We start from the raw sequence: 57671 nt of genomic DNA on the forward strand, positions 1-57671 counted from the left end.
AACCCGCGCATATCAGTCTGACAGCGCCGTCGATCAAGACGCGCCGGCCAACCGGAGCAGGCGGGGAGCGAACACAAAAGAGCGGTCCAAGACATCCAGCCTTGGACCGCTCACCCATGCCCGCTTGACAAGGAAGGCCTACATATCAGTTGTGCAGCGCGGCCCACAGGTTCAGCGACGCCGCGAACACCGTCCAGGACAGGTAGGGGAGCATGAGCAGCCCGGCGGTGCGGCTGATCGGCCCGAAGCGCAGCACCGTGACCGCAACTGCGAGAGCCAGTGCCGCGATGATGACGAAGCCGATCCACAGCGCGGGGGTTCCCAGCGCCGGATACAGGCCAAAGAACGCCGGCGACCACAGCAGGTTCAGCACCAGTTGAACCGCGTAGGCCTTGAGGGCGCCCCGGGTGTGTTCTGCCCGATGGCGCCACACCAGCCACGCCGCGACCGCCATCGCCAGGTAGAGGACGGTCCAGACCGGCCCGAAGACCCAGTTCGCCGGCGACCACGGAGCTTTGTCCGCGGCCGCATACCAGCCGCTGACGTTGGTCGCGGTCGCCAGCCCACCGAGCGTGGCAACAACGGCCGACGCCGCCACCAACACCAGCAGCGCCAGGGCCTGGGAACCGCGATTCCCGACCGCGTCCGGGCGGGTGGGCTGACGGGAGAGCGACGGTTCCGGCTGGGCAGGCATGCCTCCAGCTTAATCGGCGTACGGACGGCCGGGCACGGTGACCCGGCACCCTGAGGGCTCCTGCCTCCCGATAGACTTGAGGCTGCATGCCAGCCATGCCGCCGAAGCTCGTCCGCGAAGATTGGATACCGCACCCTTGCGAGAATTCACTGCCCGCTTTGCCTCCGCCGAAGAGGTCGCCAACTGGGACGCCCACGTCACAGCGAACCCCAACGGTGGAAACCTGCTTCAGTCCGAGGCTTTCGCCGAGGTCAAGCAGCACTTCGGCTGGAAACCCCTTCACCTGGTCTACGAGACGGCAGAGTTCACGAGCTACAACCTGGTCCTGGAGAAATCCTTCCCCGTGCTCGGCAAGCTCTGGTACCTGATCAAGGGACCCGATGTCGCGTCGGTGCAGGATATCCCAGGCATCGTGGCCGCCAACGCCGAGTTCGTCAAGCGCGCCAGGCTCGGCGTCTTCGCCATTAAAATCGAACCGGACATCATCCTCTCCGACGACGCCCGCCGGGTCATCGAAAGCGCCGGGCTGGTCAAGACCCACAACCTGCAGCCCAACGACTCCACCGCGTTGCTGGACATCTCGCCGGAGGAAAACCAACTGCTCCGCAACCTGCACTCGCGCGGCCGCAACGCCGTTCGACGGGCCATCCGCGAGGGAGTGGAGGTTCACAACGTGGAGCCCACCGAAGAAAACTTCCGGGCGATGTACGCGCTGATGACCACCACCGTCGAGGCCAAGTCCCAGGTCCGGGTCCGCGAATACGAGTACTACCGCCAGTTCTGGTCCAACTTCCTGGCCCGAGGCCAGGGCCGGCTGCTCTTCGTTTACGAAAACGACGTGCCCTCGGTGGGCGCGTTCGTGATCAACTACGGGCGGAAGGCCACCTACAAGGACGGCGGGTCACTGCAGAAACGCGCGCAGTACGGCGACTCGCACCTGGTCCAGTGGACGGCGATCAACCAGCTCAAGGACCTGGGCTGCACGGAATACGACTTCTGCGGCACCCCGCCCAGCGACAAGCTCAAGGACACCGCCAACCCGTTCCACGGCCTGGGGCTGTTCAAGACCAGCTTCAGCAAGACGGTCACGGACTTCGTCGGCTGCTACGACCAGGTCCTCAGCCCGCTGAAGTACAAGGCCTGGATGGCGGCCGGAGAACGCGTGGCACGCCAGCTGTACACGCGGCGTACGGGCCAGCAGTTCTATTAAGCGCCCGCCAAGCTGAATTAAGGAGGCCGGAATGAACAAACCACCCGACGGCCGCCGCGGGCCGCACACCGACGGCCTGCCCCGGACCGAACCGATGTCGCCCCTGCAGGTACGCCAGAACGCCGCTGCCAAACGCATGCTGCGCAGGCTGGTGCAAGGCGAGAATCCGCCGACGGCGCCGCTCAGCATCGTTGACCGGCTGGCCGGGAGCCCCTACGCCAACCCGATGATCCAGGTCGGGGGGGTGGACACCTCCGCCCGCAAGACCATCGACTTCGCGCTGAAGCTGGCCGAATCCATGTTTCGGTACGGTGCCGGCGCCCTGGAAGTGGAAACCAGCATCATCGCCATTACTGCCGCGCTGGGGTTGAAGAATATCGAGGTGGACATCACCAATCAGTCGGTGGCTATCAACTATGCGCCCAAGGACCAGACCCCCATCTCGTTGCTGCGCGTGGTGCGGTCCTGGACCAACAATTACGCCGGCCTCGCCGAGGTCCACCAGCTGGTCACGGACATCGTGGCCGGCGGTATGGGCCGTGAGGAAGCGGTGCGCCGACTTGAAGACATCACGCACAGTTCGAAACCCTTCCCGCGCTGGATGGTCACCGTGGCGTTCGGTGTGTTCTCCGCCGTCTTCGTCGGCGTGCTGGGCGGCGGGGTGGCTGCCTCCGGCATCGCCTTTCTCTCCAACCTGCTGATCAGCCTGCTCGCGCGGCAGTTGGGCCGCTGGCGCACGCCGGACTTCTTCATCACTGCGGCGTGTTCCTTCGTCGTGACCCTGATCGCGTTGCTTCTTTGGCGTTTCGGGAGCCCGGTGGGATTCCAGATCGCCCCGGCAATCGTGGTGGTGGGCGGCATCCTGCTGCTCCTGCCCACCGGCCGGCTGGTCTCGTCGGTGCAGGATGCGATCAACGGCTTTCCGGTCACAGCGGCCGGCCGGTTCCTGTCCACCATGCTGACCTTCGGTGCACTCGTTTCCGGTATTGCCGTCGGCTTTGTCGTGGGGGCGATGACCGGGATGGAATCAATCGACGTCACCGAAACATTCCCGCCGAAGTATCCCTTGTGGGCGCTGGTCGCGCTGGTGGCGATCGCCGTCGTCGCGATCGGCGTCACTGAGCAGACCTCGCCGAAGCTGTTGTTGCCGACGGCGGCGGTCGGCGTCGTAGGCCATTTGGTCCTGGTAGGGGGCACTGCCGTTGGCGTCGGCCCGCGGTTCGCCCCGGCCCTCGCCGCCGTCGTCATCGGCCTGCTGGCCAGGGTGGTGGCGCTCCGGATGGGGGCCCCGCAGCTGGTGGTCGCCGTCCCCGCGGCGCTCATCCTGCTGCCCGGGCTGACTATATTCCGGTCCATGTATGTATTGACGATTGAGGAATCTGAGATCCTGGTGGGTGCCGGCGGGATGCTCAACGCCGCGGCGATCGTGCTGGGAGTGGCGGCCGGCATCGTGCTCGGCGATACGCTTGCTCGTCCGCTGACGCGGAGCCTGGCCAGCAACGAGCGGCGCCGGGCCAGACGCCGCTAGGTGCGGCGGGATAGCCCTTCCGGCCACCCTGATGCGCCGAGTTTCCCCACTTTTGCCCGGAGTCGGCGGCGGGGCGGCCAGCCGCACCGGCGTGTCCGGGCGTCATGATGGCAAAGGTGGGGAAACCCCGAAGCGCTGTTAGATCTTGCCGATGGGGAGCTTCTTCTCGGCCTGGAAGTCGTCCTCCACCCGGCCCGTGGCCCAGTAGCCGGACAGCGAGACCTGGCTGCGCTCGAGTCCGCGCTGGGCGTAGAACACCTCGCGCAGGCCCTTCATGTAGCCGCGCTCTCCATGCGCGAAGACCTGGACCCGCCCGTCCGGCCACGTCGCGCCGCCCACCGCGTCCACCAGCAACCGGGTGCTGCCGGCCGGAGCGCCCCGGCGCAGGAGCCAGCGCAGCTCGAGGCCCTCGGGCGCGTCGAGGGCCAGAACGTCCGCGTCGCTGTCAACCTCCAGGAAGGCGAGGCCGCGGGCGTCGCGGGGGAGTGACTCGATGGCGGCGCCGATCGCCGGCAGGGCGGACTCGTCGCCCGCGAACAGGTGCCAGTCTGCCGCCGGATCCGGGTTGTAGCCTCCGCCGGGGCCGGTGAAGGCGAGGGTGTCGCCGGCCTGGGCGGCGGCGGCCCACGGGCCGGCCAGGCCCTCGTCGCCGTGGATCACGAAGTCGATGGCGAGCTCGCCCGCCGTTTCGTCGACCCAACGGACGGTGTAGGTCCTGCTGAAGGGCCACTGTTCCCGCGGGCGGGATTCCCGGATAGCCGTCAGGTCCAGCGGCTGCGGGTAGTCGATCCCCGGTTGCGGGAACGCGATCTTGATGTAGCGGTCCACATAGCCGTTGTTGACGTAGGCGGCGAATCCCGGGCCGCCGGCGACGATCCGGACCATGTGCGGCGAAAGCTGCTCCCGGCGCAGGACCGTGAGCGTGGTTTGGGGCCGGGAGCGCCGGGCATCCGCGGCGGCGGCGGGGGCAGAAGTCATGAGGCTAAGCCTAGCTAAGAACCCGGTCAGGGCAGCGCCGGCAATTCCCAGTCCACGACGCCGTCGCCCTGGGCAGTCAGCAGTTCATTGACCCGGCTGAAGGGCCGGGAGCCGAAAAAGCCGCGGGCGGCCGAGAGCGGACTGGGGTGCGGGCTGGCGATCACGGCGGCGGAGCCCAGCAGCGGCCGCACGCCCTCGGCGTCCTTGCCCCAGAGCACCGCCACGAGGGGTGCCGGGCCGCCGCCGTCGGCTCGACGGTCCGCGACTGCCCCGATGGCCGCCGCTGTGACAGCTTCCCAGCCCTTGTTGCGGTGCGAACCGGCGGCTCCGGCGCGGACGCTGAGGACCCTGTTCAGCAGCAGCACCCCCTGCTCCGACCAGCGGCTGAGGTCACCGTGCACCCGCGGCGGCAGGCCCAGGTCGGCGTCGAGCTCCTTGTAGATGTTGGCTAGGCTGCGCGGGATTGGCCGGGTCCGGCCGTCCACCGCGAACGACAGCCCGACGGCGTGGCCCGGCGTCGGGTAGGGATCCTGGCCCACAATCAGCACCCGCACTCCGGCCAGCGGCTGGCGGAAGGCACGCAGCAGGTTCGACGGCGCCGGGAGCACGTCGTGGCCGTCGGCTGCCTCGACGGCGAGGAATTCGAGGACTTCCCGCAGCTGCCCCTGCACCGGCGCCAGCGCGGCGGCCCAGTCGGGCGCCACGAGTCCTTCCAGCGGCAGCCGGGCCAGCTCCGCGAAGCCGGGGGTCCCGGCAGCCTCGGGTTCGAGCTGGAAGAGCGCGTCGGGATCTATCGAAGTGGGCACCGTCCCATTCTCGCAGTTCGTCCCGGGACCAGCCCGCCGCCAAATGACAAGCCTGTTATTCGGCCGTAACATGTGGGGGAGACCTATCGGAACGAGTCAGGGAGTGTGTCGTGGCCGAAGCAGCACCCGAGTACCAGCGGGCTGAGCGGGCGGACCTGACGACGGCGGCCGGCGACTCGCCGCTGAGCAGCCGGGACCAGCAGATGCTCGCCCTGGAGCGGCAGTGGTGGAAGTATGCCGGCGCCAAGGAACAAGCCATCCGGGAGCTCTTCGACCTCTCGGCCACGCATTATTACCAGATCCTCAACGCCCTGATCGATACCGAGGCGGCCTTGGCGCACGATCCCATGCTGGTCAAGAGATTGCGTAGACTACGTACGTCACGACAACGTGCCCGCACCGCACGCCGCCTGGGTTCAGACGCGTAAAATCCGCGGGAAGCCGAGCCGCAGGCGGGATTCCGTGGGGAATCCGGCGGCCGGCTATCAGCCAGAAATCAGCAAGGACGTCGCTTTACCATGACCAAATACGCTCGGGATGAATTCGATCGGGTCCCGGAGACCGCCGCGCGCCAGGGTGTCCACCGGACAGTCTCCGCACCCCGCTCCCGGCGGCTGGGTCCCATTCTGTCCGCCGGGACTGCGGCCCTCGCGATCGGCCTGGTTGCCTTCCTGCTGCTGCCGAAGCTGGGCTTCGGGCCCTCTGGCGGCTCTGCCATGAGGGCTGACCAGGCCAGTAACAACGCCGCCGCGTCGACGACGCCTCCCACCGCAGCGGCCACCCCGTCGCCCTCCGCTAGCGCTGACCCGACCGGCAGCCTCGCCCCCGCAGGCTCGACGCCGCCCCCGTCGGCGACGCCCTCGGTGCCGCCCGCTGCCGTCGTCGACAAGACACAGCCCGTGACGGTCTACAACGGAACCACGACGGCGGGGCTGGCTGGCCGTGTCGGATCCACCGTCACTTCTGCGGGCTGGGGCCTCGGGCCTGTCGGCAACTGGGCCGGCGCCCCCCAGCGAGCCTCCGTGGTCTTTTACGACGGCCCGGCCCAGAAGGCCAACGCCCAGGCGCTGGGCTCGCTCCTCGGGATCTCCATGCTCGTAGATTCCGCCGATTTCAAGATGCCGCTCGTCGTCGTGCTGGGACCCGGCTTCATGTAGGACGCTGGAGCGTTTGGTTACAGTGGCTGCGGACGTCCTTCCGCAGGCCGCGGCGCACAGCGAGGTGGGCCGCGAGGAAGCTAGCTGAAAGTGTGGAGAACATGGCATTGGGGACCGTGAAGTGGTTCAACGCTGAAAAGGGCTACGGCTTCATCACCGTGGACAGTTCCGGTGACGACGTGTTCGTGCACTGGTCCGCGATTGCGGGCGAAGGCTACCGGGCCCTGGCCGAGGGCCAGCGGGTAGAGCTGGAAGTGGGCGAGGGCGAAAAGGGCCCGCAGGCAGAAAGCGTCCGGCCCGCCTAGTGGCACTCCTTACCGGGGCCGCTGCGGCCACTGGGGCCCGCGGCCCGAAGTCGGTATCCGGGCCCTCGAACGCGCGCCGGTTCAGTTGTGCCGTAGCCGCCGGCCTTGCAGCCGCCATGGCCCTGGGCGCCTGCGCGGGTCCCACCGGGAACGCCCGGGTGGGCGCCGTGGACGCGGCCGGCGACGGCACCCTGCGGATCGGCCTGATCCTGGACAGCACCGGCAAACAGGGCTTTCTCAACGCATCCCAGCTGGCGGCGGCCAAGCTCGCGGTCAAGGAAATCAACGCTGCTGGCGGACACAAGGGCAAGCCCGTGGAGCTGCTGCCGGAATCGATCGGCACGGACACCGCCGCCCAGGCCAAGAACCTGGTGGCCGCCAAGGCCGACGTCGTGATCGGCCCCACCGACTCCAGCCGGGCGCCGGACGCCATTGACGTGCTCTCGCGCGCCAAGATCGCGATCATTTCCCCGGCCAACACGGCGCCGGGGCTCAGCAAATACAAGAGCGGCGGCTACTACTTCCGGACCGTCGCCGCCGATGTGGCGCAGGCTTCGGTCCTCGTCAAGCTCGCCAAGGACGGCGGTGCCAGGACCATCGCCGTCGTGCACGAGGAAGGCAGCTACGGCAAGGAGGTCTCGGTAGCCGTCTCCGAAGCCGCGAAGGCCGCCGGCCTCGGTACCTCCGTCGACGCTGAATTCAAGGCCGGCCAGGCCCAGCAGGCGGCAGCAGCCGCTAAGGCGGCCTCCCCGGACGCCGTCGTCCTGGTAGCCCGCGACGGCGCCCAGGGTGCCATCGCCGAGCTCAACAACGCGGGGCTGGCAGGGCGCAAGCTCGTCCTGAGCGACGGGGCAGTCAACCAGTACGGACAGGGCCTCGGCTCCACGGCCCTGGACGGCGCCCGCGGGATTCTTCCCGGCATGTTCCCGTCCGCGCACTTCCAGGCCGAACTCGTGGCCGTCGACCCCGGCCTGAAGGACATGGCGTTCGCGGCCGAGACGTACGACGCCGTCAACCTCGCCGCGCTCGCCGCCGCCGCGGCCGACGACGATGCGGGGGCGTCCATCGCCGCGAAGCTGGTCTCCGTCTCCGGCGGAACGACAGCCGCTCCCGGCGGGTCCTCCGGCGAGGCCCAGGCCTGCACGACGTACCAGGACTGTGTGACGGCACTCCGTGCCGGCAAGCGCCCCGACTATGAAGGTCAGTCCGGACCGATCAATTTCGACAGCAATGGTGACGTCACCGTCGCGGGCTACATGGTCTACAGCTACGGCGCGGACAACACCGCCAAGATGACCGGCACCGAAACGGCCCGCAGCGCGGGGTCCTGATCGCTCCTAGCGAAGAGCGGGCCCAGTGACGGCTCCGGGGACAGGCACTGCTTGCACTCTCCCCGGGGGAGTGCTAATTATTGAGTTAGCACTCCCGCGTATTGACTGCTAACACGACGCCCGGTTTCGGCCGTTGCGTGTGGCGGCCGATTGACCGGGAGCGAAAGAAACACCTGGCTGGGGTGAGATCCCCGGTCCGGCGGCGTACAGAGGCTGCCGGACAGGAATCGTCCGTCGCGGGCACCACAACCAAGGTTCATTCTTAACGACTGTCCCGAAAGGACTACTGCCGTTATGGCCAAGATCATTGCATTTGATGAAGAGGCACGCCGCGGTCTTGAGCGGGGCCTGAACATCCTCGCCGACGCCGTCAAGGTCACCCTCGGCCCGCGTGGACGCAACGTCGTCCTCGAAAAGAAGTGGGGCGCCCCCACGATCACCAACGATGGTGTTTCCATCGCCAAGGAGATCGAACTGGACGACCCTTACGAGAAGATCGGCGCCGAGCTGGTCAAGGAAGTTGCCAAGAAGACGGACGACGTCGCCGGCGACGGAACCACCACCGCCACCGTGCTCGCCCAGGCCTTGGTCAAGGAAGGCCTGCGCAACGTCGCGGCCGGCGCTGACCCGCTGTCCCTCAAGCGCGGCATCGAAAAGGCCGTCGAGGCGGTCACCCGCGAGCTCCTGGCTTCCGCCAAGGAAATCGAAACCAAGGAAGAGATCGCCGCCACCGCGTCCATCTCCGCCGGGGACAACGAAATTGGCGCCCTGATTGCCGAAGCCCTGGACAAGGTCGGCAAGGAAGGCGTCATCACCGTCGAGGAGTCCAACACCTTCGGCCTCGAGCTGGAGCTCACCGAGGGCATGCGCTTCGACAAGGGCTACATCTCGGCCTACTTCGTCACCGACGCCGAGCGCCAGGAAACGGTCCTTGAGGATCCGTACATCCTGATCGTCAACTCCAAGATCTCCAACGTCAAGGAACTGGTTGCTGTCCTCGAAAAGGTCATGCAGTCCTCCAAGCCGCTGCTGATCATTGCCGAGGACATCGAGGGCGAGGCCCTGGCCACCTTGATCGTCAACAAGATCCGCGGCACCTTCAAGTCCGTCGCCGTCAAGGCTCCGGGCTTCGGCGACCGCCGCAAGGCCCAGCTGGCCGACATCGCCATCCTGACCGGCGGCCAGGTCATCTCCGAGGAAGTCGGCCTCAAGCTTGAGACCGCCGGCCTCGAGCTGCTCGGCAAGGCCCGCAAGGTCGTTGTCACCAAGGACGAGACCACCATCGTTGAGGGTGCCGGCGACGCCGACCAGATCGCCGGTCGCGTGTCCCAGATCCGTGCCGAGATCGAGAACTCCGATTCGGACTACGACCGCGAGAAGCTGCAGGAGCGCCTGGCCAAGCTGGCCGGCGGCGTTGCAGTCATCAAGGCTGGTGCCGCAACCGAGGTTGAGCTCAAGGAACGCAAGCACCGCATTGAGGACGCCGTCCGCAACGCGAAGGCTGCTGTCGAAGAGGGCATCGTCGCCGGCGGTGGCGTGGCTCTGATCCAGGCCGGCGCCAAGGCGTTCGCCAACCTGCAGCTCGAAGGTGACGAAGCAACCGGTGCGAACATCGTCCGCGTTGCCATCGACGCCCCGCTGAAGCAGATCGCCTTCAACGCCGGCCTCGAGCCCGGCGTCGTGGTGGACAAGGTCCGCGGCCTGCCCGCAGGCCATGGCCTGAACGCAGCCACCGGCGAGTACGTCGACCTGCTGGCAGCCGGCATCAACGACCCGGTCAAGGTGACCCGCTCTGCCCTGCAGAACGCGGCTTCCATCGCCGGCCTGTTCCTGACCACCGAGGCCGTTGTGGCCGACAAGCCGGAGAAGAACTCCCCGGCCATGGGTGGCGGCGACGACATGGGCGGCATGGGCGGCATGGGCGGTTTCTAGCCACCCGGCCATCCGGCCCTCACCATCTGTGCCGACAAGGTCCACGTCGGCACGCCCGGTACGACGACGGCGGTCCCACCTTTGGGGGGCCGCCGTCGGCGTTTAAGCGTTTAAGCCCCCCACCCCGGCACGCCCCCTCAGTTGTGGCGGCATTTTGGCTTACGCTCCCTCAGTTGTTGCCGTGGTTCGCCCGACGCACCCCGACCCGAAACCGGCGTTCCGCCGGTGGTGCGGGAGCGTTGGGTGGGTTGGCTCCGGTGGTGCGGGAGCGTTGGGTGGGTTGGCTCCGGTGGTGCGGGAGCGTTGGGTGGGTTGGCTCCGGTGGTGAGGGAGCGTTGGGTGGTTTGGCTCCGGTGGTGAGGGAGCGTTGGGTGGTTGAGGTCTGGCAGGATGGTGCAGTGACGATTACTGCAGCGGCCGACGGTTCGGCTTTAGGAAACCCGGGTCCGGCCGGCTGGGCTTGGTACGTGAACGACGATTGCTGGCGTGCCGGCGGATGGCCGCACGGCACCAACAACCAGGGCGAGCTGATGGCTGTCCTGGACCTCTTCCGGGCCACGGCCCACCTCCCGGACGAGGCCCTGCACATTCTGTGCGACAGCCAGTACGTCATCAATTCGGTGACGAAGTGGATGCCCGGCTGGAAGCGGAAGGGCTGGCGGAAGTCCGACGGCAAGCCCGTGCTCAATGTCGACCTGCTGAAGGAAATCGACCAGGCACTTCGCGGGCGTACGTACACTTTCGAATGGGTCCGCGGCCACGCAGGCCACGACCTCAACGAGGCAGCGGACGAGCGCGCACGGGCTGCCGCGGGTGCCTACCAGCAGAGCGTGGCCCCGCGGCAAGGCCCCGGCTTTGTCCGCGCCGGCGACGCGGCCGTCCCTGCTCGGCAGTCCCTCCCGGCCGCGCCCGCGGCGCAGGCTGCCCCAACGGCAGGGATCCGGCCGGTCCAGTCCAGTCCACAGGGCGCCCGTGCCGGAATCCGGGAAATGGTGGGCGAACCCACCCTGTTTGGCGAATCCGGACTCTTTAGCGAACCGGACCTCTTCAGTGAGCTAGCGGAAGACTCCCTTGCCTCAGGCCTGGAGCAGAGCGCAGAGGCAATCGTTGAGGCTCTGGAGCGGGAGCTGCTGCGCCCGGAGACCCGCGCCGACGTGGGCCGCACCGGTGTGTTGCTGCACCCGGACTTCACCGAAATCGGCAGCTCGGGCCGCCTTTGGACCCGTGACGAGATGATGATGGCCCTGGAGGACGACCCGGGTGCCCCCGTGGAGCTGGAACTGCTGGCCGCGGAACGCATCAGTGAAGGTAGCGTACTCCTGACGTACCGCAGCCATGACCGCTCCGGGATGGTGCTGCGAAGCTCCCTCTGGGTCCTGGACGGCGTCCAGTGGCGGCTGCGCTTCCACCAAGGCACCCCCGAGGCATAGCGGCCGCACGCGCCCGGGCCGGCCTGCACCAGCGGGCGCCGGGCCGCTCCGGGGCCGCCAAGGCAGTGCCGGTCCAGCCCCGGCAGCTAGCCGAATCGCTGGGCATTGTTCAACTCCGCCTGGGCGTAGTTGGCGGCCGCCGAGTTCAGGGCGAGGTTGATCGAAGCCAGTGAGGCCTCGACCTTGCCCTGGGTCAGCGCCCATTCGGCAAGCAGGGCCTGGAAGTTGGTGGCGGCCGCCCCGCGCCAGCTGCCCTGCAGTTCGTCCAGGCCGCGCTTCATGGCCTGGACGTCGGCGCTGATTCTTTCGACGGTGGCCTGGACATTGGCGGACTTGAGCTGGAGTTGTTCGGTGTCGACGGAAATGATGCTCATGTGGTGGCCTTTCGAGCGTGCCGGTAGGCAGCCGGGCGTCCCGACTTGGTCTCAGGGGGAGCAGGACTCCCGGCTGCCTGGGGTGGAAGCGCCCGGAGTTCCCGGACTCTTCGAGCCTAGGCAGCGGCCCGCCCCGGTCCCAGCGGGCAAGTTCCCTATGTGGAAAACGTTAGCTGCGCACCGTGCCGGGCGAGGCGTCTTCGTCCGTGTCAGAGGCCTCGGCCGCTGATTCCGGCGGTTCCGCTTCGGCCAGGTGCGGGAGGCTGATCACCAGGGTGGCGCCGCCGCCGTCGGTCGGCTGGACGCGGACCGAGCCCGAGTGCGAGCCGACGATGGCGGCCACGATGGCCAGTCCCAGGCCGCTGCCGCCGGTCTCCCTGGTCCGGGAGGTGTCCGCCCGGTAGAAACGCTCAAAGATCCGGTCGGCCTCGTCCTCGGGGACACCTGGCCCGTGGTCGCGGACCTCGACCACGGAGCGGAGTGCCCCGGCAGGATCGGTCCGCAGCCCCACGGCGAGTTCGATCGGGCTGCCGTCCGGCGTGTAGCGCAGGGCGTTGCCGACGAGGTTGCCGATGACTTGGCGCAGCTTCGACTCGTCTCCCATCACCGGGGCCGGGGCGCCGGCATCGCCGTCGAGCCCGCGGAGCGAGATCACCCGGCTGCGGTCGCTGGCCTGGGTGTCCACCACCGCGTCGTGGGCCAGCAGCAGCAGGTCCACGGGTTTGCGCTGCAGCGGGCGCTGTTCGTCGATCCGGGCCAGCAGCAGCAGGTCCTCCACCATCGCGCCCATCCGCTTGGCTTCGCTCTCGATCCGTCCCATCGCGGTGGCCACATCCTCGGGAGTGGCCAGGGCGCCGTGCCGGTAGAGCTCGGAGTAGCCGCGGATGGTGACCAGCGGGGTGCGCAGCTCGTGCGAGGCGTCGGCGGCGAAGCGGCGCATCTTCGCCTCGGAGGCCGTCCTCGCGGCGAAGGCGGACTCGATGTGCGCCAGCATGGCGTTCAGGGACCTGCTGAGCCGGCCGACCTCGGTGTCGGGATTCTCGACATCCACACGCCGGGACAGGTCGCCCGCGGCGATGGCGGCCGCGGTTTTTTCCACCCGTGCGAGCGGGCGGAAGGACCGGGTAACGGTCCAGGTTGCGATGAAGAAGGCGAGTACGAGGGTCAGCAGCCCGACGCCCACCACCACCAGTGTGGCGTGCTCCATCACCGAATCCACCGGGTAGAGCGGCAGCCCGATCACCACGACGGCGGCGCGCTGGCTTCCGTCGAGCACGTTGACCGCCACCACCCGCCAGTTGCGGCCGTCGGTGCCGCCCACCTCGAACGGAGCCTCGTTGCGGCTGCGCGCCTCGTCGGGGGTGATGCTGCTGATGGCCGGGCGTGAGCTCTTGCTCCCGCCGAAGATAAGAGTGGGCTGGCCGGGGATGAAAAGCACCAGCGAATAGTCGGTGGGGACGTTCGGGTTCTGGTCCTGCAGCTGGCTGAAGGACTGCTGCTGCCGCGCCGTCCCGACGGCGGCCTTGAGCTTGTCATCGACCTGGCCCTGCAGGTAGCTGTGGACCAGGGCGAGTGTGCCCGCGCCCGTGGCCGTGAGGGCCACGAGCATCAGGCTCATCATGATCGCGACCAGCTGCGACCGCAGCGACGCCCTCCTCCAGCGTTCCAGCAAGGTCAGCGCTTCTCAGCCGTCCGCAGCACGTAGCCGACGCCCCTCTTGGTCTGGATCAGGGCCGGCGCCTCGGGGTCGATGTCGACCTTGCGGCGCAGGTAGGAGATGTAGGACTCCACGATCGAGGCGTCGCCGTTGAAGTCGTACTCCCAGACGTGGTCCAGGATCTGGGCCTTGGACAGCACCCGGTTCGGGTTGAGCATGAGATAGCGCAGCAGCTTGAACTCGGTGGGGGACAACTCGACCACCGTGCCGCCGCGGCGCACCTCGTGGGCGTCGTCGTCGAGCTCCAGGTTGTCGACGCGGATGACGGCGTCGTCGTCCAGCAGCGGCTGGGTGCGGCGCAGCACGGCGCGGATGCGGGCCACCACCTCGTCGAGGCTGAACGGCTTCGTGACGTAGTCGTCGCCGCCGACGGTGAGCCCGGTGACCTTGTCCTCGGTGTCGTCCTTCGCGGTCAGGAACAGTACGGGGAAGTGCTTGCCCGCGGCGCGCAGGCGGCGGGTGACGGTGAAGCCGTCCATGTCCGGCAGCATCACGTCCAGGACGGCGAGGTCCGGGGCGTGCAGCTCGGCGGCGGCGAGGGCGTCGCGCCCGGTGCCGGCAGAGACGACCTCGAAACCGGCGAAACGCAGCGAGGTGGACAGCAGCTCGCGGATGTTGGGTTCATCATCGACAACGAGCAGCTTGGCTTCTGGACCGTTCTTTTTCATGGTTCCCATAATGCTCCCAGACTCTGTGAGTTTTCTGGGAGGCAGATGTGTGTTGGGTGGAGATCCGCTAACCGCTGGCGCCGACGTCTTTGGCGTCCATGATCCGGTAGGCATACCCCTGCTCGGCCAGGAAACGCTGGCGTTTCGCGGCGAAATCCTGGTCCAGGGTGTCCCGTGCCACCAGCGAATAAAAGCGCGCCGCCCGGCCGTCCTGCTTGGGCCGCAGCAGCCGTCCCAGCCGCTGCGCCTCTTCCTGCCGGGAGCCGAACGAGCCGGAGACCTGGATGGCCACCGAGGCCTCGGGCAGGTCGATGGAGAAGTTGGCGACCTTGGACACCACGAGGGTGCGGACCTCGCCGGCGCGGAACGCGTCGAAGAGCCGCTGCCGCTCCTTGACCGTGGTGTCGCCCTTGATCACGGGCGCCTGCAGCCGCGCGCCGATCTCGTCCAGCTGGTCTATGTACTGCCCGATCACGAGCAGCTGCTCGCCGGCGTGTTCGGCCACGAGCCGCTCCACAATCGCCGTCTTGGTCTCCGAGGTCGCACAGAGTCGGTACTTGTCCGCGTCCTCGGCCATCGCGTAGGCCACCCGTTCGTCGCGGGGCAGGTCCACCCGGACCTCCACGCAGTCCGCCGGAGCGATGTAGCCTTGCGCCTCGATGTCCTTCCATGGGGCGTCGTAGCGTTTGGGTCCGATCAGGCTGAAGACCTCGCCCTCGCGGCCGTCCTCGCGGACCAGAGTGGCGGTCAGGCCGAGGCGGCGGCGTGCCTGCAGATCGGCGGTCATCCGAAAGATCGGCGCCGGCAGCAGATGGACCTCGTCGTAGATGATCAGGCCCCAGTCGTTGCCGTCCACCAACTCCAGGTGCGGGTACAGGCCGCCACGCTTCGTGGTGAGCACCTGGTACGTGGCGATCGTGACGGGACGGACTTCCTTGACGGAGCCGGAGTATTCGCCGATCTCCTCCGCGGTCAGCGAGGTCCGCTTTAGCAGCTCGTCCTTCCACTGCCGCGCCGACACCGTGTTGGTCACCAGGATCAGCGTGGTGGTGGAGCTCGTGGCCATCGCGGCGGCGCCCACCAGGGTCTTGCCGGCACCGCAGGGGAGGACGACGACGCCGCTGCCGCCGGCCCAGAAGTTCTCCGTCGCCAGCTGCTGGTAGGGCCGGAGCTTCCAGCCGGACTCGTTGAGCATGATGGGGTGCGGCGTGCCGTCGACGTAGCCGGCGAAGTCCTCCGCGGGCCAGCCGATCTTCAGCAGCAGCTGCTTGAGCTGGCCGCGCTGCGAGGAATGAACCACCACGGTCTCCGCGTCGATCCGGGGTCCCAGCAGCGGGGCGATCTTCTTGGCCCGGCTGACCTCCTCCAGCACAGGGTAGTCCGAGGTGCGCATGACCAGGCCGTGCTGCGGATCCTTCTCGAGGCGCAGCCGGCCGTAGCGGGACATGGTCTCCTCGACGTCGATCAGCAGCGAATGCGGCACCGGAAACCGGGAGTACTTGAGCAAGGTATCGAGTACCTGTTCGGCGTCCAGCCCGGCCGCCCGCGCATTCCACAGTCCCAGCGGCGTCAGTCGGTAGCTGTGGACATGCTCCGGAGCGCGCTCCAGCTCGGCGAACGCAGCGATCGCGTGCCGCGCCTCGGTGGCCTGGGCATGGTCCACTTCAAGCAAAATGGTCTTGTCACTCTGGACGATCAGCGGTCCGTCATTCACTGCAGCAGTTCCTCTGTGGCTTCAACATCGATGATCCGGTGGATCGACAGGACCCGTTCGGTTTCCTTGGCCGGATCGAACACCCGGACCCGGCCGCCGGTTACAGCCACCGGAACAACGGTTTCGCGGCTGGCATTCCCCAGGCTGTCGACCACGTTCATCACCACCCTCTGTTTGAGCCGGATGGCCTTCTGCAGGGTCTCCAGCCCCAGCTGCGTCGCGGCCTCGCCGCCGGCCGCTCCCGCGGCACCCCGGCCCTCCGGCGAGCCGGTGCCCGCAGGCGGGCGGCCGTCCCGCAGCACCGCGAGTTGGGCGTCGACGTCGGCGTCCGCGGGGGCGGTGCGCGGGGCGGTGTAGACCGGGCGGGCGGCGCCGGCGGCCGGGATGCTCCGGCGCAGCCGCACGACGGCGGAGCCGGAGTCCTCCAACGCCGGGGAAAGACCGAGGCTGCGCAGCACCTGGGCGGCCTCCCGCGGCGCGGCGGGCGAGACCAGGACGGTGGGGGCGATTTGGGCCAGGCCCAGGCCGGCGGCCGCGGAGGTATTGAGCAGCTCCAGCAGGGCCGTCTCGTCCTCGCTCTGGATGAAGCTCGCCGCCGGGCCGACCCGGAGCCGGGCGTGGCGGGCGGCCGTGTCCTCGATCAGGTATTCCAGAGGTTGGGGCACTGCCGTGGCCGAGTGTTCGCGCAGGAAGTCCAGCAGCCCCCGGGCGTCCTGTCCGGCGTCGAGGGCCCGCCGGACGGAGGCGACCGAGAACCGGTAGATCGTGGCCGGCCCCTGACCCTCGGCGTCCGCCATGGTCAGGAGTTTTTCGCTGAGTTCGGGATCCAGGTAACCGGGGGCGACGGCCGTCAGGTCCGCCTGCAGCAACACGTGGTTCAGCGCCGCCGGCAGGTGCTCGCCCAGGATTTCGAGGGCTTCGTCCGGGTGGTCTGAAGCCACCGCCGCCCCGATCTGGGTCAGGGCGCCGGAGCCGATCAGGCCCAGGATCTCGGCTTCGGCGAGGACGCCGCGGATGAGAGAGCTGAATCGCCGCGCCATCCGCGGTTGCGCCCAGTCGGCGCGTTCCAGCACGGCGTCGGCGTCGAGCACCGGGGCGTCCCCGTCAGCCGCCGAGGCTTCGCGCGTGAGTTCGTCCAGGATTTCCAGGATCCGCCGCCGGACCACCGGGGCGTCCGGCCGTTGCGCTTCCGCCGAGAGCGCGTTGATGGCGGTGCCGGCCGGTCCCCGGTGCGCCTGCGCGGCGGCGACGCCACTGACCGGCTGTCCGACCAGCGACGGGACCCGTTCGCTGGCGAGCCAGGCGTTGACCAGCCACAGCCACTGCTCCTGCCGGGGGAGCGCCAGCCATTCCAGCTGCGGGGCCTGGATCCAGGCCGAGCTGTCCACATCCAGGCGGAGCAGCCCGCCGAGGGCGCAGAGCTCCGCCAGTATTCCGGCCTCGTGCAGCCCGATCCGCAGGGTGTCGGCGAGGCGCTTCATCTCCCGGATGCCCACTCCGCCGCTGCGCAGAGTGACGAGCGGCTGTTCCCGGACGGCATGGAGCAGTTCGCCGGTCAGCCTCAGGGTCTCAGCGATGGCGCCGAGCGCTGCGTTGCGCCGCAGCGCAGCGCTGGTCATTCCCAGCTGCGGCACCGGGGGGCTGAGGGCGAAGTGCTCGATCACGAACCCGCCCCGGAGGGACACGCCCACGCTGTGCGGAAGTTCCACGTGGGCGGCGTCCAGCGGCACCAGCAGCCCGCGGGCCAGCAGCCAGTCGACCGGCCCGACGTCGGGCCCCTCGTGCAACACGGACGCCCGCCGCTGCGCCTGGGGGACGGCGCCCATGGCCCAGCTCCCGAAGCGGGCGAGCAGCGCCGCCGTGCGGTCCGGGGCAGTGGCCAGCAGCGCATGCAGGGCCGCCGGCGAGGCGGTCCAGTGCTGCAGTGACAGCGCCGCCTCCATCGGGGTGGCGGCGGGGGAGATGTCGGCGCCGGTACGGTGCAGTTCGTCGACGAGTTGCACCACGCGCTGCGCGAAAGCCGGCTGGAGCCGGACGAGTTCGGTGTAACTCCGTCCCAGCCCGGCCGGGTAGATGCCGATGACGTCCTTGAGGCTGYCGACCGGAAGGTAGTAGCGCTGCCGCCCCGCCGCCGCGGTTACGCCGTGCGGGGGCTCGGCCCGGTGCACGAGGGCGAGCTCCTGCAGGGAGTGGAGCAGCCGCTCCAGGGCCGTGACGGTGGAGCCGTTGATCAGCCGCTTGAGCGTAGCGCCGGATGCGCTGTGTCCGGTGTCCGTATTCGTGCGCAGGTGCAGGGTTTCCAGGACCTGCATTTCGGGACGGTTGAGCCGTTCCAACGCACGCTGCACGCTGACCCGGCCGCTGGCCCGGGCGGCGAGCGCGGAGAAATCCGGAACCGGCGGAGAGATCAGATCCGGCCGCGCGGCGAACAGGGCCCGCAACGAGTCGTCGCTGCGGGCCTGCAGTTCCTTGCTGAGCGCGCGGATCAGGGACATCAGTCCAACGTTACCTTTCGCCGTGCCCTGGCGTCCGGCGCCGGGCCGCAACGGCGTCGAACACGAGGGCCAGCATGAGCAGGAACGCCACGGGCAGCCCGTAGAGCGCGGTGGAGGTGATCCAGACGGGGGCCACGGTGTTGTTGAAAGCCATGGCCATGACGGCGCCGACGGCGGCGAGTGAGAGCGCGGCAACTGCGGCCGCAAGAACCAAGAGGGGCCGCCGGAGGTGCTGTGGTGTCATGGAGGCAACGCTAACAGCCCCGCTCTGACCGCGCCTCAAACCGCCAAAGTGGCCAAGGCAGGATAACCTTGGAGGAACAGACCAACACGGTCCGGGCGGTCACACCCTGAACCCGCATATCCATGCGGATGCGCTGACCGTCGGCCGCGTCCCAGCAGATCGAAGAAGGTTGATTACGTGCCCACCGGCAAGGTCAAGTGGTATGACAAGGACAAAGGCTTCGGATTCCTCGCAGGCGAAGATGGCCAGGAGGTCTTCCTGCCCAAGTCGGCGCTGCCCGAAGGCGTAGTTGAGCTAAAGGCCGGAACCCGGGTGGAGTTCGGCGTCGCCGACGGCCGTAAGGGCGCCCAGGCCCTGGGCCTGCGGGTACTGGACAGGGCCCCTTCCATTGCCAAGGCCAAGCGGCCCAGCGCCAAGGACCTCGCGCCGTTGGTGCAGGACCTCGTGAGCGTGCTGGACAACCTCTCCGGAACGCTGTCCGCCGGGAAGTACCCGGAAGGCAACAAGGCCAAGGCCATCGCCGCCGCGCTTCGCAAGGTCGCCGACGAGTTGGACGCGTAAGGCCCACGATGACACCGGAACCTGAGCAGAACGCCGCCGCGGCGGCTGGTGCGGCCCCCGTCGCCGCCGGCGCCAAAGCAGGATCCAAGCCACGCTACGGCGTCCCCGTCTGGCGCACCGGCAAGCCCGACGCCTTCTTGGCCGCCTCCGTCGACGTCGCCCGCGCCGCCGTGGAGGGCATCGCCCCGGCGGAACAGGTCGGCCGGCATCTAGGCGTCAAGAGTGAAGGTGACCGCCTGGTCACCCACCTTTTCGACTCACTGCTTCCCGGTTACGGCGGGTGGCAGTGGTACGCGGTGCTGACTCGCAATTCACGCTCCAAGACCGTCACGGTGGACGAGCTTGGCCTGCTGCCCTCCGAGGACTCAATCCTGGCCCCGGAGTGGGTTCCGTGGGCCGAACGGGTGCGGCCCGAGGATGCGGAGCAGGACGACGCCGCCGACGCCCCGGCCGAGGACGTCGCGGCGGGAACATCCGCGGAGGATGTCCCCTCTGCGGAGATTCCCGCCGAGGATATCCCGGCCGAGGATTTCCCGGCGGAACGGGCTGATTGATACGACGCCGAACCGGCTGACAGCTACACCGACACCGGGGGAGGTCCGGCCATGAGGTCCACCTTCCAATCGCTGGGTGTCCTGAATTATCGGATCTGGTTCATCGGCGCCCTGGTCTCCAATATTGGAACCTGGATGCAGCGCACCGCGCAGGACTGGCTGGTCTTCGCCCACCTGACGGCGCAGGATGCCGGCGCCATGGGCGTCACCATGGCCCTGCAGCTTGGCCCGCAGCTGTTCCTCGCCCCCGTCGCCGGGCTTGTCGCCGACCGGTTCAACCGCCGGACCCTCCTGGTCCTGACACAGTCCGCGATGGCCCTGCTGAGCGCAGCCCTCGGCATCCTGGTGCTGTCCGGAGCCGCGCAGCTCTGGCACGTCTACATCTTCGCCCTGCTGCTCGGCGTCGTGTCCGCCGTCGACGCTCCGGTGCGCCAGACCTTCGTCTCCGAGCTGGTCCGCGACGATTATCTGCCCAACGCCGTCGCCCTCAACAGCGCCTCCTTCAACGTGGCGCGGATGATCGGCCCCGCCGTCGCCGGTGTGCTCACGGTGGCCATCGGACCGGGCTGGGTCTTCCTGGTCAACACCGTCACGTTCGTCGCCCTGCTGATGAGCCTGGCCAAAATCCCTGCCGCGTCGCTGCGGCAGCTGCCCCGGGCCGCGCCGGGCAAGGGCCGGATCCGCGAGGGGCTGCGCTACGTGCGCTTCCGGCCGGACATCGTGGTGGTCCTGGTGGCGGTGTTCATCGTGGGAACGCTGGGTCTGAACTTCGTCCTCTTCATCGCGGCGATGGTCGGCACCGAGTTCGGCCTGGATGCCAGCGCCTTCGGCCTGATGAATTCGATCATGGCCATCGGTTCGCTGGCGGGGGCGCTGCTCTCGGCCGGGCGGGGCAAGCCGCGGATGCGGGTGATCTTCGGGGCGGCGGGCGCTTTCGGCCTGACCTCCGGCCTCGCCGCGCTGGCACCGGACTACTTCTGGTTCGGCGTCGCGCTGGTGCCGGTCGGTCTCTTCGCGATCACCATGATGACCAGCGCCAACGGCTACGTCCAGACCACCACGGACCCGGTGATGCGCGGCCGGGTAATGGCCCTGTATATGGCGATCTTCATGGGCGGCACCCCGATTGGCGCTCCGCTGGTGGGCTGGGTGGCCAACGTCGCCGGCCCGCGCTGGTCGATGGGCGTTGCGGCCGCCGCGGGGGTCGCGGCAGCACTGATCGGGATGGCCTGGATTGTCCGGGCCAAGCACCTGCGGATCGGCTTCAACCGCCGGGCCCGGGGGTTGCGGTACTTCCGGGTTGTCCCGGCAGCTTCGGCCCCGGCGGGTGCAGTTGCGGCGGGTGCCCGCCAGGAAAGTGCTGCCGTTGACGGCGCAACGGCGGACGGCGCAACGGCGGACGGCGCAACGGCGGACGGCGCCGGCCGGGTGGAGAACCCGGACAACGCCGTCGACCGCTGACCAGTCCCGGACCGGACCGCCCGGACTACCGCTTGAGCTCGCCCACCACGAAATCGATGCACTCGAGCAGCGCGGAGACGTCGTCCGGTTCGATCGCCACGAAGGTAGCGATGCGCAGCTGGTTGCGGCCCAGCTTGCGGTACGGCTCGGTATCGACGACGCCGTTGGCGCGCAGGACTTTGGCGATGGCCGAGGCATCAATCGAGTCGTCGAAGTCGATTGTGGCGATCACGTTGGAGCGGTCCTCGGCCGCGGCCACGAACGGCGTGGCGTAGGAGGAGGCCTCGGCCCAGCGGTAGATCCGGCCGGCCGAATCGGCGGTCCGGGCGGCGGCGAAGTCGAGGCCGCCGTTGCTGTTGAGCCACTTCACCTGCGCATCCAAGGTCACCAGGGTGGCCAGCGCCGGTGTGTTGTAGGTCTGGTTCAGCCGCGAGTTCTCGATCGCGGTCTGCAGGTCCAGGAAGTCCGGAATCCAGCGTCCGCCGGCCTTGACTCGGGCCGCACGCTCCAAGGCTGCCGGGGAAAACAGGCCAAGCCACAGGCCGCCGTCGGACGCGAAGTTCTTCTGCGGCGCAAAGTAATACACATCCGCCTCGGCAACGTCGACGTCGAGGCCGCCGGCCGCGGAGGTGGCGTCGACCAACACGAGGGACCCCTCGTCCGCGCCCGCCACGCGCTTGACCGGAGCGGCGACGCCGGTGGACGTCTCGTTTTGCGGCCAGGCGTACGCGTCAACTCCGGCTTCGGCCCGCGCCTCGGGGCGGGTGCCCGGCTCGGACTTGATGATCGAGGATGCCGCCAGGAATGGTGCCTTGTTGGTGGCCGCGGCGAATTTGGAGCCGAACTCGCCGAATGACAGGTGCTGCGCCTTGTTTTCCACGAGGCCGAAGCTGGCGATGTCCCAGAACGCCGTGGAACCGCCGACGCCGAGGACCACTTCGTAGCCTTCGGGGGCGCGGAAGAAGTCACTCAGGCCGGTGCGGACCGAACCCACCAGATTCTTCACCGGCGCCTGCCGGTGCGAGGTGCCCAGCAGCGTTGCCGACGCCGCGGACAGGGCCTCCATCTGCTCCGGCCGGACCTTCGATGGACCGGCGCCAAACCGGCCGTCCTTGGGCAGGAGGTTCGCGGGAATGGTGATGCGGGTGTCGCTCACAGTGGCTCCAATTTTTCGGCTGGGTGCGTGGCGGGGCTCGGACGGATCCGGGGCGGCTGTGGCCCGGCCCTGATTTATTCTGCCCGACGGGCGCGGCCGGGCGGGAAATTCGTCCGTCACAGTCCGGTACAGTCCGGTCACCGAGGCGGCAGGCGTCAGGCGGCAGGCGGCAGGCGGCAGGCGGCCGGCGCCAACCGGCGGTGCCCGGGTGTAACGGGCGGGTGCCGGCAGATTATCCGGAGTAATTCAAAATAGGCTAGGCTGTTCGGTGACGTATGGCGGATCTCGCCAGGGCGCATCCTGCACGCTGTACGGTGGGAATGACGCAAGGACGGCGCCCGAGGAGCTGAGCTGAATGACGGATCTGATCGACACGACCGAGATGTATCTGCGGACCATCCTGGAACTCGAAGAAGAGAACATCGTCGCCCTCCGCGCCCGCATTGCCGAGCGGCTCCGCCACTCCGGCCCCACCGTGTCCCAGACCGTCGGCCGGATGGAACGGGACGGCCTCGTGGTGGTTTCCGGCGACCGGCACCTTGAACTGACCGAAGCGGGCCGGAAGCGGGCCATCGAAGTCATGCGCAAGCACCGCCTGGCCGAGCGGCTGCTCGCCGACGTCATCGGACTCGACTGGGCCTACGTCCATGAGGAAGCGTGCCGCTGGGAACACGTGATGAGCGAGCGCGTCGAACAGCGTATTTTCGATATGCTCAACCACCCGACTGTTTCGCCCTACGGAAATCCGATTCCCGGACTCGCCGAACTCGGCGGCCTCCCGGCGTCGGAGACCGCGGACGGCGTGGTGAACCTGCTCGAGGCCATGGCCGGCTACGGCGCGGAATCGCGGATCACCGTGAGCCGGCTGGCCGAGCCCATCCAGGTGGAACCGGAACTGCTGGTGCAGCTGGACGAGGGCGGAATCCGTCCCGGCGCCAAGGTCTCGCTGGAGCGGGTGGGGGAGTACATCTCCGTCCGGGTTCCCGACTTCGAAGGCGCCCTCGAGCTGCCCCCCGAGGTCGCGGCCCACGTGTTTGTGACCCTCGGGTAACTCGGCGCACTGACCCGTCCGCGCTTCACCGGGAAAGTTGTCCACAGGCGAGATAACGAATTTATTACTGCCCGACTTAATCCCCTATAGTTGAGCACTAGCACCGATACTAAAGCGTTACCAGATCCGAAGCCGAGCTCTGCCAGCGGATCAGTACACGAAATCCCTTTCTGGCAGAGGCGGGGGAACCACTACCGGCTGTTGATCCAGCAGCCTCGGGGTGAAGTCCGCTAGCGGCAAGCAAACTCCACGAGGGGTCCCCGGATGCCCTTGTGCCTGGATGCCTGCTCCGGCGGACCGGGTCTTTGATCTCTCTGACCCGAATCCGACAGCTAACTTCGCAGGCTATCCAGAGAGGAACCGTACTTGACCATCCAGACCGTCAGGGGCCGCCGTCGTGCGACCGGTCCCGCTCCGGAGCCGCGCCCGGCCGCAGTCGTCCACGCCGAGCGCCCGCGCGACGCGCGCCGGGATGAGCGCCGCGGCCGGCGGAGCCCGCTCCGCCAGGTAGCTGACTTCGCCGCCGTCAGCGGCGTCGGACAGAAGGCCGGCATAGCCCTGGCCTCGACGGGCCTGGCCCTCACCGTCGCCATTCCGGCCACCGGCCCCGTGATGGCCGACGCCGCCCGGACCACCACGGTTTCCGCCGGCGCGCAGCCCGAGGTCAAGGCCGCGGCCGCGCAGATTGACTTCAGCCGCACGGCGGTGGGCACCAAGGGCGACCCGGACGGCAAGCTCAAGCAGCTGCTGGGTGCCCAGTCGGCCGGCAGCATCACCCGCGCGGCCTCCGCCGGCAGCCTCGGCGCCCCGCTGGATTCCATGGTCACGGCCTCGCCGTTCGGCTACCGGATCAGTCCCATCACGGGGGCCGTCGGGGAATTTCACCGCGGGCAGGACTACGTGGCCCAGTGCGGCACTGCCGTGCATGCCGCTGCCAGCGGCACCGTAACCTTCTCCGGCTGGCACCCCTACGGGGGCGGCAACCGCATCGTGATCGACCACGGCAACGGCCTGGAGACCACGTACAACCATTTGTCCTCCTCGAGCGTCCGCGTGGGCCAGCAAGTCTCCCGCGGCGACGTGGTGGCGATGAGCGGGACCACCGGCGCTTCCACTGGCTGCCACCTCCACTTCGAGGTGATGGTCAATGGGGATGTCGTTGACCCGCTCGGCTGGCTCTAAGCCAAGCCGAGGGACGACTCGCATTTCTGTGACACGCCGTGATCTGAATGTGACATTGAGTCCCGACTGCTGTACTGTTTGAAGCACGCCAACTTCTCCGAAGTTGGCGCTCTTGAGTGGATTGCCTAACTCTGCCACCGCTCAAGGTCCGTTCGCATGACATCGTCTGGCAGGGGCGGGGGAACCAATTTTGGTCTTCGCAAGAAGACCTTGGGGTTAAGTCGCAAAGCTTCCCAGGAAGCAGCGCGGCCGGGTGACTCCCATCCGAATCCGACAGCTCACCTCGTAGGCATTGGGAGAGGCTACTTTCGTGTCTTCACGCCACAATGCTGCGCGTCCTCGCGCTGGCGCGGCTCAGTTGAGCCCGCTGCACACCATGCTCCGTTCTGCCCTTGCCGGCGCCCGGACAGGTTCGCATAACGCAGTTCCCGCTTTTGGCGCGTCTTCGCAGTACACCCTTCGCTAAAGAAACCCGTTTCGGGGCGATCCGGCGTACCCCCAAGATGCCGGAGCGTCCTCAGTCCCGCCTGCAATGAGCGCGGACACAGGATCACGAAAGAGAGAACTGAATGACTACTCGTGCAACTGCACGCCACCGCGCGGAGGTCACCAAGACCAACTCGCTGGCTGTTATTGCCAAGGCCGTCGGCGACAACGCCGGTGGCATGGGTCGCCAGGCCGCGGTTATCGCTGCAGCCTCCGGCCTGGTACTGACCAGCGGTATCGCAGCCAACGCTGCCGAGACCAACGTTCAGCGCGAATCGACTTCGGCTTCCGCCCTTGAAGTACAGTCGACCGCACCGGCCACGATCTCTGCGGCCTCCAGCATCGCGATCTCCTACGACAAGACGTCCGTCACCACGGCGCCGGCCCCGGTTGTCGAGGCTCCCAAGCCTGTCGTCAAGGTCCAGGAAGCTGTCGCTTCCACGGACACCGCTGCCTCCACGGGCACCGCGACCACCGCCTCGCTGACCACTAAGGCTCCGGTTGCCGTCAGCGGCATGGGCGCATCGATCGCCGCTGCTGCCTACGCGCAGATGGGCGTTTCCCAGGACTGCACCATGCTGGTCACCAACGCCCTGGCTGCCGTCGGGATCCATTACCACGGCTGGCCGGCCGGCTACCTGTCCCTCGGCCGTACGGTGAGCGCCGCCGAAGCACAGCCGGGCGACCTCGCCTACTACCAGAACGGCGGCATGGGCGAGGCCCACATCGCGGTCTACGTCGGTAACGGCATGGCGGTCCACGGCGGCTGGAACGGCGGCACCACCGCGCTGTACAGCGTCAACGTCGGCTCCGGCCCGGTCTTCATCCGCGTCGGCGGCTAAGACCCAGCCCCGGCACCAGCCGGAAGCACTCCGAAGGACCCCTGCCCCGGCAGGGGTCCTTTTGCTTTGTGAGCGCAGCCGTTCGGTGGCGGCGCAAACTCCCGGCACGGAACTCTCACAGGGAAAAATTCGGTAATCYGGGCCTTCGGTGTTTACTCTTGTGGTGTCGATCCATAGCCCGACCATGCAGAGGGCAGCCGGCCCTCGTGCCCCTGGCGGGTGCGGCCGTGAAGAGGTATGCGGATGCGCACTCTCGTTCTGAATGCTGGATATGAGCCGCTGGCGGTAGTCACCTTCCGCCGGGCGCTGGTGCTTGTGCTGACCGGAAAGGCCAGCGTGGTGGCCGAAGGGGAGGACCCCGTGGTGGGTCCGCAGGACATCCTCGGCCGCCCGACGGTGATCCTACTTAACCGGTACATCAGGCCCCGGTACAACGCCCTGACGGCGGTCAGCCGCAGGGGAGTGCTGCGCCGGGACAACCACCGCTGCGCGTACTGCGGCAAGGCCGCCCACACGATCGACCATGTGCAGCCCAAATCCCGGGGCGGCGCGGATTCCTGGGAGAACCTCGTGGCAGCGTGCCTGCGCTGCAACAACGCCAAGGGGGACCACACGCCCGCCGAAATGGGCTGGAAACTCGGCTTCGTTCCGGCTCCGCCGAAGGGCACCATCTGGCAGATCAAGGAACTGGAGAAGCCCACCCCGGCCTGGGATCCGTTCCTTCTCCCCGAATCGGCGCACTGAGCGCAGCGCGCCGACCGGACAGCCGGTGCGGCTCCCGGGCTGGTACAGCTAGGCTGGGCGGGTGGAATACGACGCCGTCATCCTCGCCGGGGGCAGGTCCTCCCGGCTTGGTGGTGTGCCCAAGGCCCAGTTGAGGGTCGACGGCGCCACGTTGCTTGAGCGGTCCCTGCAAGCGGCCAGCGGGGCCCGCCGCACCGTCGTCGTCGGTCCCGATCCCGGCGGCCTTCCGCCGGACGTGCTGGGCTGCCGCGAAGATCCCCCGTTCTCCGGTCCGGCGGCGGCGATCGCCGCCGGGCTGTCCGCCCTGGCCGAACCCGGACCCGGAATCGGCGCCGGACCCGGGGCGTGGGCCGGCCGCGCATCCGGTGCTCCAGCTCCCCTGACGCTGCTGCTTGCCTGCGATATGCCGCGGGTTGCCGGCGCCGTGAATGCCCTGTTGGGCGCCTTGGCCGTCGGCGCGGACGGCGGCCGCGACGGCGCCGTCGCACTCTCGGCGGACGGACGCAGGCAGCCCCTCGTGGGTCTTTATGGCACGGCTGCGCTGCAGCGCGCCGTTGCCGACGCGGCCCGGCGGTACGCCCTGGAGGGAGGCTCGGTCTTCGCCCTCCTTGCTAGTCTTGAGCTGTGCACCGTCCCGGTTCCGCCCGGTTCCACTGACGACGTGGACACTTGGGACGATGCCTCCGCCTTGGGGGTGTCCGGTCCCGGTCCGATCCAAGGCGACTGTGCCGAATTCAACATTGGAGGCAAACGGTGAAAAGCCAGGATGAAACGCTCGAAGACTGGTGCCGCGCCCTGCTCCAGGCCCTTGAGCTGGAGGACGTTGAGGTCGACATCAACGACGTGCTCGGCCTGGCTGGCGTGGCCGCGCACTCAATCGTCCGTCCTGCCGCGCCGCTGACCACATTCATTGCCGGTTTCGCCGCCGGACTGGCCGCGGGCTCCGGCCAGGCGACAGACACCGTGTCGATGCAGGCGGCCATGGGCGTTGCCCGGAAGCTGGCCAAGGAATACGCCGCCGCCGAGGCTCCCGGGGCATGACGCCCGGGCCCCCTTCCGGCGCGGACCCGGGCGATTCCGAGCCGGCTGCCGCCGGGGCGGAGGCCGGCTCCGACTCCGCAACAGCCGCCGCACCCGGCGCCGAAACGAGGCCCGACGGAGCGGACCCCGCACCGGCGCCGCACCGGCACCTCGCCCACAGCTGGCAGGAGGCCTGGCAGCTGGCCTTTGATTGCGCCACCCCCATCCCGCCCGCGCCCGTGCAGCTCCGCTACGCCCTGGGGAGGACGCTGGCGGAGGACGTGTCGGCCCTGCATGACATGCCGCACTACGCTTCCTCAGCGATGGACGGTTGGGCCGTCAACGGCGGCGGTCCGTGGATCTTGGCCGAGCCCGGTCAGCGGCTGGCCCCGCACCAGGCCAGCCCGATCGTCACCGGCGGACTTATCCCGGCGGGCGCTAAAGCCGTGCTCCGCAGCGAGAGTGGCATCATCGCCGCGGATGAGGACGGGTTGCCGGTCCTGAAACTGGGCGGCGGCGCAAGACCCGGGGAACCCCGCAACGGCGAACACATCCGCCCGGCTGCGGAAGAGGCCACGGCGGGGCAGGTCCTAGTCAAGGCAGGGGTCGTGCTCAACCCGGCGCATCTGGCACTGGCGGCCCTCGCCGGGCACGATTCGCTGCCGGTCCTGGGCAAGCCTGTGGTCCGCCTCGTGCTCACCGGCTCCGAAGTCGTCAGCAGCGGCGTCCCCGGACCGGGAGAGGTGCGGGACACCTTCGGGCCGCAGCTGTCCGCCGTCGTCGAAATGCTTGGCGGGATCTGCGCCGAGGAGGTCAAAATCGGCGACAGCGACGCCGAATGGCTCGCGGCACTTGAGGACACCGACGCCCCCGTCCCGGAACAGGGCCCGGTAACTGGGCCGGAGTCCGGCGCGGAGCTGGGGGCTGCCGGTCCAGTGCCGGCCGACGTCGTCATCACCACCGGCGGGACCGGCCGCTCCGGCACGGACCATCTCCGACGCACTGTCGTGGAACTGGGCGGCCGGCTGCTGATCGACGGGATCGCCATGCGCCCGGGCCACCCCGCCGTGCTGGCGGAGTTGCCGGACGGCCGCTTCGTCATCGGGCTGCCCGGGAACCCGCTCGCCGCCATGATGGCGTTGTCCACGATCGGAACCCCGCTGCTGGCCGCCCTCGGCCACTCGACGCCGCCCCCGGTGACCGAGGTTCCGTGCGGCACCATGATCGATCCCGACCCCGGCCGGACCAGACTGATGCCGTTCCGCATGCTCTACGGCATGGCCTCGCCCGCGCAGCACACCGCCCCGGGCATGATGCGCGGACTGGCAGCGGCCGACGGCGTCCTGGTGGTCCCGCCGCACGGTGTGCAGCTGGGGGAGCCGGTGCCGGCGTTCCCGCTCCCGTGGGGCGCACCCCTCCCGGATCCGGCCGCCGAAAAACCGCCCGCGAAGCCCGCCACCAAGCGGTCCGCCCGGAAGCCGGCCGCGGACGGCCCGGTGGACTGGAGCGGCCTTCTTGGCTGAGGGGCGGCCGAAGACCATGATGGAAACAGGAACTTCCGGCCGCCGCCGCGCGGCCGGGCCACACACCGTGATGAGACGGGACGCAATGCTGATGAGGAGTATCCGATGGGCCGCCTGACACAGCGCCGCAAAGTGCACAAGATTGTCCTGGACGGCTCGCCGCAGGCACTGGAATTCCCGGTCCGGCACCGGGAAGATGTGCTGGCCGTCGAGGAACCGCTCGAGATCCGGCTGGGCAGCCTGTCCTTCTCCGTCACGATGCGGACGCCGGGGCACGACTTCGATCTGGTCGCCGGGTTCCTCGTCTCGGAGGGTGTTATCTGGACCCCGGAGCAGCTCCTCTCGCTGCGGTTCTGCGCCGGTGAGGACGAGGACGGCGTCCAGACGTTCAACGTGGTGGAGGCGCAGCTGCGGGCCGACGTCGTGCGGCCGGACACGGGGCGGAACGTCTACACTTCCAGCTCCTGCGGGATCTGCGGCACCGACTCGATCGAAGCTGTGCGGAAGTCCTCGCACTTCAGCCCCGCCGCGGACCCGCTGAGCCTGCCGGTGGAGACGCTTGCCTCGTTGCCGGACCTGCTGCGCGAAGCCCAGGCCGTCTTCGACGTCACCGGCGGCGTCCACGCCGCGGGGCTGTTCCGGATTTCCGACGACGGTACCGCGGAACTGCTCTGCCTGCGCGAAGACGTCGGCCGGCACAACGCGGTGGACAAGGTGGTGGGCTGGGCGCTGCGGGAAGGCCTGCTGCCCCTGAGCGGAACCGTCCTCCAGGTCTCCGGCCGGGCGTCCTTCGAGCTGGTACAGAAAGCGTCGCTGGCCGGAATCCCGGTGCTGGCCGCCGTCAGCGCACCCTCTAGCCTGGCCGTGGAGCTCGCCGAGGCCAGCGGGATGACGCTGGCAGGGTTCAGCCGGGGAACCTCCCTGAACGTCTACGCCGGCCACAGCCGCGTGTCCGTTCCGGCAGCGATCGGATAAGCGCCTTGGCATAACCGCGGCAGCCGACGTAGATTTTTATCCATCGACTGGACCAGCGGCTCGGACCCGACGTCGCTTCATCCGCACCAGCGCAAAGAGGATCACATTGCACGACGACCGCCGTCTCACGGAAGTCCGGCTGGACCGCTTTTTGCGCGAACGCATCCTCCCCGCGGTGTACCCGCGCACGGCTCCGCTCGCACTGAGCAGCTGGGATGCGCCGGGCGAGCCTGTCCCCGTACAGGAGGCGTTGCGGCAGGAATTCGGACCGCAGGAGCCCGGCGCGCCGTGGGGCCGGCCCTGGAGCACCAAATGGCTGCGGCTCCAAGGCGAGGTCCCCGGTTCCTGGGGGAGCACGGAGGATACCGCCGTCGAAATTCTGGTGGACCTGGGCTTCAGCGCCGATCTTCCCGGCTTCCAGTGCGAGGGCACGGCCTGGCGGGCCGACGGAACCGTCATCAAGGCACTCTCCCCGCGGAACCAGTACATTCCCCTGAAGCTGCTGGGCGGCGGCATGTCGGTGGACTTCTACGTAGAAGCGGCCGCCAATCCGGACCTCTCGCAGGGCTGGACGTTCGCGGCCACCCCCTACGGGGACAAGGCCACGGCCGGCGCCAAGGCACAGTACCGTCTGGGCCCGATCGTCATCGCCGAGCTGAACCGGTCCGTCTGGGAACTGCAACAGGACATCGGAACGCTCCGCGGACTCATGCACGAACTCCCGATGGAGCTGCCCCGCCGGCATGAGATCCTGCGGTCGCTGGAACGGATGCTGGATGTGATGGACCCGGACGACGTCCCGGGCACGGCCGCCGCGGGCCGGGCGGCGCTCGCCGAGGTGCTGGCCCGGCCGGCCTACGCCTCGGCCCACCAGCTGGTTGCCACCGGCCATGCACACATCGACTCCGCCTGGCTGTGGCCCGTCCGGGAAACCATCCGGAAGTGCGCACGGACGTTCTCCAACGTCGTTGCGCTCATGGACGAGGACCCCCGGTTCGTGTTTTCCTGCTCCTCGGCGCAGCAGCTCGCCTGGATCAAGGAATACTACCCGGAGCTGTACGGCCGGATCCGGGAAAAGGTCAGGACCGGACAGTTCGTCCCGGTGGGCGGCATGTGGGTCGAATCGGACAGCAACATGCCCGGCGGCGAAGCGATGGCGCGGCAGTTCCTGGAGGGCAAAAGCTTCTTCCTGGCGGAGTTCGGCGTCGAATGCCGGGAAGCGTGGCTGCCGGACACCTTCGGCTACTCCGCCGCGCTGCCGCAGATCGTCAAGGCGGCCGGCAGCCGCTGGTTCCTGACCCAGAAGATCTCCTGGAACCAGGTCAACCGGATGCCGCACCACACCTTCAGCTGGGAGGGGATTGACGGCACCCGGCTCTTCACGCATTTCCCGCCGGTGGACAGCTACAGTTCCGAAATCAGCGGCCGGGACCTCGCGCACGCCGAGCGCAACTACCGGGACCACGGCCGCGGCAGCATGTCCCTGCTCCCGTTCGGTTATGGCGACGGCGGCGGCGGCCCCACCCGTGAAATGCTGGCAGCGGCGCGCCGCACCGCGGACCTGGAAGGATCCCCCAAGGTGCGGCTCGGCGCGGCCTCGGACTTCTTCGCCAGCGCCGAGGCGGACTATCCGGACCTCCCCGTCTGGGTGGGGGAAATGTACCTTGAACTCCACCGCGGCACCTACACCAGCCAGGCCAATACCAAGCGCGGCAACCGGCGCAGCGAGCATCTGCTGCGGGAAGCGGAACTGTGGTGCGCCACCGCTACGGTCCGTGCCGGCGCACGCTATCCGGCGGCCGAACTCAAACGACTCTGGCGCCTGGTGCTGCTTCAGCAGTTCCATGACATCCTGCCGGGCAGCGCGATCGCCTGGGTGCACCAGGACGCCGAACGGAACTATGCCGCCGTCGGCCGGCAGCTGGAGGAGATCATTGCCGAGGCCGCCGCCGCGGTGCTGGGTCAGGGCGAGCAGGAATTCCTGCTCAACGCCGCTCCGCACGCGCGTGATGGCGTCCCCGCCCTCGCCGCGGCCGGACCCGTGCGTCCGGCCGTGCCCGTCCACGCAGAGGCGGCCGGCGACGGCTACGTGCTGGACAACGGGGTCATCCGCGCCGTGATCAACGCCGACGGCCTGCTGGTGTCGCTGCGGGACCACGGCAGCGGCCGCGACGCAATCGCTCCGGGGGAGTTCGGCAACCTCCTCGAACTGCACCGGGACACCCCGAACGAGTGGGATGCGTGGGACATCGACGCGTTCTACCGCCGCAACGTCACGGCGCTGGTCGAGGCGCGCTCCGTGACCCTGGAGCGCTCGGACGGCGCCGCAACCGTCGTGGTGGAACGGCTGGCCGGCGACTCCGCCGTGACCCAGCAGATCCGGCTGGAAGCCGGGGCGCCGTCGCTGGTGATCTCCACCGCGGTGGACTGGCAGGAACGCGAGAAGCTGCTCAAGCTGGGCTTCGCCTTCGATGTCCGGGCCGACCGCTCCGCCTCGGAAACCCAATTCGGCCACGTGTTCCGGCCGACCCACCTGAACACCTCATGGGAGGCTGCCAAGTTCGAGATCTGCGCGCACCGCTGGATCCACGTCGCTGAGCCAGGCTATGGCGTCGCGGTCAGTAACGCTGCCAGCTACGGCCACGACGTCACGCGCAATATCCGCGAGGACGACGGGGGCACCACCACCACCGTCCGGATCTCGCTGCTGCGGGCACCCAAGTTCCCAGACCCGAACACGGACCGCGGGCCGCATGAACTGACGGTCACGGTGCGGCCCGGGGCCAGCATCGCCGATGCCGTCGAGGAGGGCTACCGCACCAACCTCGCCCCGCGAGTGGTCAAGGGCTCCCACGGTGTGGAGCCGCTGTTTTCCGTCTCCAACCCTGCGCTCGTGATTGAGGCGGTCAAACTCGCCGAGGACGGCTCGGGCGACGTGATCGTGAGGGTTTACGAGTCCCTCGGTGAGCGTTCATCCGGCGTGGTTTCAGCCAACTTCGGCACGTCGGGAGTGCGGACTGTGGATCTTCTGGAACGCCCTGCGGAGGCGCCCGGAGTGAGGGCTCACGACGGGGCGGCGGAACTGACGCTGCGGCCCTTCCAGCTCCTGACCTTGAGGTTCCTGCGCTGAGAGAAACCGCTGGAGGCCGTTAAACAGGCTGAGTGGGAGCGGTCCGACTGGACCGCTACCACTCATCCCCCCAATGGCGTTGGACGCTCCGCCGACTCCGTAAGACTGAATCCCCATTCACGGCGCCGGCTGGCGTTTTCACACATTCATGATTCTCTCACGATCTAATGATTATGTGAACGCCAGGCCCTAGATTTTACGGAACGTTGCGGGAGTGTTATCTGGCGGCCGGGCGAGTTGCCCGGAAATCCAGAAGACAAGGAGCCCCGTGACATAGCCGAGCACCGCCAGATAGTTGACGAGCAGCCGGAACGGATCCCACGCGTTGGGCACGAACGACGCCGGGACACTCACGATTGCCGCTGCGGCTCCGACCAAGGTCAAGGCGGCGCCTGCCCGCACCAGCCGGGGCAGGCGAGCCCGCGCAGCCGCCAGCAGGGAAGGCAGCAGGGCCACCGAGACGAACGCCGGATAGCTGCGCCCGGCTGCCGCGTAGAACGGGGCAAGCATGGCGTTGCGGCCGCCGTCGTCGGAGAGAGCCTCGAGCCCGGCCGAGGACCCCTTGGTGTCCATCAGCAAGAACGTCACCGTCACGACCAGACCCGCGACGGCTAGTCCCCAGCGTCCGGAAACTCCCGTGAGCAGCCGTCGGGCACGCGCGGCGCCAAGCCCCGAGGCCAGCCGCAGGCCCACCAGGAAGACCATCGCGAAGACAATCAACCGCAGGACCAAGTTGGTCAGATTCCAATTCCCGAGTGCCTGGTCGATAGCCGCGTAAGGACCAGGAATGCTGAGCAGGCTGCACACTGTGGCAAGGAAAAGGATGCCGAAGACCACCCGGTTGCGCCCGCGCACGGCGTCCGGGACACGAACCAGCAGGGCGATGCCGCAAACAATCAGCGTCCCCCATTCAAGGACGGCCATGGTCCGGGGTCTCCTGGGCCGCGGCGGCGGCGTCGTCCAGCGGCCCGGTTGGTGGGCGTCGTGGCGACGGACGCGACCGCACTTTTGAAGCCAGGGGTAGTTCCGCGGAGGGTGACTGCGAGATGTGGATCATCCCAGGTTCTCCCAGATCTTTTCGGTTTGCGCGCGTTCTTGTTCCTGCCGCCGTAGCGTCCGGCCGAGTGTCTGCAGCCGGTCTCCGGCCAGGACGGTAAGTTCCCCGTCGGAGAGGGCGCCCAGCGCCGATTGCCGGGCGCCGGGCGGCCAGCCTGCTTCGGCTTCCGTGATCAGACCTGTCGCGACCAGACCGCCGGTGAGGCCTACCCCCGCGGCGCGGGATGTGGCGACCGCCAATTCCGGGGCAAGCCGGTTAGCCGTCAGTTGGGCCGAATAGTTCTGCGGCGCCACACCGGTCGCGGCTGACACGCGGTGCCGGAGTTCGCCGTCGTCGATGGCATCCACCCAGTTACGGACAGATGTGGCGTGCGGAGCAGGGCCCAGCGCCGGGGGCGCGGCATCGCCGGGGGCGGTGCGGGCAATCACGGCGCGCAGCAGGTCTGTGGTGGCTATTTGGCTGACGAGTTCGGCAGGCGTCGGCGGCTTGGACTGTCCCTTGAGGCCGGCGTAGCTTTCAAAGCCGGCGAGTCCGTCGAGTGGGTTCAACCCGAGGGCCCGGCTGATGCTCACGAGTGTGCTCTCGGCGACCTTGCCGCGCACCAGCTGCTGGGCCAGGGTGGTGCGCTTGACGCCGGAGATCCTGCAAATATCGGCGGTGCTCATCGCCGGCGCAGCACTGTGAAGCCAGTGTTGGAACGCTTTGGCGGGGAGTGGCATCAATGACTTTCTGCAGGGTCGGTCAAGCGTGGGCCTCGGTGGGCTTGTCTGCTACGGACTCCTGGCCGGAGAAGCCCGGCGCCCCCACCTTCACACCATCATAATTCGTCGCTGCGAACGATTTGGTGACCGGCGGCGCGGTGACGATCGGGGGAATCGTTGTGCCTATCGGAAGCACGATGCGCCACCACCTTGCCCAACCAGATCAAGGCGAGTCCCCCCACGAGGCCCAGCACGGCAGCCGAACTGATGTAGTACTGAAGGAAGATCAGCGGCGGGGGCAGCAACTCACCGAACGCCAGCACGATCATGGCCGCCGCTCCCAGAGAAAGGGCGGCGGCACCAACGCGGACCAGCCAGGGGAGCGTGGATCGCACGGCCCTGACCGTGGGAGGCAGAAGGCAGGCGGCCACGAATGCCGGATAGAGCCGCCCCGACGCGGTGTAGTACCGGATGAGCTCCTTATTGCTTTCGCTCTGGTCAGGAAGACCGGCCAGGCCCACCGCTGTGCCGACCGTGTTGGCCATCAGGAACGGAACCACCGTCGCGGCCGCAATCACAGCCAGCGCAGTAAGGCCCACCGGTCCCAGCAGAAGCCGGACGCTGGCCGCGGCTCCGAACCCGCGTGCGATTTTGTAACCGGCCAGCAAGACGGTCCCGTAGATCACGAAGCGCAGCACGAGATTTGCATAGTTGCTGGAGCCAAGCCAGGCATCAATGCTCGTGTAGCTGGGCTCAATGCTGAGCAGCATCGCGAAGGCGGCGAGCACGAAAATGCCGAACAGCGAGCGGTTCTCGCCTCGCAGGGCGGCGGGCAGCCGGAGCAGGGCAACCAGTGCGCAAATCAGCAAGGTGGACCATTGCAGGGCAGGAATCATTTGATGGAGTGCCTTTGGTTCGGGGGCCTGCCAGTTGTCCGCAGGGCTCGTTCCCGAGGTACGGGTGCGCTGCGATTTTACTGGCGGAGTAGATTCAACTATGCTAAATGCTCGAACCCGCTGGTCCGTACACCCCCCAAGTCCGGACCAGCGGGTTCTTCTATGCCCGGCCACCAGCAGGCGCCTTGTCGGCGGATCTGCGGCGCGTTTTCAGAGATTGGCCGGGCGCCCTGCAGGCGCCGGGGGCGGGCCCACGGTGAGAGAATGGACTAATGACTGCAACCCTTGTTGCCAAGGACCTTTCCGGCGGCCACGACCACCGCACCCTCTTTTCCAAACTCTCTCTCACCGTCGCGCCCGGCGATGTCGTCGGCGTCGTGGGGGCCAACGGCGCCGGCAAATCCACGTTGCTGCGGCTGCTCGCCGGCGTGGACCAGCCGCAGGAGGGCACCGTCAGCCTTGCCCCCGCAGACGCCTTCGTCGGCTGGCTGCCGCAGGAGCACGAACGGATCGAGGGCGAGACCGTCGAAGGTTACATCTCGCGGCGCACCGGCTGCGGCGAGGCGTCGGCCGCGATGGAGTCCACGGCAGAGGCACTGGGGATCGGGGCCCCGGGCTCCGAAGACGCATATTCGCTGGCGTTCGACCGCTGGATGGCTTCCGGCGCCGCTGACCTGGAGGAGCGGATCCCGCCGGTGCTGGCGGACCTGGGACTGGAGGTGGGACCCGACGCCGCGATGACCGGACTTTCCGGGGGACAGGCCGCTCGGGTGGCGCTCGCGGCCTTGCTGCTGAGCCGCTTCGACATCGTGCTCCTCGATGAACCCACCAACGACCTCGACCTCGACGGCCTGGCCAAACTGGAGTCCTTCGTCAGGGGTCTGCGCGGCGGAGTGGTGCTGGTCTCCCATGATCGGGAATTCCTGGCCCGCTGCGTGACTACGATCGTGGAACTGGACCTCGCGCAGAACGCCGTTGCGGTCTACGACGGCGGCTATGAGGCCTATCTGGAGGAACGCGCCGTGGCACGCCGGCACGCCCGGGAACGTTTCGAAGAGTTTGCCGCCACCAAGGCGGATCTCGTCTCCAGGGCCCGCACGCAACGCGAATGGAGCTCCCAAGGCGTGCGCAACGCCATGAAGAAGAGCCCGGATAATGACAAGATACGCCGCGCCGCGAACACCGAGTCCTCCGAAAAACAGGGCCAGAAGGTCCGCCAGATGGAATCCCGGATCGCCCGCCTCGAGGAAGTCGAGGAACCGCGGAAGGAATGGCAGCTGCAGTTCAGCATCGGATCGGCGCCGCGATCCAGCGCCGTCGTCGCGACTTTGCGCGACGCCGTCGTCCACCAGGGGGACTTCACTCTGGGGCCGGTGAACCTGCAGCTCAATGCCGGGGAACGGATCGGGATCACCGGGCCGAACGGCGCGGGCAAGTCCACCCTGTTGCGCCTGCTTTTGGGGGTGCAGCAGCCCGATGCCGGCAGCGCCTCGATGGGCGCCTCGGTTGCGGTCGGAGAAATCGACCAGGCCCGCGGACTGCTGGCCGGCCACCTTAAACTCGCCGACGCCGTCGAGGCAATACTCACCGAACTGTCCCCGGCCGAGGTCCGCACCCTGCTGGCCAAGTTCGGCCTCAAAGCGGACCACACGACCCGGACCGTTGATTCGCTCTCGCCGGGCGAACGGACCCGGGCGGCGCTGGCGTTGCTGCAGGCCCGCGGTGTGAACCTGCTGGTCCTCGACGAGCCCACCAACCACCTGGATCTTCCCGCGATCGAACAGCTCGAGGAAGCCCTGGACAGCTACGACGGCGCCCTGCTGCTGGTCACCCACGACCGCAGGCTGCTGGAAAACGTGCGCCTGGACGTGCGCTGGAACGTCCTCGACGGCGTCGTCACCCAACTCCTCGGCGCCAGCGCCGCGAAAGGCCTGAACCAAAGATGAGCACCAACAAATGAGCATGGACCGGGTCGCCTGGAGCTCCCTCTACAACATCACCCGTGCCTCGGACGGCTCCAAGCCGTTCTCCAAGGCGCTGGTCAAACGCGTTTTCGGCTTCGCCCGGCCGCATCGGAACCGGCTGATTGCCTTCGTGCTGCTGTCCATCGTGATGGCGGTCCTCGCGGTCGCGACGCCGGTGCTCGCCGGCCAGGTGGTGGACGCGATCATCGCCCACGCAGACTCCGGGACGGTAATCTGGCTCGCCGTGCTGATAGCGATCGTGGCCGTGGCCGAAGCCGGAATCGGGCTGGTGACGCGCTGGCTGTCCTCCATCATCGGCGAGGGCGTGATCGTGGACCTGCGCACCAAAGTGTTCGACCACGTGCAGAAGATGCCGATCGCGTTCTTCACCCGCACCCGCACCGGCGCCCTGGTCAGCCGGCTCAACAATGACGTGATCGGTGCGCAGTCGGCCTTCGCCGGCACGCTCTCCGGCGTAGTGAGCAACGTGGTGGCGCTGGTCCTGACTCTCGCGGTGATGCTCAACAAGTCCTGGCTCGTGACCGTGCTGGCCATCATCCTGCTGCCAATTTTCCTCATCCCGGCCCGCCGGATGGGCTCCAAGCTGGCAGAGTTGCGCCGCGAGGCCGCGGAACACAACGCCGCTATGGGCACCCAAATGACGGAACGCTTCTCCGCGCCCGGAGCCACCCTGGTCAAGCTCTTCGGCCGGCCGGACGAGGAGTCCCATGAGTTCGCGCTCCGGGCCGGCCGGGTCCGGGACATCGGCGTCCGCACCGCCATGCTGCAGTTCACCTTCGTCACCGCGCTGACCCTGGTTTCCGCCCTGGCGCTGGCCTTGGTCTACGGACTGGGCGGCTGGCTGGCCCTGGGCGGGCAGCTCGCAGCGGGCGACGTCGTGGTGCTTGCGCTGTTGCTCACCCGCCTCTACGCTCCGCTGACCGCACTCTCCAGCGCCCGGGTGGAAATCATGAGTGCCCTGGTCAGCTTCGAGCGCGTCTTCGAGATCCTGGACCTCAAACCGCTCATCCAGCAGAAACCGGATGCGGTCGAGTCGCCGCGCGGTCCGCTCTCCGTTGAGTTCGACGACGTCCGTTTTTCCTACCCCGCGGCGGACAAGGTCTCGCTGGCCTCGCTCGAGGACGTCTCCACGCTGGACACCCGCGGCGGCGAAGAGGTGCTGCACGGCATCAGCTTCCGGGTGGAACCGGGGCAGACCGTGGCTCTGGTGGGCTCTTCGGGCGCCGGCAAGTCCACCATCGCCCAGCTGCTCTCCCGGCTGTACGACGTCGATTCCGGCGCCGTCCGCTTCGGCGGTAGGGAGCCCGGCAGCGGCGTCGACGTCCGCGACCTCACCTTCGACTCGATGCGCGCCACCCTGGGCATGGTCACCCAGGACGGCCACCTGTTCCACGAGAGCATCGCCTCCAACCTGCGCCTGGCCCGCCCGGACGCCAGTGATGAGTTGATGTGGGACGTGCTGCGGCAGGCCCGGCTCGAGGACATGATCCGCTCCCTGCCGGACGGCCTGGACACCGTGGTGGGGGAGCGCGGCTACCGGCTCTCCGGCGGTGAGCGCCAGCGGCTCACCATCGCCCGCCTGCTGATCGCCCAGCCGCGTGTCGTGATCCTGGACGAAGCCACAGCCGCCCTGGACTCCACCAACGAAGCCGCCGTGCAGGAAGCGCTCGGCGTGGCGCTCGAAGGCCGCACCGCCGTCGTGATCGCGCACCGGCTCTCCACGATCCGCGCCGCCGACGCCATCCTGGTGGTCGAGGGCGGCTCGATAGTGGAGCGCGGCACGCACAACGAACTGCTCGCCGCCGAAGGCCGTTACGCGGAGCTGTACCGCACGCAGTTCGCCGAGGCCACCGCGGTGGCGGCCGACGCGGTTCCGGAGTCCTAGCCGTTCCGGGCCGGCGGGACCCCGAGGAGCGGCAGCACATGGTCCGTGAGCAGCGGCGCCAGGTCGTCCGGGAGTCCAGCGCCGAGGTCCAGCCAGCGGATCTCGGCGATCTCGGCCGAGGCATGCGCGGTCCAGGTCCCGGGCGCAATGAAGACCGTGGCTTCGATCTGAGTGGCGGCCTCGTTGGCGGCCTCGGCCAGCCAGCTGCCGAACGGCTCTAGGTCCTCGGGCGGCACGATGATTCCGACCTCCTCCGCCAGTTCGCGGGACGCCGCCTGGGCCGCGGTTTCCCCGGCCTCGGGCTTGCCGCCGGGGTGCATGAATTTGTCCGTGCCGCGCTTGCGGACGGTCAGCAGGCGTCCCGCGGCGTCAAAGACGCAAACGGCGGAGACCACGATCCGGGGATTCACAGCTCCGGCTACCGCTTCGGCGTCGGCTTCGGCGTCCCGACGGCTGCCGGTGACGCAGCCCGGTGCAGTACGGATTCGAGCAGCAGATCCTTGGCCGGGCCGGAGACATCCCAGCGGTAGTGGAACTCGTCCGGACCGACGCCGGTGTAGCCGACCCGGTAGGTGTCGGGATCGCACCAGTGGCTGTCCTGGTGGTCGTGGGCACCGAAGCCGATGCGGTGGAACGGGCGCCCGTCGGGGAAGTACATATCCATGATGTCCGGCGTGGCCGCGGGCCGGAGCAGATACTCCCGGCTGGCCGGCCCGGTGAAGGGAACAGTGCCGGCCGTGTTCCAGCGCACGATGCCCTCCTCGCGGAAGCGGATACGGCCGCCGTCGATGTCCGTAAAGCGGACGACGCCGGCGAACGTTCCGTGGAGGCCGGCGGCCCGGTCCAGCATGGTGCGGGCCACCTTCCAGTCGCCCAGCAGGTAGGCCCGCAGCTCAAAGTGCTGGTCGGAGCGCAACGGAAAGCGCAGGTCGGAGTCTTGGCCGGCGCCCGGCATCGGGGAGTCCAAGTGCCCTCGATTGGAATCGAACCAACGACACCGGCTTTAGGAGAGCCGTGCTCTATCCACTGAGCTACGAGGGCGGGTGTGCGGGTGGGTGGCCGTCGGCCGGCCCGTCCGGACACGGATACCAGCATACAAGGTGAGGGCGCGTACTACGCTCTTGGCATGACGGCATCTTCCACCACGGCGCCCCGGGAGCTCATCTACGTCCCCGATGTGGCCTCCACCAGGTTCTACCTCGGAGCGCTCGCCAAATTGAGCGTCCTGCAGTACTTCGTTGCGGAGGCGGCGGTGATCGGCGCGTGGGCAGGCAAGGAGCCGTACAGCCGCCGCACCGGCTACATCAGCGACCTGGGCGCGCTGGGTTGCGGCGGGTTTTCCGGCCGCGATGTTTGCTCGCCGGCGCATCTGTTGATGGATGCTTCGTTCGTGGTCCAGGGCATCGGCATGATGGTGGGCGCGCTGCTGCTCAGCTCCGCCGTGATCGGCATCGCGGGTCGCGCGGGGGCGCGGCTCGTAGTGGCTCCGGGGCAGCGCTCGCCGTCGGCCGCCGCCCTTGTTGCCCGCTCGCTGAGCCTGGTTGCGGGGGCCGGGACGGTGGTGGTGGGGCTGGTCCCCGAAGATACCGGTTCCCGCTGGCATCTGGCGGGCGCCCTTATGTACTTTGCCGGCGGCGGCCTGGCCCTCGTGCTGACCGGCTGGCTGTGGCGACGCCAGACGCCGTTGGGCTGGTTCATCCTTGCCTGCGGCGCCGTTTCGCTGGCCGCGCTCATTACCGGCGGAGGAACGGGGATGCGGGTGCCCGAACCAGGCACGCTGGAACGCCTGATGGGATACCCCATCACGATCGGCATGGCAGCCCTGGGCCTGGTTCTCGCGCAGCGGGTCCGCCGGGAGCTGGCAGCGCGGAAGGTGAGCGCCGGCTGACGCCTTGGCAGACGAATGGTGCCAACGTGCGGCGGGATCGGGCACTTTTACTCGCGACCAATCCGTGTCTTGGGGGTGTCCGATGTCTCATCTGAGCGTCCGCTTCGACTATCATGAGGGCATTCGCCGGAACGCGCTCCGGTGCCTCGTGCCGGAGTTGGCTCCGGAGCACGCCGAATTGCCGACTTTTAGTCTTTGGGGACAGATGCCTGATCTGCTAGTTGTGCCGAGCGTTGCAGCGGCTGCCTTCGGCGGCCACAAAGGCGTCACAGCGCGCCGCAGCGTTGTCCGTCGGGCAGTGATCCGGTGACGGTTGAAGCTCCGGTCGCGCCGGATGAGGAAACCCCGCTGGAAGCGCAATCGGCCGTTGAGGCGCCAGCGGACGCGGCGCCGTCGTCCGGAACCCTGGCGGCGCGGAGCCTGGCCGGGTTGGGTCTGGCGGACCCGGAGGCGCCTGCGGACCCCGAAGCACCTGCCGAACCCGTCATCGGCGTCCGGCAGTTGGCGTGCGGCATTATCGAAGTCGCGTTGCCGCCGAACCAGGAGATCGAGGGCCCCGAAGCGCGGGTGGCCGGCGCGGCCGTCCGTGCGTTGGCCGACGGCAGGCGGCTGCCGGTGTTGCTGGTGATCTCGGGCGCGGTGGGTGTCAGCGTGGAAGCCCGTCAGGTCTATGCCGGTTCCATCGCGGCGTCGGCGGTCGCCATTGTGGGGGAGACCCCCGTGGACCGCGTGATCGCCCATTACCTGCTCCGTTCAAAGTCCGACACGATCCCGGCAGAGTTCTTCCGCTCGCGGACAGAAGCCCTCGAGTGGTTAAGGCCGTACACGAGTGAAAAGTGATGTCCCCGACCCTCGGCTCCATACCCTCGTTGAGGGCATTGTCCGGATCGCCAGCGGTGATCTGAGTACCAGGATTCCGCACTCCGGCGCGCGGGACGACGTCGCGGCCGTCATTGCGGGCATCAATCTGATGGCGGATGACCTGCAGACCATTTACCAGGAGCTCGAGGAACGGGTCGAGAGCCGGACGGCAATGTTGCGCCAGGCCCAGGTGGAGCTGGAACGGATGGCGCTGACCGATCCCTTGACCCAGCTGGCCAACCGGACGGCGCTGAACTCGGTACTCAGCCACGCGCTCGCGGAGACGACACGCGGCGAGCTGCCGCCGGCCCTGCTGGTCCTCGACCTTGACTCCTTCAAGGGCATCAATGACACGCTCGGCCACAGCGCGGGGGATGACGTCCTGCGCGTGATTGCCCGCCGGCTCCAGGACGCGGTCCGGGTCACCGACACCGTGGCCCGGCTGGGCGGCGACGAATTCGCCGTCATGCTGCCAAAGTCCAACCTTGTCCGGGCCCGTCGGGTGGCCAACCGGATCCTCAAGGCACTCAGCGAGAGCCTGGAAATCGGCGACCTCCGGATCACCTGCGGCACCAGCATCGGTGTGCGGGTGGCCGAACCCGGACAGTCCGCCGACGACCTAGTGATGGAAGCCGACACGGCCATGTACGCCGCCAAGGCCCAGCCACACAGCGGGATCAAGGTCTTCGAACCGGCATTGCTGTACGCCCGCCGGCTGCAAAGCCTCATGGTCACAGAGATGCGCCAGGCGATCCGCGAGGACCAGCTGACCCTGCATTATCAGCCCGTGGTGGAGCTCGCCACCGGAAAGATCGAGGGCGTCGAGGCGCTGGTCCGCTGGAACCACCCCGAGCGCGGCCTGCTGATGCCCGACCAGTTCATTCCGTTGGCGGAAGAGACCGGGATGATCGTGGAGCTGGGACACTGGGTCCTGCGCAACGCGGTCCGCCAACTCCGCGACTGGCAGGACCGCTTGACGCTTGACCCTGAGTTCTCCGTCCGGGTCAATATCTCCACCACCGAGCTGCAAAACCTCGAGCTCATCGAGCACGTCCAGGACATCCTCCGCGAGACGGGTGTGGATGCCAAGAACCTCGTCATCGAGTTGACCGAGTCCATGGCTGTCACCGGCGGGGACGTGGACATGTACTCCCTGAGCGGATTGCGGCAGCTCGGCGTGCAGCTTGAAATCGACGACTTCGGCACGGGCTATTCCTCCATCAGCTACCTGCGCCGTCTCCCCGTCAACGTGGTCAAGATCGACCGAAGCCTGATCGACGGACTGGGGACAGACGAAGATCAGGGCCGCTTTGTCGAGGCCGTGCTGCACCTGATCCACGCCTGCGGGCTGAAAGCGGTGGCCGAAGGAATCGAGACGGCCGAGCAGGCCGAGGAACTGGTCCGGCTGGGATGCGCCAGCGGCCAAGGCTACTTCTTCGGCCGACCGACGCCTCCTGAGGCTGTTGCTGCCCTGATCAGCCTGGGCCGGTCAGTTTCGCCGTAGGCGGTTGGTTGGGTTTGGGCAGGGCCGGGAACGACGGCGGCCGGGAACGACGGCGGCCGTCTGTTGGGCGGCTGTTGGGCGGCTCGTCGCAGACATGACAAAGGGCGGGAGTCCAGACCTTGGTCCGGACTCCCGCCCTTTGCGGTAGCTGACTCCGTTAGTTCTTCGAGATGGAGTCGGGCCAGTAGTACACGGCCTCAACAGAACCCTGGCCCGACGTGCTACCACTTGCGGACACTGCAGATGCGGCAGAAAAGCCCGCTGCAGCCAAGGCGCCGGCGACGAGCAGTGTAGCGAAGGTCTTCTTCATATGGGGCTCCTGTTATTCGAGAGGCTGATGTGACTCATGTGATGTTGCTACCTCAGTATAGGTGGTTTCAACACGCCGCAATGTAACGATTTCAACGGGTAACACTGCGTCTGTGTTACGTGGACAGCGATTTTCCGGGTTCAGGGCTAGGGAATGCGTGTGCTGTCCGCGTTAGTGCCCGCGGAAGCGGATACTTAACCCATGCGACATCAATCAGTCTCTTCGGCCTATGCCGCGGCCGAGCTCCGGGCGCGGGATTATCGGGCCAATCATGACTTCTCTGAAGCCGCTAAGAGCGCGAGTGAGGCCGCTGAAATCGCCCTAGATGAAGGAGACATCCAGTCATGGTGGGCGATGACTTACTTCCGTGCCGAGAGTTACCTATCCGATGCCGACTTTGAACGCTGCGCCGACGCCGCAAGCACGCTCATCCACGATGCCTCAATCTCGCCGCAACTGCGAGCTCAAGTCCACATTCTGATGGCAAAGGCACATCAAGGCTCAGGTCAACTCGAGTCGGCGGCCGCCGAGGCCAAGGCCGCCACCGAGCTGACAAGCAATGAATCTGATGTTGAACTCAATGTAAAAGCGAGACAGGCACTTATCGCCGCCTTAGCGGATTCGGGGAAGCTCAGTGAGGCCTGGTCGGAGAGCAGGGGACTGGCCAGCGTCATCTCAGACGAATTGGATGAGCAGTTGGCGGGGAAGGCCTATTGGGTCATCGGCAACGTAGCGTTTCTGTGCGACAAGATTGATGAGGGATTGGCGTACCACGAACTTGCTGCGACGACCTTTTCGCCAGCCCGGGACCTCAACGTATGGGCCAAATTCAACAAGGCATCTGCGGCCATGCGACTAGCGGCTGAGGTCGCGGACGCCGACACCCTTCGCTGCATCGAACGCGCCGAATTGGCGACCGACGTCATCGGTGGCAGCGAGATCGATTTGCTGCTTCTCAGGCGCAACCGGGCTCATTGGAGTTACCTCGCAGGCGATGCGGAGTCCGCAGTGGCGATTCTTGAGGAGATTTGCAACGCGACAGCGGGCTCACAGGTACTGGGGGACGCATGGTTTCTTCTGGCGCGGGCATACCTCGCAACAGGCGACACTGTGGCGGCCCGTAAATCTCTGCGGGAATCGGTCGTTCACTTTGAAAGTGCCGGGGCCCCGCATCGCGCGCAGCAGGCCCGTGAACTCCTTCAGTCAGAACAGGGGACAGCTTCGTTCACGTCTCGGCTGCGTCGACTGTTGGGTTTCGGCCGCAGCTGACCTTCCTGCCTGTTCTTCGTCAGGAACTCAGGGTTGAGCCCGGGGAGCATGTCCAGTGGCCCAAGCGACGGCAGGACTGCTCACGGGAGACATCTCAAAATTGCGATGAATTCCCGTTGAGCATGCCCTTCGCTGAAGCCGAGGACTGGGCATGGGGGCCAAATGCTCCGTGTCCACTCCTAAGACTGGGCATGTCCCGTGTGCGACGACACGCTGGCGCCGTTGGCCCGGGGGAGCATGCCCTCCGCTGGCGCTGGCCCGAGGACATAGTGCCCATATGCTCACTGGCCGGCGTTGAGACTGAGCATGTCCCCTCCGAAGGGGAGGATGGACCTCAATCCAGGAGCGGAACAGCCCCAAGAACCCCGAGCCGCTAAGCCGTGGCGCCGCCCGAGGTCTCGGCCCGCGCAATGCGAGCTTTCCGGCCGAGGAAGACCGCCGCGCCGCCCACCACGAGGCTCAGGATCAGCAGGACCCAGCCAGCCACCGTGAGCGCGGATGCCAAGGCGACCTGGCCGCCGTCGAGCGTGGTCGCCGACATCATGGAGTCGATGACCGGGTTGGCCCACAGCCGAACGCCGGCGAACAGCAGCGGCAGGGCCCACAGAGCCCAACGCAGCGACTTCCGGGCTACATTCGTGCCGATCAGCAGCAGCCAGGTGAAGCCGAAGATCAGCGGAAAGAGCGTACCGGCGGTCTTGTGGACGTAATTCAACTGTCCGCGGGCGTCGCCGTCCATGGCCGAGCGCAACCGGTCAATGAAGCCCTGGTCGAAGCCGCCGACCAAGGAGTCGGGCATCGGGAGTCCACCGCTGAGCTGCGTGAGCTGGTTCAGGGTGAGCAAGTGGAGGTACCAGAACAGGAACAGGCTCGCCGCGACGCCCGCGATCAGGATCAGGTTGCTGTTGCTCTGCGCCTTCTGCGGGGACCGTGAGGTGCTGGGATTGATCACCGCTGGCAGGTGGTGCTGGGGAACGGCGGCATTGGCGCCATGCTTCTTGATCCGCTGGGCGGGTGTCTTGGCCATGGCTCTATTATTGCCCCTCGTCGGGACCCGGACCGGCCGGTCCGGGGGTGGCAGCGCCTGCGGTGGCGCGCCTGTTCAGCGACTGACGGGTCCCGATAGGCTGAACTGGTGAGCGAACTCAGCAGCAACGAACTTGGCAGGCATCGGCTTGGCCGGCACAGCACCGCGGAACTCAGCCCCGACCTGGACGACTACCAGCTCGCAGAGGCCCTGGTGCGGGAGGCCGGCAATCTGGCGCTGCTGATGCGGCAGGCCGGACTGGAGGGCCACCAGAAAACGTCCGTCTCCGATGTCGTGACCGCGGCGGACCACGCCGCCGAGGCGTATGTGCTCGAACAGCTCCAGCGCTGCCGGCCCGACGACGGCATCCTCGGCGAAGAAGGCGCCTCCGAGCAAGGCAGCAGCGGCCGGACCTGGGTCATCGACCCGGTGGACGGCACCTATAACTTCCTGCACGGCTCCAGCTACTGGTGCTCCGCGATCGCCCTCAAGGAGTCGTCCGGGGCCCTGGTCGGCGCCATCTTCCAGCCAGAGGCGGACAAGCTCTGGCTCGGCGGCACCACACGAACGGCCACCCTCAACGGTGAGCCGCTGACCAGCTTCAGGTCCCGCGAAGCCGGCGGCCTGGGCCGGGCGGAGACGCCGCTGGCAGAACTGGGCGCCGCGACCTATATCCATCCGACGTGGCTTGCCGACCCGATGTGCGCCATGCCCTGGCACGCCGCGGCGACCTCGGCGGCCGCCCTGCGGATGTTCGGCTCGGGGTCATGCGACCTCGGCCGAGTGGCCGACGGCGAGCTGGACTGCTGGTTCCAGCACAGTTCCCCGGAGTGGGACTGGCTGCCCGGCCAGGCGATCGTGCTCGCCGCGGGCGGGGCCGCCGACGTCGTCCGCGTCAACGGCCTCGAATGGTTCCTGGCCGGGGGCACGACGGCGGTACGGCAGCTCCGCGCGGCGTTGGAGTCGGGCTCCGTCGGGTAGCCCGGGTCCGGCGGCGAGTCGAAGGGGACATGCTCATTCCCCCAAGCGGCTTCGAGGGGGCATGCTCATTCCCCAAGGGGTGTCGAGGGGGACATGCTCATTTCTCGGGCCCAGGCATGGGCACCGTGCCACTATGTCCGTTCGCTGGCCCCGGCGTGGGGCATGTCCAGCGGTGCGGGGGGAGGTCGGGACCGTGCCGTCAGTGGCACCGCCTAGACTTGATAGCACCATGGATATGTTGTTTGACCCCTACGCCGACGGACCCTTCCAAGCTGCCTCCAAGCCGGCCGCCCCTGCCAAAGCGTCCGGAAACCGAGGGGCCGGCAGCGGCATGCCGCACCTCAGGCCAGCGCCCGGCTCAGGCCCCGGCTTCGCGCCCCACCCCGGAAACCAAGGCGCGAACCACCTCGGAATCCACGGCGGGCACGGCGCGGACCGCGAGGAAGAATGGGACCGCCCGCGGCTGCCGAGCGCGGACGAATTGCTGCAGGGACTGAATCCGCAACAGGAAGAGGCCGTCAAACACGCCGGCAGCGCCCTGCTGATCGTGGCAGGCGCAGGCTCCGGGAAAACGCGCGTGCTCAGCCACCGCATCGCCTACCTGATCGCCACCCGCCGCGCCCACCACGGCGAGATCCTCGCCATCACCTTCACCAACAAGGCCGCCGCCGAAATGCGGGAGCGGGTCGAAGCCCTGGTCGGGGGCCGGGCCAAGACCATGTGGGTCTCCACGTTCCACTCCTCCTGCGTCCGGATCCTGCGCCGCGAAGCCAAAAATGTGGGTCTGAACTCCAACTTCTCCATCTACGACTCGGCCGATTCGCTCCGGCTCATCAACCTCGTGGCAAAGAACCTGGACCTGGATCCGAAGCGGTTCCCGCCGAAAGCCATCCAGCACAAGATCTCCGCGCTCAAGAACGAGCTGATCGACGCGGACAGCTTTTCCTCCAGCGCCAACCACAATGAGCCCTTCGAACAGGCCGTCGCCGAGGTCTTCAAGGGATACACGCAGCGGCTGCGCCAGGCCAACGCGATGGACTTCGATGACCTGATTGCCGAAACCGTCTACATGTTCCGGGCCTTCCCGGCGGTCGCCGACTCGTACCGGCGCCGCTTCCGGCACGTGCTCGTGGACGAGTACCAGGACACCAACCACGCCCAGTACGCCCTCGTGCGGGAGATCGTCGGCGAGGGGCCCGGCGCGGCGGAGCTGACCGTCGTCGGCGACTCCGACCAGTCCATCTACGCCTTCCGCGGTGCGGACATCCGCAACATCGTGGAGTTCGAGAAGGACTACCCGGACGCCCGGACCATCAAGCTTGAGCAAAACTACCGCTCCACCCAGACGATTCTCAGCGCCGCGAACTCGGTCATCTCCCGCAACCCCAACCGGCCGGAGAAGCGGCTCTGGACGGCCGAGGGCGACGGCGAAAAAATCGTCGGCTACGTCGGTGAGAACGAGCACGACGAGGCCCAGTTCATCGCCAAGGAAATCGACCGGCTGCAGGACGAGGGGGACCTCCGCCCGGGCGACGTCGCCATCTTCTACCGCACCAACGCCCAGTCCCGGTCCATCGAGGACGTCCTGGTGCGCGTGGGGCTGCCCTACAAGGTGGTTGGCGGCACCCGGTTCTACGAGCGCAAGGAAATCAAGGACGCCCTCGCCTACCTGCGCGTGCTGGTCAACCCGGACGACGACGTCAACCTGCGCCGGATCCTCAACGAACCCAAGCGCGGCATCGGCGACCGGGCCGAGGGAGCCGTCGCAGCACTCGCCGAGCGCGAGCGGACCTCCTTCATGGCCGCCGCCCGCCGCGCCGAGGAAGCGCCCGGCATGGCCACCCGCTCCGTCAACGCCGTGTTGGGCTTCGTGAAGCTCCTCGACGACCTCGCCGAGGTGGCCACCGGCTCCGGCGCCGCCGCGGCCCTGGAAGCCGTCCTGGAGCAGACCGGCTACCTCGCCACCCTGCGCTCGAGCACCGATCCGCAGGACGAATCCCGGGTCGAGAACCTCGCCGAACTGGTCGCCGTCGTGCGCGAATACGAACGGGACAACCCCGAGGGATCGCTCGGTGCCTTCCTGGAGCAGGTCTCGCTCGTGGCCGACGCCGACCAGATTCCCGACGCGCCGGCAGGGAGCGCCGATGAGCTGGCGGCCGCCGTCGCCGAAGCGAAACGGCTCGGCGTCGTCACCCTGATGACCCTGCACACCGCGAAAGGGTTGGAGTTCCCGGTGGTGTTCCTGACCGGGATGGAGCACGGGCTGTTCCCGCACCAGCGCTCGGCCACGGACCCCAAGGAACTCGCCGAAGAGCGCCGGCTCGCCTACGTGGGCCTGACCCGTGCCCGGAAACGGCTGTACCTGACCCGGTCCGAGGTCCGCAGCATGTGGGGCCAGAGCCAGTACAACCCGGCGAGCCAGTTCATCGAGGAGATCCCCGCCGAACTGGTCGAGTGGAAGCGCGAAGGATCCACCCGCCAGGCCGGCGGCTGGGGGAGCGGGGGCTCCATCGGTTCCAGCCGCTACGGCGGATCCTTCTGGGGAGCCGGCACGGCCCGCGGCACCGGCGCGGACGCCTCGGCCGGCTTCAACTCCGATGTCCCCGCCGCCATCGCCAAGAACCGGGTCCAGCCGCAGAAGGAGATCGTCGCCGTCAGCGTGGGGGACAAGGTCAACCACACCAGCTTCGGCAACGGCACCGTCCTCGCGGTCGAAGGCGCCGGGGACAAGACGGTCGCGAAGGTGAAGTTCGACGTCGGCGAGAAGCGGCTCCTGCTGCGGTACGCCCCGCTGACCAAGATCGACGCCTGACCGGCCAGCCCACCCGAGCGATGTCCTCCGGGGTCGTTTCCTTCTTCTCGCAGGACCGTTACGAACCAGCCTCCGACGACGCCCAACGCGCCTCGCGGGCCCCGCGGAGGCCCGAAAAACCCCGTAATCTAGCGGTTTTTCTACGCTTCATAGAATAGTGTCCTTACTCACATAAGGGGTACTCTGGGTCGGGCTGGTCCGTTCAAAGGACTAGAGTTCCAAAAGGAGCATTGCGCCGTGTGGCTCGTTTCCAAGCCTGTCGCAGGGTGCGTTTATTCCGCAGCCCGGTAACCGCGAATACGTGGGGTCCGGCTGTACAGAAACTACTTCGACGTAGAAGGACACTAAACCGTGGACCTGTTTGAATATCAGGCGCGCGATATGTTCGAGGCGCACGGTGTACCCGTGCTTGCTGGCATCGTGGCGCACACCCCTGAAGAAGCAAAGGCAGCTGCCGAGAAGATCGGCGGCGTAACTGTCGTCAAGGCACAGGTTAAGGTCGGTGGCCGCGGGAAGGCCGGCGGCGTTAAGGTCGCGAAGACCGCTGACGAGGCTCTCGAATACGCCACCAACATCCTCGGCATGGACATCAAGGGCCACACCGTCAACAAGGTGATGATTGCCCAGGGTGCCGACATCGCCGAGGAATACTACTTCTCCGTCCTGCTGGACCGGGCCAACCGCAACTACCTGGCCATGTGCTCGGTTGAGGGCGGCATGGAAATCGAACAGCTCGCCGTCGAGCGCCCCGATGCCTTGGCCAAGGTCGCGATCGACCCCGCCGTCGGCATCGACCAGGCCAAGGCCGACGAAATCGTCGCAGCCGCAGGCTTCGCCGAGGAACTGCGCGGCAAGGTCGCCGCCGTCATCCTCAAGCTCTGGGACGTGTTCAAGAAGGAAGACGCCACCCTCGTGGAGGTCAACCCGCTGGTCAAGACCGGCGCCGGCGACATCGTTGCCCTCGACGGCAAGGTCACCCTCGACGAGAACGCTGGCTTCCGCCACGCCAAGCACTCCGCCCTTGAAGACAAGGACGCCGCTGACCCGCTCGAGGCCAAGGCCAAGGCCCAGGACCTCAACTACGTCAAGCTCGACGGCTCCGTCGGCATCATCGGTAACGGTGCCGGCCTGGTCATGTCCACGCTCGACGTCGTCGCCTACGCCGGCGAAAACCACGGCAACGTCAAGCCCGCCAACTTCCTGGACATCGGCGGTGGAGCTTCCGCCGAGGTCATGGCAGCAGGCCTCGACGTCATCCTGGGCGACGAGCAGGTCAAGTCCGTCTTCGTCAACGTCTTCGGCGGCATCACCGCCTGTGACGCGGTCGCCAAGGGCATCGTCGGTGCACTGGCCGAGCTGGGCCACTCCGCGAACAAGCCGCTGGTCGTCCGCCTCGACGGCAACAACGTCGAGGAAGGCCGCCGCATCCTGGCCGAGGCCAACCACCCGCTGGTTACCCTGGCCGCCACCATGGACGAGGGCGCCGACAAGGCTGCCGAGCTCGCCAACGCAGCGAAGTAAAGGGACCGACTATGTCTATTTATCTGAACAAGGACTCCAAGGTCATCGTCCAGGGCATCACCGGCGGCGAAGGCACCAAGCACACCGCCCTGATGCTCAAGGCCGGCACCAACATCGTCGGCGGCGTCAACGCCCGCAAGGCCGGCAGCACCGTCCTGCACGGCGATAAGGAAATCACCGTCTTCGGCACCGTCAAGGAAGCCATGGCCGAGACCGGCGCCGACGTCTCCATCGTCTTCGTGCCGCCGGCCTTCACCAAGGACGCCGTCGTCGAAGCCATCGAGGCCGGCATCGGCCTGGTCGTCGTCATCACTGAGGGCGTCCCGGTCCAGGACTCCGCCGAGTTCTGGGCGCTGGCCCAGTCCAAGGTCGACGCCAACGGCAAGCAGGTTACCCGCATCATCGGGCCGAACTGCCCCGGCATCATCACCCCGGGTGAGGCCCTCGTGGGCATCACCCCGGCCAACATCACGGGCAAGGGCCCCATCGGCCTGGTCTCCAAGTCGGGCACCCTGACCTACCAGATGATGTATGAACTCCGCGACCTCGGCTTCTCCACCGCCATCGGCATCGGCGGCGACCCGGTCATCGGCACCACCCACATCGATGCGCTCGAAGCGTTCGAGGCCGACCCCGAGACCAAGGCCATCGTCATGATCGGCGAAATCGGCGGCGACGCCGAAGAGCGTGCCGCCGACTACATCAAGGCGCACGTCACGAAGCCGGTCGTCGGCTACGTGGCAGGCTTCACCGCCCCGGAAGGCAAGACCATGGGCCACGCCGGCGCCATCGTCTCCGGTTCCGCGGGCACCGCCCAGGCCAAGAAGGAAGCCCTCGAGGCTGCCGGCGTCAAGGTCGGCAAGACGCCGTCCGAGACCGCCACGCTGCTGCGCGAAGTCTTCGCAGCCCTCTAGGCTCCCAGCTCTAGCGCTCCGCACCAACGCGGGGTCACTTCCGGCCCGTCCCAGTCACCGGGACGGGCTCGAAGTGGCCCCGCGTTGCGTCGTTAAGCGGCGACGGCGGCACTGAGCGCCGCGGTCGGTCGAGTAGTGTTTAGGAAAGGCAAAAGGCGCGCCCCGGGTGCGCAGGCAGGGGATCTCGATGGCAGAAACGCGGCGGACGCTGGTGGATGTCGTCGTCGACACGGTCCTCGAGTACATTCTCAGCGGCCAGATTAAGCCCGACGACGCCCTACCGCCGGAAGCGGACATCGCCAAGGAATCCGGCGTCAGCCGGCTGACGGCCCGTGAAGCGATGAAAGTTCTCAAAGCCCAGGACGTGGTTTACGTCAAGCGCGGCCTCGGCACGTTCGTCAATCCTCCTGAACGCTGGACCGGGCTGGACGCGATCATGCGGGCGGCCTCCAGGGGAGTGGCCTCCGACCAGGTGGCCCTGCGCCTGCTGGAGGTCCGGCGTATGGTCGAAACCGGCGCCGCGGAACTCGCGGCCGAGCGGCACAGCCAGGCCGACCTCGCCGCGATGAGGGAGAGCGTTGAACGGATGGAGGCCGCCCACCATTCCGGTGACGTCGATGCGCTGACCCTGGCGGACATCGCCTTCCACGACACTGTCCTGCGGGCGTCCGGCAACCCCTTCGTGCCGGCTCTGCTGGCCCAGCTGTCCACCCTGCTGTACGCGATGCGGCGGGAGACCTCTGCGTTCCCCGATGTCCAGCGGCACGCCATCCACCACCACAAGGTGGTCCTGGCCGCCATCGCCGCCGGCGAGCCCTCCGCCGCTCGCTCCGCGATGGACGCCCACATCACCCAGACGTTCGAGGACTACAAGCAGTACCTTGCGGTCTCCAGCCGCGGCGCCGCCGCCAGCTGACCTGGGCACGGGCCTACGGCCTGCGACCCGGCGCCCCTTGCGCCGTGCCCCCTCAAAATCCCTATGACCCAACCCCTGTTGACGCCCTACCGCCGTGTGATTAGAATCTCATACAGATATCAGACATCTGACATCTCGGACATCTCGGATTGCCGCAAGCCAAAGGAGTCTTCATGCGCGCGCACGTCCTTTCCCAGGGCACCCTGATCACCGGTGGAGGCCCGCGATGACCTCCCTGACAGCTGCCCCCGCGTTGAGCGAGCTGGGCCAGACCACACTTCGCAAGGTCCGACGGCGGGTCATGCCGCTGATTGTCCTGCTGTACTTCGTCGCCTACCTGGACCGCAACAACGTGGGCTTCGCCAAGCTCGGCATGCAGGGCGACATCGGCCTCACCGAGGCCGCCTACGGCCTGGGTGCCGGCATCTTCTTCCTTGGTTACGCCCTGCTGGAGATCCCTAGCAACGGCGGAATGTACCGCTTCGGTGCGAGGAAGTGGATCGCCCGCATCCTCATCAGCTGGGGCATCTTCGCCACCGCCATGTTCCTGGTCAACGGCGAGACCACCTTTTACATCATCCGCTTCCTGCTCGGCGCTGCCGAAGCCGGCTTCTTCCCGGCCATCCTTTTCTACCTGACCCTCTGGTTCCCGGCCGCGCAGCGCGTGACCGTTCTGGGTATCTTCATCCTCGCCCAGCCCATCTCCAACGCTTTGGGTGCACCGGTGTCCGGCATGCTCCTGGGCCTGGAAGGCGTCGCCGGCCTGCACGGCTGGCAGTGGCTGTACATCCTTGAGGGCATCCCGGCCATCGTGCTGGGCGTCATCACGCCGTTCATCATGACCGACCGGCCGGAGCACGCCAAATGGCTCAAGCCCAATGAGCGCGAGTGGCTCACCACCACCATGAGCAAGGAGCTGGCCGACAAGCAGAAGGACGGCAAGCACAACTTCCTGGCCGGCCTGAAGGACCCCCGCACCCTGGCGTACTCGGCCCTGTACTTCGGCCTGGTCTGCGGCATCTACGGCCTGGGCCTCTGGCTGCCGACCATCGTCAAGGCGCTCGGCAAGTTCGATACCGTCCAGGTGGGCTTCATCGTCTTCATCCCGTACGCGATCGCCGCGGTGTTCGTCTACTTCTGGAGCAAGCGCTCGGACCGCACCGGCAACCGGGTGTGGCACGCCAGCGTCAGCATGGTGATTGCCGCCGTCGGCCTGCTCGGCGCCGGGTACCTGCTCCCGGTCAACGCCGTGCTGGCTATGGTCTTCCTCACCCTGGCAGCCATGGGCATCTACTCGGCCATCGCCCCCTTCCTGGCCATGCCGTCCGCAGCCCTGACCGGAGCCGCTGCCGCGGCCGGCCTCGCGATGGTGAACTCGCTGGGCAACCTGGGCGGCTTTGTGGCCCCGTACATCGTCGGCATCCTCAAAGACGCCACCGGCAACAGCCAGAGCGGCCTTGTCTTCCTGGCGGCCTGCCTCGCGGTGACTGCTGTCGCCACCTATCTCTACGCCCGCAACCGCCCGGAAGGTGTCTCTGCAACCGCAGCCACCGCCCCCGCCGCCAATAACAACCGCTAGGAACTCCCCATGACAGACCACAGCACATTCCCCGCCGAACGGACCGTCGTCCTGACCGGCGCCGCCTCCGCCCGCGGCATCGGCCGCGCCACGGCCGACCGCCTGGCCCGCGAAGGCTGGTCCATCGCGATCCTGGACATCAACGCCGAGGACGCCCGGGCAGCCGCGGCCGAGATCGGCTCGAACCGCGCCGTTAAGGCGATCGGCGTCGGGGCGGACGTTTCGGACGAGGCGTCGGTGGACCGGGCGATCACCGAGGTAGAAGAATCCATGCCGCCGATCGTGGGACTGGCCAACCTGGCTGGCATCAGCTCGCCGACGCCGTTTATGGAAACCAGCGTCGCCGAATGGGACAAGGTCTTCGCCGTCAACATGCGCGGCACATTCATCGTTTCGCAACGGGTGCTCAAGGGCATGATCGAGCGCCGGGTGGGCCGGATCGTCAGCGTCTCCTCGATCTCCGCGCAGCGCGGCGGCGGAACCTTCTCCAAGGTCGCCTACAGCGCCTCGAAGGCCGGGATCCTCGGCTTCACCCGGGCCCTGGCCCGCGAAGTCGGCGAGTTCGGCATCACTGTGAACGCGGTGGCCCCCGGCCCGATCGACACCGACATTATGGGCGGCACGCTGAGCGATGAGCGCAAGGCTGCCATGTCCGAAGGCATCATGATGGGCCGGGTCGGCAGCCGTGACGAAGTCGCGGCGCTGATGGCTTTCCTCCTGAGCGAGGACGCCGGCTACATCACGGCCGCCACCTATGACATCAACGGCGGCCTGCAGGTCTCCTGACCCCCAGCGATCTCGCAGTGCCGCGCGGCTCCGGCCGCACGGCACCCGAAAGGACTCCAGCATGACCCACGAAACCCGCCCCGGCGTGCCGGCCGCCCCGGAGCCGGTCCGGCTCGCCGACGCGCGGCAGCGGATCCGCGACTACCGGGCCGCCACCGGGCGCCGGACCGCGGTGCTCGACGACGACCCGACCGGGTCGCAGTCCGTGCACGGCGTCTCCGTCGTCACTGTGCTTGAGGCCGGCGAGTACGCCGCGGCCCTCGCCGAGCCGGCGTCGACCTGCTTCATCCTGACCAACACCCGCAGCCTCGACGAGGCCGACGCCGTCGCCCTCAACCAGGCAGCCGGGCGGGCCCTCTTCGAGCTTGAGGAGCGGCTGGGTGCACCCCTGGACCTGGTCAGCCGCAGCGACTCAACGCTCCGCGGCCACGTGATGGCCGAGATCCGCACCCTTGACGCCGTCCGGCGCGAAGTCACCGGGCGCGGCTTCGACGGCGTGCTGCTCGTCCCGTCCTACTTCGAAGCCGGGCGCTTCACCGCCGGTGACGTGCACTGGGCCATGGTGGGCGGCGAAGCCGTCCCGGCCGGCGAAACCGAGTTCGCCAAGGACGCCACCTTCGGGTACACGTCATCGGACCTCAAGGACTTCGTCGCGGAGAAAAGCGGCGGCGCCGTCACCCCCGGGCAGGTGCTCAGCATCGGTCTTGAAGACATCCGCGCCGGCGGCGAGGACAGGGTCGCGGACATCCTGCGCGCGGCCAGCGACCTGCAGCTCGTGGTCGTCAACGCCACCGAGTTTGCCGACCTGGAAATTGTGGTGCTCGGCCTGCAGCAGGTCCAGCGTGAAGGCAAGCTCTTCTTGCACCGCACCGGACCGTCCTTTGTCCGGGCCCTCGCGGGGCTGGACCCCCAGCCGACCCTGCAGGCAAAGGACATCTGGCCCGCCGGCCGCCCCGCCGGCCACGGCCTCGCCGTCGTCGGTTCCCACGTGGGCCAGACGGCACGCCAGGTTGCCGCGGCGCAGGCGCGCGGCGGCGTCACCGAGATCGAACTGTCCGTGACCGACCTGGTCAACACGGCCACCCGCGGCGCGCACATCGCCGACACGGCGGCCAAGGTGGTCAGCGCCCTCGCCGGCGCCGACGTCCTGCTCTACACCTCACGGTCGCTGCTCAAGGGCGCTGACGCGGCCGCGAGCCTCGAGATCGCCCGCAGCGTCTCCGCCGCGCTGATCGAGGTCGTGCAGGCCGCGCTCGCGGCCAGGCCCGCTTGGGTCATCGCCAAGGGCGGCATCACCTCCCACGACGTCGCCGTCCGCGGCCTCGGAATCCGGCGTGCCACCGTGCTGGGCCAGCTGTTCCCCGGCATGGTCTCGGTGCTGCGCCCCGACGAAGCCGCGCCCGGCGTGCAGGGCATGCCGTACGTCGTCTTCGCCGGCAACGTCGGCGACGAAAACGCACTCGCCGACACCATTGAACTGTTCCGCGGCGGCCCACGTCCGCTGCCCCAGG

At 67.9% G+C, this 57671-nt stretch carries 51 protein-coding genes, 1 tRNA gene and 2 riboswitches (1 of these 54 running past the window's edge); of the genes, 34 read left to right on the forward strand and 18 right to left on the reverse strand.

From position 1 onward, the window contains the following. Positions 1–145 precede the first annotated feature (145 nt). On the reverse strand, positions 146–694 hold the full coding sequence (locus tag AC1DGI_RS13610) for a TspO/MBR family protein (RefSeq protein ID WP_476899226.1): 549 nt from the start codon (positions 692–694) through the stop codon (positions 146–148). A 136-nt stretch (positions 695–830) separates the two neighbouring features. On the opposite strand from AC1DGI_RS13610, the gene AC1DGI_RS13615 reads away from it, so the two are divergent. Beyond that, positions 831–1904, forward strand: coding sequence for a lipid II:glycine glycyltransferase FemX (locus AC1DGI_RS13615; RefSeq protein WP_476899227.1), 1074 nt, complete (start codon positions 831–833; stop codon positions 1902–1904). A 31-nt stretch (positions 1905–1935) separates the two neighbouring features. Then, the gene (locus AC1DGI_RS13620) at positions 1936–3432 is read left to right on the forward strand and encodes a threonine/serine exporter family protein (RefSeq protein ID WP_476899228.1); all 1497 of its coding nucleotides are present in this window, start codon (positions 1936–1938) and stop codon (positions 3430–3432) included. A 138-nt stretch (positions 3433–3570) separates the two neighbouring features. On the opposite strand, the gene AC1DGI_RS13625 is transcribed toward AC1DGI_RS13620, so the two are convergent. Both AC1DGI_RS13625 and AC1DGI_RS13630 read right to left on the reverse strand, forming a co-directional pair. Continuing rightward, complete coding sequence (locus tag AC1DGI_RS13625; RefSeq protein WP_441402030.1) at positions 3571–4410, reverse strand: siderophore-interacting protein; 840 nt, start codon at positions 4408–4410, stop codon at positions 3571–3573. A 26-nt stretch (positions 4411–4436) separates the two neighbouring features. Next, entirely contained in the window at positions 4437–5216 is a 780-nt protein-coding gene (locus tag AC1DGI_RS13630; RefSeq protein ID WP_441402031.1) for a uracil-DNA glycosylase, read from the reverse strand. Positions 5217–5371: 155 nt separating this feature from the next. Between AC1DGI_RS13630 and AC1DGI_RS13635 the strand changes: the two genes are divergently transcribed. From AC1DGI_RS13635 to AC1DGI_RS13660, 6 genes are all read left to right on the forward strand, one after another. Then, positions 5372–5644, forward strand: a complete 273-nt coding sequence (locus AC1DGI_RS13635; protein ID WP_476899283.1) for a DUF3263 domain-containing protein — start codon at positions 5372–5374, stop codon at positions 5642–5644. A 90-nt stretch (positions 5645–5734) separates the two neighbouring features. Then, a complete protein-coding gene (locus tag AC1DGI_RS13640; RefSeq protein ID WP_476899229.1) occupies positions 5735–6373 on the forward strand; it encodes a LytR C-terminal domain-containing protein in 639 nt (212 codons plus the stop codon). A gap of 101 nt (positions 6374–6474) precedes the next feature. Beyond that, on the forward strand, positions 6475–6678 hold the full coding sequence (locus AC1DGI_RS13645) for a cold-shock protein (RefSeq protein ID WP_441402034.1): 204 nt from the start codon (positions 6475–6477) through the stop codon (positions 6676–6678). Between the two features lie 116 nt (positions 6679–6794). Continuing rightward, positions 6795–8009 carry an ABC transporter substrate-binding protein gene (locus tag AC1DGI_RS13650; RefSeq protein WP_476899284.1) on the forward strand — a complete coding sequence of 405 codons (1215 nt, stop codon included), beginning with the start codon at positions 6795–6797 and terminating at the stop codon, positions 8007–8009. A 294-nt stretch (positions 8010–8303) separates the two neighbouring features. Next, complete coding sequence (gene groL / locus AC1DGI_RS13655; protein ID WP_441403025.1) at positions 8304–9941, forward strand: chaperonin GroEL; 1638 nt, start codon at positions 8304–8306, stop codon at positions 9939–9941. A 398-nt stretch (positions 9942–10339) separates the two neighbouring features. Beyond that, positions 10340–11371, forward strand: a complete 1032-nt coding sequence (locus tag AC1DGI_RS13660; protein ID WP_476899230.1) for an RNase H family protein — start codon at positions 10340–10342, stop codon at positions 11369–11371. A gap of 86 nt (positions 11372–11457) precedes the next feature. Here the strand turns inward: AC1DGI_RS13660 and AC1DGI_RS13665 are convergent, their stop codons facing one another. The 6 genes from AC1DGI_RS13665 to AC1DGI_RS13690 form a co-directional block, all read right to left on the reverse strand. Continuing rightward, entirely contained in the window at positions 11458–11745 is a 288-nt protein-coding gene (locus tag AC1DGI_RS13665) for a WXG100 family type VII secretion target (protein WP_476899231.1), read from the reverse strand. 169 nt (positions 11746–11914) lie between these two features. Continuing rightward, positions 11915–13417 (reverse strand): sensor histidine kinase, encoded by a 1503-nt coding sequence (locus AC1DGI_RS13670; RefSeq protein ID WP_476899232.1) that lies wholly within the window; start codon positions 13415–13417, stop codon positions 11915–11917. A gap of 2 nt (positions 13418–13419) precedes the next feature. After that, positions 13420–14130: a response regulator transcription factor gene (locus tag AC1DGI_RS13675; RefSeq protein WP_476899233.1), complete on the reverse strand. Its 711-nt coding sequence runs from the start codon at positions 14128–14130 to the stop codon at positions 13420–13422. 67 nt (positions 14131–14197) lie between these two features. Next, the gene (locus AC1DGI_RS13680; protein WP_476899234.1) at positions 14198–15844 is read right to left on the reverse strand and encodes a DNA repair helicase XPB; all 1647 of its coding nucleotides are present in this window, start codon (positions 15842–15844) and stop codon (positions 14198–14200) included. Beyond that, complete coding sequence (locus tag AC1DGI_RS13685) at positions 15841–18339, reverse strand: helicase-associated domain-containing protein (RefSeq protein WP_476899235.1); 2499 nt, start codon at positions 18337–18339, stop codon at positions 15841–15843. Before AC1DGI_RS13685 ends, AC1DGI_RS13680 begins: the two co-directional genes overlap by 4 nt. 10 nt (positions 18340–18349) lie before the next feature. After that, positions 18350–18583, reverse strand: coding sequence for a hypothetical protein (locus AC1DGI_RS13690; RefSeq protein WP_441400617.1), 234 nt, complete (start codon positions 18581–18583; stop codon positions 18350–18352). Between the two features lie 177 nt (positions 18584–18760). Here AC1DGI_RS13690 and AC1DGI_RS13695 point away from each other — a divergent pair, with 177 nt between their 5' ends. The 3 genes from AC1DGI_RS13695 to AC1DGI_RS13705 are packed head-to-tail and all read left to right on the forward strand — an operon-like array spanning position 18761 to position 21159. Further along, entirely contained in the window at positions 18761–19144 is a 384-nt protein-coding gene (locus tag AC1DGI_RS13695) for a cold-shock protein (RefSeq protein WP_441400619.1), read from the forward strand. Positions 19145–19152: 8 nt separating this feature from the next. Next, the gene (locus AC1DGI_RS13700; RefSeq protein WP_441400621.1) at positions 19153–19698 is read left to right on the forward strand and encodes a DUF3027 domain-containing protein; all 546 of its coding nucleotides are present in this window, start codon (positions 19153–19155) and stop codon (positions 19696–19698) included. A gap of 51 nt (positions 19699–19749) precedes the next feature. After that, positions 19750–21159 (forward strand): MFS transporter, encoded by a 1410-nt coding sequence (locus AC1DGI_RS13705; RefSeq protein ID WP_476899236.1) that lies wholly within the window; start codon positions 19750–19752, stop codon positions 21157–21159. A 25-nt stretch (positions 21160–21184) separates the two neighbouring features. Here the strand turns inward: AC1DGI_RS13705 and serC are convergent, their stop codons facing one another. Further along, positions 21185–22315, reverse strand: coding sequence for a phosphoserine transaminase (gene serC, locus AC1DGI_RS13710; RefSeq protein ID WP_441402709.1), 1131 nt, complete (start codon positions 22313–22315; stop codon positions 21185–21187). A gap of 355 nt (positions 22316–22670) precedes the next feature. On the opposite strand from serC, the gene AC1DGI_RS13715 reads away from it, so the two are divergent. From AC1DGI_RS13715 to AC1DGI_RS13755, 9 genes are all read left to right on the forward strand, one after another. Continuing rightward, positions 22671–23366, forward strand: a complete 696-nt coding sequence (locus AC1DGI_RS13715) for an iron-dependent transcriptional repressor DtxR (RefSeq protein ID WP_441402710.1) — start codon at positions 22671–22673, stop codon at positions 23364–23366. 152 nt (positions 23367–23518) lie between these two features. Continuing rightward, positions 23519–23728: riboswitch (cyclic di-AMP (ydaO/yuaA leader) on the forward strand. Positions 23729–23732: 4 nt separating this feature from the next. Then, positions 23733–24548 carry a M23 family metallopeptidase gene (locus AC1DGI_RS13720; protein WP_476899237.1) on the forward strand — a complete coding sequence of 272 codons (816 nt, stop codon included), beginning with the start codon at positions 23733–23735 and terminating at the stop codon, positions 24546–24548. Between the two features lie 147 nt (positions 24549–24695). Further along, positions 24696–24854: riboswitch (cyclic di-AMP (ydaO/yuaA leader) on the forward strand. A 263-nt stretch (positions 24855–25117) separates the two neighbouring features. Next, positions 25118–25876, forward strand: coding sequence for an NlpC/P60 family protein (locus AC1DGI_RS13725; RefSeq protein ID WP_476899238.1), 759 nt, complete (start codon positions 25118–25120; stop codon positions 25874–25876). 243 nt (positions 25877–26119) lie between these two features. Beyond that, positions 26120–26620 carry an HNH endonuclease gene (locus AC1DGI_RS13730; protein WP_441403679.1) on the forward strand — a complete coding sequence of 167 codons (501 nt, stop codon included), beginning with the start codon at positions 26120–26122 and terminating at the stop codon, positions 26618–26620. Positions 26621–26681: 61 nt separating this feature from the next. Beyond that, on the forward strand, positions 26682–27377 hold the full coding sequence (mobA, locus tag AC1DGI_RS13735) for a molybdenum cofactor guanylyltransferase (protein WP_476899239.1): 696 nt from the start codon (positions 26682–26684) through the stop codon (positions 27375–27377). Next, a complete protein-coding gene (locus AC1DGI_RS13740) occupies positions 27374–27661 on the forward strand; it encodes a DUF6457 domain-containing protein (protein ID WP_441402354.1) in 288 nt (95 codons plus the stop codon). Before mobA ends, AC1DGI_RS13740 begins: the two co-directional genes overlap by 4 nt. Beyond that, positions 27658–29163, forward strand: a complete 1506-nt coding sequence (locus AC1DGI_RS13745) for a molybdopterin molybdotransferase MoeA (protein WP_441402355.1) — start codon at positions 27658–27660, stop codon at positions 29161–29163. The genes AC1DGI_RS13740 and AC1DGI_RS13745 overlap by 4 nt, the downstream gene beginning before the upstream one ends. 105 nt (positions 29164–29268) lie before the next feature. Further along, complete coding sequence (gene fdhD / locus AC1DGI_RS13750) at positions 29269–30138, forward strand: formate dehydrogenase accessory sulfurtransferase FdhD (protein WP_476899240.1); 870 nt, start codon at positions 29269–29271, stop codon at positions 30136–30138. Between the two features lie 106 nt (positions 30139–30244). Next, positions 30245–33268 (forward strand): alpha-mannosidase, encoded by a 3024-nt coding sequence (locus AC1DGI_RS13755; RefSeq protein WP_476899241.1) that lies wholly within the window; start codon positions 30245–30247, stop codon positions 33266–33268. Positions 33269–33457: 189 nt separating this feature from the next. Here AC1DGI_RS13755 and AC1DGI_RS13760 read toward each other — a convergent pair whose 3' ends face one another. The 3 genes from AC1DGI_RS13760 to AC1DGI_RS13770 form a co-directional block, all read right to left on the reverse strand. Next, entirely contained in the window at positions 33458–34192 is a 735-nt protein-coding gene (locus AC1DGI_RS13760) for a hypothetical protein (RefSeq protein WP_476899242.1), read from the reverse strand. 129 nt (positions 34193–34321) lie between these two features. Next, positions 34322–35044: a hypothetical protein gene (locus AC1DGI_RS13765; RefSeq protein ID WP_441399754.1), complete on the reverse strand. Its 723-nt coding sequence runs from the start codon at positions 35042–35044 to the stop codon at positions 34322–34324. A gap of 98 nt (positions 35045–35142) precedes the next feature. Next, positions 35143–35922: a hypothetical protein gene (locus AC1DGI_RS13770; RefSeq protein WP_441399755.1), complete on the reverse strand. Its 780-nt coding sequence runs from the start codon at positions 35920–35922 to the stop codon at positions 35143–35145. A 272-nt stretch (positions 35923–36194) separates the two neighbouring features. Between AC1DGI_RS13770 and AC1DGI_RS13775 the strand changes: the two genes are divergently transcribed. Both AC1DGI_RS13775 and AC1DGI_RS13780 read left to right on the forward strand, forming a co-directional pair. Next, positions 36195–37868, forward strand: coding sequence for an ABC-F family ATP-binding cassette domain-containing protein (locus AC1DGI_RS13775; protein ID WP_476899243.1), 1674 nt, complete (start codon positions 36195–36197; stop codon positions 37866–37868). A 10-nt stretch (positions 37869–37878) separates the two neighbouring features. Further along, entirely contained in the window at positions 37879–39792 is a 1914-nt protein-coding gene (locus AC1DGI_RS13780; RefSeq protein WP_476899244.1) for an ABC transporter ATP-binding protein, read from the forward strand. On the opposite strand, the gene AC1DGI_RS13785 is transcribed toward AC1DGI_RS13780, so the two are convergent. The 3 genes from AC1DGI_RS13785 to AC1DGI_RS13795 all read right to left on the reverse strand — a co-directional run bounded on the left by AC1DGI_RS13785 (position 39789) and on the right by AC1DGI_RS13795 (position 40833). Beyond that, complete coding sequence (locus tag AC1DGI_RS13785; RefSeq protein WP_441399758.1) at positions 39789–40202, reverse strand: NUDIX hydrolase; 414 nt, start codon at positions 40200–40202, stop codon at positions 39789–39791. The genes AC1DGI_RS13780 and AC1DGI_RS13785 overlap by 4 nt on opposite strands. Before the next feature lie 8 nt (positions 40203–40210). Then, the gene (locus AC1DGI_RS13790; protein ID WP_476899285.1) at positions 40211–40747 is read right to left on the reverse strand and encodes a DUF6314 family protein; all 537 of its coding nucleotides are present in this window, start codon (positions 40745–40747) and stop codon (positions 40211–40213) included. A 13-nt stretch (positions 40748–40760) separates the two neighbouring features. Next, positions 40761–40833: transfer RNA gene (locus AC1DGI_RS13795), tRNA-Arg, on the reverse strand. Between the two features lie 85 nt (positions 40834–40918). Between AC1DGI_RS13795 and AC1DGI_RS13800 the strand changes: the two genes are divergently transcribed. From AC1DGI_RS13800 to AC1DGI_RS13810, 3 genes are all read left to right on the forward strand, one after another. Further along, positions 40919–41680 carry a DUF998 domain-containing protein gene (locus AC1DGI_RS13800; protein ID WP_476899245.1) on the forward strand — a complete coding sequence of 254 codons (762 nt, stop codon included), beginning with the start codon at positions 40919–40921 and terminating at the stop codon, positions 41678–41680. Positions 41681–41986: 306 nt separating this feature from the next. Then, positions 41987–42520: a DUF7793 family protein gene (locus AC1DGI_RS13805; protein ID WP_441399760.1), complete on the forward strand. Its 534-nt coding sequence runs from the start codon at positions 41987–41989 to the stop codon at positions 42518–42520. Further along, positions 42510–44045 (forward strand): putative bifunctional diguanylate cyclase/phosphodiesterase, encoded by a 1536-nt coding sequence (locus AC1DGI_RS13810; RefSeq protein ID WP_476899246.1) that lies wholly within the window; start codon positions 42510–42512, stop codon positions 44043–44045. Before AC1DGI_RS13805 ends, AC1DGI_RS13810 begins: the two co-directional genes overlap by 11 nt. Before the next feature lie 157 nt (positions 44046–44202). Here the strand turns inward: AC1DGI_RS13810 and AC1DGI_RS13815 are convergent, their stop codons facing one another. Beyond that, a complete protein-coding gene (locus AC1DGI_RS13815; RefSeq protein ID WP_441399762.1) occupies positions 44203–44355 on the reverse strand; it encodes a hypothetical protein in 153 nt (50 codons plus the stop codon). A gap of 201 nt (positions 44356–44556) precedes the next feature. Here AC1DGI_RS13815 and AC1DGI_RS13820 point away from each other — a divergent pair, with 201 nt between their 5' ends. Next, on the forward strand, positions 44557–45624 hold the full coding sequence (locus AC1DGI_RS13820; protein ID WP_441399763.1) for a tetratricopeptide repeat protein: 1068 nt from the start codon (positions 44557–44559) through the stop codon (positions 45622–45624). Between the two features lie 373 nt (positions 45625–45997). Here the strand turns inward: AC1DGI_RS13820 and AC1DGI_RS13825 are convergent, their stop codons facing one another. Further along, on the reverse strand, positions 45998–46651 hold the full coding sequence (locus AC1DGI_RS13825; RefSeq protein WP_476899247.1) for a hypothetical protein: 654 nt from the start codon (positions 46649–46651) through the stop codon (positions 45998–46000). A 108-nt stretch (positions 46652–46759) separates the two neighbouring features. Between AC1DGI_RS13825 and AC1DGI_RS13830 the strand changes: the two genes are divergently transcribed. The 8 genes from AC1DGI_RS13830 to AC1DGI_RS13865 all read left to right on the forward strand — a co-directional run. After that, the gene (locus AC1DGI_RS13830) at positions 46760–47632 is read left to right on the forward strand and encodes an inositol monophosphatase family protein (RefSeq protein ID WP_476899248.1); all 873 of its coding nucleotides are present in this window, start codon (positions 46760–46762) and stop codon (positions 47630–47632) included. A gap of 235 nt (positions 47633–47867) precedes the next feature. Continuing rightward, entirely contained in the window at positions 47868–50444 is a 2577-nt protein-coding gene (gene pcrA, locus AC1DGI_RS13835; RefSeq protein WP_476899286.1) for a DNA helicase PcrA, read from the forward strand. Between the two features lie 351 nt (positions 50445–50795). Then, positions 50796–51965: an ADP-forming succinate--CoA ligase subunit beta gene (gene sucC / locus AC1DGI_RS13840; RefSeq protein WP_441402802.1), complete on the forward strand. Its 1170-nt coding sequence runs from the start codon at positions 50796–50798 to the stop codon at positions 51963–51965. An 11-nt stretch (positions 51966–51976) separates the two neighbouring features. Continuing rightward, positions 51977–52879, forward strand: coding sequence for a succinate--CoA ligase subunit alpha (gene sucD / locus AC1DGI_RS13845; RefSeq protein ID WP_476899249.1), 903 nt, complete (start codon positions 51977–51979; stop codon positions 52877–52879). A gap of 187 nt (positions 52880–53066) precedes the next feature. After that, a complete protein-coding gene (locus AC1DGI_RS13850; protein WP_441402925.1) occupies positions 53067–53795 on the forward strand; it encodes a FadR/GntR family transcriptional regulator in 729 nt (242 codons plus the stop codon). Positions 53796–54021: 226 nt separating this feature from the next. Next, positions 54022–55374, forward strand: coding sequence for an MFS transporter (locus AC1DGI_RS13855; protein ID WP_441402924.1), 1353 nt, complete (start codon positions 54022–54024; stop codon positions 55372–55374). Positions 55375–55383: 9 nt separating this feature from the next. Then, the gene (locus AC1DGI_RS13860) at positions 55384–56160 is read left to right on the forward strand and encodes an SDR family NAD(P)-dependent oxidoreductase (RefSeq protein ID WP_476899250.1); all 777 of its coding nucleotides are present in this window, start codon (positions 55384–55386) and stop codon (positions 56158–56160) included. Between the two features lie 61 nt (positions 56161–56221). Beyond that, positions 56222–57671: the 5' portion of a four-carbon acid sugar kinase family protein gene (locus tag AC1DGI_RS13865; protein ID WP_476899251.1), read on the forward strand. 11 nt of this gene lie beyond the right edge of the window; only the first 1450 of its 1461 coding nucleotides appear in the window; the start codon lies at positions 56222–56224; the stop codon falls past the right edge of the window.

It is taken from the genome of Arthrobacter sp. 05N428_2 (assembly GCF_056397065.1).

What these genes read in the sequence shown, in the direction of transcription:
- AC1DGI_RS13625 (WP_441402030.1), bottom strand. Translation starts at nt 4,410, where the DNA reads ATGACTTCTGCCCCCGCCGCCGCCGCGGATGCCCGGCGCTCCCGGCCC.
- AC1DGI_RS13800 (WP_476899245.1), top strand. Translation starts at nt 40,919, where the DNA reads ATGACGGCATCTTCCACCACGGCGCCCCGGGAGCTCATCTACGTCCCC.
- AC1DGI_RS13665 (WP_476899231.1), bottom strand. Translation starts at nt 11,745, where the DNA reads ATGAGCATCATTTCCGTCGACACCGAACAACTCCAGCTCAAGTCCGCC.
- AC1DGI_RS13675 (WP_476899233.1), bottom strand. Translation starts at nt 14,130, where the DNA reads ATGAAAAAGAACGGTCCAGAAGCCAAGCTGCTCGTTGTCGATGATGAA.
- AC1DGI_RS13815 (WP_441399762.1), bottom strand. Translation starts at nt 44,355, where the DNA reads ATGAAGAAGACCTTCGCTACACTGCTCGTCGCCGGCGCCTTGGCTGCA.
- AC1DGI_RS13780 (WP_476899244.1), top strand. Translation starts at nt 37,879, where the DNA reads ATGAGCATGGACCGGGTCGCCTGGAGCTCCCTCTACAACATCACCCGT.
- AC1DGI_RS13645 (WP_441402034.1), top strand. Translation starts at nt 6,475, where the DNA reads ATGGCATTGGGGACCGTGAAGTGGTTCAACGCTGAAAAGGGCTACGGC.
- AC1DGI_RS13705 (WP_476899236.1), top strand. Translation starts at nt 19,750, where the DNA reads ATGAGGTCCACCTTCCAATCGCTGGGTGTCCTGAATTATCGGATCTGG.
- AC1DGI_RS13765 (WP_441399754.1), bottom strand. Translation starts at nt 35,044, where the DNA reads ATGCCACTCCCCGCCAAAGCGTTCCAACACTGGCTTCACAGTGCTGCG.
- AC1DGI_RS13745 (WP_441402355.1), top strand. Translation starts at nt 27,658, where the DNA reads ATGACGCCCGGGCCCCCTTCCGGCGCGGACCCGGGCGATTCCGAGCCG.
- sucD (WP_476899249.1), top strand. Translation starts at nt 51,977, where the DNA reads ATGTCTATTTATCTGAACAAGGACTCCAAGGTCATCGTCCAGGGCATC.
- AC1DGI_RS13610 (WP_476899226.1), bottom strand. Translation starts at nt 694, where the DNA reads ATGCCTGCCCAGCCGGAACCGTCGCTCTCCCGTCAGCCCACCCGCCCG.
- AC1DGI_RS13620 (WP_476899228.1), top strand. Translation starts at nt 1,936, where the DNA reads ATGAACAAACCACCCGACGGCCGCCGCGGGCCGCACACCGACGGCCTG.
- AC1DGI_RS13850 (WP_441402925.1), top strand. Translation starts at nt 53,067, where the DNA reads ATGGCAGAAACGCGGCGGACGCTGGTGGATGTCGTCGTCGACACGGTC.
- AC1DGI_RS13790 (WP_476899285.1), bottom strand. Translation starts at nt 40,747, where the DNA reads ATGCCGGGCGCCGGCCAAGACTCCGACCTGCGCTTTCCGTTGCGCTCC.
- AC1DGI_RS13760 (WP_476899242.1), bottom strand. Translation starts at nt 34,192, where the DNA reads ATGGCCGTCCTTGAATGGGGGACGCTGATTGTTTGCGGCATCGCCCTG.
- AC1DGI_RS13640 (WP_476899229.1), top strand. Translation starts at nt 5,735, where the DNA reads ATGACCAAATACGCTCGGGATGAATTCGATCGGGTCCCGGAGACCGCC.
- AC1DGI_RS13860 (WP_476899250.1), top strand. Translation starts at nt 55,384, where the DNA reads ATGACAGACCACAGCACATTCCCCGCCGAACGGACCGTCGTCCTGACC.
- fdhD (WP_476899240.1), top strand. Translation starts at nt 29,269, where the DNA reads ATGGGCCGCCTGACACAGCGCCGCAAAGTGCACAAGATTGTCCTGGAC.
- groL (WP_441403025.1), top strand. Translation starts at nt 8,304, where the DNA reads ATGGCCAAGATCATTGCATTTGATGAAGAGGCACGCCGCGGTCTTGAG.
- AC1DGI_RS13855 (WP_441402924.1), top strand. Translation starts at nt 54,022, where the DNA reads ATGACCTCCCTGACAGCTGCCCCCGCGTTGAGCGAGCTGGGCCAGACC.
- AC1DGI_RS13700 (WP_441400621.1), top strand. Translation starts at nt 19,153, where the DNA reads ATGACACCGGAACCTGAGCAGAACGCCGCCGCGGCGGCTGGTGCGGCC.
- AC1DGI_RS13650 (WP_476899284.1), top strand. Translation starts at nt 6,795, where the DNA reads ATGGCCCTGGGCGCCTGCGCGGGTCCCACCGGGAACGCCCGGGTGGGC.
- AC1DGI_RS13715 (WP_441402710.1), top strand. Translation starts at nt 22,671, where the DNA reads ATGACGGATCTGATCGACACGACCGAGATGTATCTGCGGACCATCCTG.
- AC1DGI_RS13820 (WP_441399763.1), top strand. Translation starts at nt 44,557, where the DNA reads ATGCGACATCAATCAGTCTCTTCGGCCTATGCCGCGGCCGAGCTCCGG.
- AC1DGI_RS13825 (WP_476899247.1), bottom strand. Translation starts at nt 46,651, where the DNA reads ATGGCCAAGACACCCGCCCAGCGGATCAAGAAGCATGGCGCCAATGCC.
- pcrA (WP_476899286.1), top strand. Translation starts at nt 47,868, where the DNA reads ATGTTGTTTGACCCCTACGCCGACGGACCCTTCCAAGCTGCCTCCAAG.
- AC1DGI_RS13775 (WP_476899243.1), top strand. Translation starts at nt 36,195, where the DNA reads ATGACTGCAACCCTTGTTGCCAAGGACCTTTCCGGCGGCCACGACCAC.
- AC1DGI_RS13770 (WP_441399755.1), bottom strand. Translation starts at nt 35,922, where the DNA reads ATGATTCCTGCCCTGCAATGGTCCACCTTGCTGATTTGCGCACTGGTT.
- AC1DGI_RS13725 (WP_476899238.1), top strand. Translation starts at nt 25,118, where the DNA reads ATGACTACTCGTGCAACTGCACGCCACCGCGCGGAGGTCACCAAGACC.
- AC1DGI_RS13730 (WP_441403679.1), top strand. Translation starts at nt 26,120, where the DNA reads ATGCGCACTCTCGTTCTGAATGCTGGATATGAGCCGCTGGCGGTAGTC.
- AC1DGI_RS13690 (WP_441400617.1), bottom strand. Translation starts at nt 18,583, where the DNA reads ATGACACCACAGCACCTCCGGCGGCCCCTCTTGGTTCTTGCGGCCGCA.